Origin of the sequence: uncultured Desulfovibrio sp., assembly GCF_944327235.1 — a bacterium.
Taxonomy (GTDB): domain Bacteria; phylum Desulfobacterota; class Desulfovibrionia; order Desulfovibrionales; family Desulfovibrionaceae; genus Desulfovibrio.
Genome location: NZ_CALVHE010000003.1, coordinates 1 through 55034, shown reverse-complemented (window position 1 = coordinate 55034; position 55034 = coordinate 1). Strand labels below are relative to the sequence as shown.

Here is a 55034-nt window from a genome sequence, read left to right as displayed (position 1 = left end):
ATGGGCCACCAGCAGAGGGATGTCCTCCCGCCGCTCGCGCAGGGGCGGCAAGGGGATCTGCACCACATTGAGGCGGTAGTACAGGTCATCCCGGAACGTCCCGGCCTCCACCATGCTCGCCAGATCCTTGTTGGTGGCGGCCACCACGCGGATATCCACCTCCACCTCTTCGCTGCCGCCCACCCGCTCGAAGCGCCGTTCCTGCAGGACACGCAGGAGCTTGACCTGCAATTCCGGCGTGAGCTCCGCGATCTCGTCCAGAAAGAGCGTACCGCCGTCCGCCTGCTCAAAACGACCGCGCCGCATGGCCACAGCTCCGGTAAAGGATCCCTTTTCGTGCCCGAAAAGTTCGCTTTCCAGCACGCCGGGATTGAGCGCCATGCAATTGACGGAAACAAAGGGCTTTTCCTTGCGCGGGCTGGAATAATGGATGGCGCGGGCCACCAGTTCCTTGCCGGTCCCCGACTCGCCGGTGATGAGCACCGTGGCGCGGCTGGGGGCCGCCCTGTCCACCATGGCCAGCACATCCCGGATGGCCCGGCTGCGCCCCACGATCTTGTGCACGCCGTACCGGTCCTCCATGGCTTCCTGCAACAGACGGTACTGCCGATGGGTCCGGGCCAATTCCGTGGCGTTGTGCAGGGAGAGCAGCAGCTCGTCATTGGAGAAGGGCTTGGTGATGTAGTCGAACGCCCCGTACTTCATGACTTCCACGGCGCTCTCGATGGAACCGAACGCCGTCATGATCAGGACGGGGATGTAAGGCCAGCTCTTCTTGACCCGCTGCAGCACCTCCCGGCCGGAGACGCGCGGCATCTTCATGTCCGTCACCACCACGTCCACCTCGCTCTCCCCCAGAAAGGCCAGCGCGGTCTCCGGGTCGCTGATGGCGGTCACGGTATAGCCTTCATCCTCCAGCAGGGTCTGCAGCACCAGCAGATAATTCTTTTCGTCATCTATGATCAGGATATGCGATTTTTCGCTCATGCGTTCTCCTTGCTTGCCGCGCTGGCCGCTCCCTCACCGGATCCGTCCGGCGGACACGGCGCTGCCGGCAGGGCGACGGTGACCACCGCGCCCCCTTCTTCACCGTTGGCCAGATGGAGCTGCCCGCCGTGGCTGGCAATGATGGACTGCACGATGGGCAGTCCCAGCCCTGTCCCGTCATCCTTGGTGGTAAAGAAGGGATCGAGCAGATTGGGCAGGATGGCCTCGTCGATACCGGGACCGCTGTCGTGGAATTCGAGGACGATCTCCCCTTGCACATGCCGGGCGCTCACCCGCATGACCCCGGGGCCGTCCATGGCCTGCTGCCCATTGGTCAGGATGTTGTAAAAGGCGCGGTAGAGCAGATCCTTGTCGCCCAGGATGAGCAGGCCTTCAGGGGTCTGCCGTTCCAGCCGCACGCCGCAACGGTTCCACTCCCCTTCCAGAAAGGCCAGCGCCTGATCCAGCACCAGATTGACGTCCACCAGATCCTGCCGGGGCTGCCGGGGCCGGGCATAGTCCAGAAAATCGTTGACGGTCTGCGAAAGGCGCACGGATTCGTCATAAATGGCGTCAAGGATACGGCGGGTCCCCGCATCCGCCTTGTCCGTCCGGCGCTGCAAAAGCTCGGCGCTGGAGCGGATGATGCCCAACGGATTGCGGATCTCGTGGGCGATGCTGGCGATGACCCGCCCCATGCTGGCCAGCTTCTCATTGCTGTGCAATTCGTTTTCCAGCTGGCGATTGCGATTCATGCGCTCGGCCAGCACTCGCTCGGCCCGATGGATGAGCATGAGCAACAGCGCGAAGAGGATCACCGACGACAACAGACACATGACCACGATGATGCCCTGAAAGGCCAGCACCTGCTCGTAGTCGCCGGTAATGTCCTGCGTCAGTTCCAGCGCCCCCATGAGCGGCGGATCGCCGCCGGCCTCCAGCGCCTCGCCCCGCAGGGGACAAAGCAGGCGCAGGACGAACGTCCCGCGTTTCAGCGGGATGTTGAACGGTGCCTGCCAGTCGGGGATGGAGGAAATGATCTCCACCTGTGCCGGACCGCCGCGCAGGACCTCTTCCAGCCCTTCCGGAGCAAGCCCTGTGCGTCCCAGATCTTCCTTATTGGTGGAGAAGGCCACCAAACGGGAAAAATCATAGATCCGCAGCCGTTCCACCGGCAGACCGTGGATGACGGAGCCGACCACCTCGCTGAGATGCTCATACTGGGAGGACTGTCGCAGAGCGATGCGTCCGTGTGCAAGGATGGTGGGCAGGGCGAAACGCCGGAAGATCTGATGGTTGAGGTTGTCCGCCAGCAGACGGGCAAACTCCTCCTGCTTGGTCAGCAGGGTCTGACGCGCCGAGTTGGAGATAAAGAAGGACAAGCCCAGACTCGTCAGCAAAATGACCACGAGAGAGAGCCAGGAAAGTGTCCGCGCATAGCTGAGCGGCAGGTCCGCCGCCGGCGCTCCGGCGGTCTCGCGGGGTTCCGGCCGGGATCTTCCCAGCCATTCTCGAATGCTGCGCATAGCTTCTTGCCCCGCAAGACTCAAAACGGCTGACGATCGGCGCTCCGCGCCAGAAACTCCCGCATAGCCGCCGCATCCTCATCCAGTCCCGGCGCGCCGAGACGAGCGTTGGCCAGTCGCTTGCCCAGCTCCACCGCGGGCTGATCCAGCGGATCGATGCCGTTGAGCCAGCCCGTCAGCAGGGTGGCCCCTTCCAGAAGAGCCATCAACGCGCCCGCGGCCTGCGGCGTGGCTTCCGCCATGTGCAGATGCGTCAACGGCAGCCCGTTCCGGCACAAGGCCATGCGCGTGCCCAGCGCCTCGGCATCCAGCAGACAGCCGAAGGGGCGGCCCGCCAGCCAGCGCCAGCGTTCCGGCATGTCCGCCGAGAAGTGCGGCCCCTTTCCGTCCGCCTGACGCACAGCGACATCCGGACCGGTCAGGAAAAGACACGCCTTGTTGCGCGGCCCGTCAAGGAACATCTGATTGATGGAGTGCTGATCCGTCACCCCCACAGCAGGCAGCGGCTGACTGCCCGTGCCCGACTTGCCGAGACTTTCGGCCCAGAGCTGGGCGAACCACGCCCCGAAGGCCGCCCACTGCGGCAGGTAACAGAAAAAGATCAGCTGGTCATAGCCGCAGCCTTCCAGCTCATGCGCCCAGGCCGCCAGACGGAAGGCCGGGTGTCCGGTCAGCTCTCCGGCGCGAGCCGCCCGAATGAGGCTCTCTCCCTGTGCGGCAGCGCCGTCCAGCAACGCCTGCCAGTCGATGCCCAGAAAAGCGGCAGGCACGATCCCCACGGCGGACAAAGCCGAATACCGGCCCCCCAGATGATCCGGCACCTCCAGCGCGGGGAGGCCATACCGCTCTGCCTCTTCGCGCAGGAAGCCCTGCCGGTCGTCCGTCACGAGCAGCACATGCTCCCGCCACGCATCCCCCAGAGAGTCCCGCAACCAGTCCCGGACCAGCAGATACTGCGCCACGGTCTCAATGGTGCCGCCGGATTTGCTCACGCACACCACCTGCGTCTCGGCGGGGACAAGGCGGTCGAGCCAGCGGGCCAGGGTCGCTTCGCACACGTTGTCCGCTATCCAGAGACTGGGGCCGTCATGGCCCGGCTCGTCCTGCTGCGGCGCAAAAGCGCGTTGCAAGGCGCGCGCGCCCAGCGCCGAACCGCCGATGCCCAGCAGCAGCATATGCCGCCGGGCCTTCAGACGGGGCAGCAGGGGAGGCAGCTCGCGCTCCAGCCGCTGCCGGAACGGCAGGTCAAGAAAAGGCAAGTGCCCCTGCTCCACCTCGGCGGCAAGACGGGACGACAGCTCGGCAGCCCGAGCGCACGGCCGCCGCAGCATATCCTCCGTCAGCCGACCGGTCGTCGCGTGAGACCAGTCCAGATAATGTGTCATGTGCTCTTCTCCCCTGCTCTTCTCTCCGCAGCCCTTCCGACGGGACGCTCGCGCCCGCTGGCGCGGGAGATCCCGTCGTCAGTCGAAAAGACTCAGCGGTCTTGGAGCAAAAAAACGCTGCCGGACATCCCGGTATGTCTGGGGACGGACGCCGAAACGCCAGCGCCACAACGGACAGGCTTCGCGCGCGGCGCACTGGCGCACTTCCCGTCTGCCGCCCGCGCAGGCAAGGCATTGCCGCCGGATCTCACGCATGGCGCGCCGGGGCGCTTCCGGGCCGCACCACAGCTCCTGCGTGCCGGGCTGGGCCGCGGCCATGCGCCACGCCCACAACGGACAGGCCGTATCGGCGCACTCCCGCACGCCCTTGGGCGAATCCCCCTGACAATCAAGACAGAATCGTCTGATGGACGCGATGCTGCCGCCGCCTGCCATGCTTTTCCCTCATTCTTGCCGTCCCTCTGCGCCGGGATCAGCCGTCCCGGCGTCTCCCGGCCCGGACCGGCCTCAGAGCGCGGTATCCTGTCTGCCTCCTGGCAGCCTTCTCCGCAGGACGCCGCTGCCGGGAAACCATCGGCCCGCTTTCGACACGGCTGCGTCCGCTGTTTGCCCGGCTCCTGCCCTGCGAAAACGATCCCACGTCTCGCGGACGGCGTCCATATGCGTCCTGCCGCCGGGCAGTCTAGCCTGCGGCTCCGCAGCACTTCTTGTATTTCTTGCCGCTGCCGCAGGGACAGGGGTCATTGCGGCCGACCTTGGGCTCGACCCGACGGTAAGCCTGCGGGCGGCGCGCCTCGCCGTCCACATAGTACAGCCTGCCGTCCTTGCGGGCGAAGAAACTGCGTTCCCCGATCTGACGAGTCACGCCTTCCAACTCATAGTATGCGTAAAATTCGGCCACGTCGTAGAGCTCGCCCTGCGGGTCCGCGGGCACCTGTTCCTGACAGGGGCCCATATCCAGCCGCAGCCAGTGCACGCCGCGCGTCTGCTCCTCAAGCGTTTCGACGGAGAGATCCTCCCGGTGATCCGGATGGGTCGTTTCCACCACATAGGCAAAGTTGCCGAGCGCGTAAGCCGTATAGCGGGAGCGCACGAGACGTTCGGCCGTATCGGCCTGCTCCGTGCCGTCCAGACAAGGGCCGCAGCAGGCAGCCAGTTCGCGGCCGCTGCCGCAGGGACAAAGTTGGGACATGCCAGTATCCTTTGCTGAAGTAACCACAGAATCTTCCAGTTAGGCCATGTTAGCCCAGAGCGCCTCATCCCGCAAGCTGTCCGCTGCTACGGGCCGCGGACTGCCCATTTTGCCGACTTTACCTTGTTCAGGGCTGGTGCTAGGCTGTTATGTTCTTTTCCCACCCCAATACGTGACGCAGTCACGCCTAGCGCCGTATACCGCCGCCCCCAGCGTGGGGCCCGACGGTTGACAGAGGTAACCATGCCCTTTCGCCCGAATCGCCCACGTGACTTTTCCGGTCAGCAGCCTCAGGAAAAACTGCTCAGCCGAGACTTCATCCTGCTGTTCTGCATGTCCATGTGCTGCAACAGCTATCTGGCCGTATTCTATTGCTTCGAACAATGGCTGGAAGGCCTTGCCGTAAGCCCCAACTGGCGCGGCATCCTGCTTGCCAGTCTGGCCGCCATGGTGCTGCTGTTCCGTCCCGTGGCCAGCGTGGTCTTCCTCAAGCGCAACAAACTGCCGCCGCTGCTCTGTACCATCATCCTATCAAGCTGCGTCATGCTGGCCTACCCGCTGGTGCCTCACGATCATGTGGTCGGGATGGTCTGGACGCTGCGTATCGTGCAGGGCATCTCGCTGGCCGTCTATTCCTGCTGTGTGGTGGCCGTCATGGTGAGCTGCATCCCCAAGGGACAGAGCGCGCGCGGTTTCGCTCTCTTCTCCCTGACCACACTGCTGCCGTACTCCATCATCCCCGCCGTGGGCGAGCGCATCCTTCCTCTGCTGGGCGGCGAGCCCTATCTTTTTGCCGCCACGGCCATGCTGGGCATCCCCGCGCTGTGCATGTTGCTGCCGCTGGCCCCCAAACTGCGCGCCTCGGAGATCCCCCCCGCGGAAGCCGATCAGCTCACGGCCCGCAAGCTCATCCATGCGGCCAGTCATTCAGGGCTGGCTTTCATCTATCTCGGCTGTCTGACCTTCAGCATCATGGTGAGCCTTGCCATCTACTTCATCAAGGGGCTGTGCGTGGAGACCGGCGCGCGGCCGGAATGGTTCTTCCTTACCTATACCATCACCATGATCCTGATCCGCCTGTTCGGCGGACATCTGCTGGATACGCTGCCCCGCTACCGGGTGGTACCCATCTGCGCATTGACCCTCGTCTGCTGTCTGCTGGGCCTGGCCTGGGCGCCGCGCAGCCTGTTCTTCCTCTGCGCCTGCTTCTACGGCATCAGCCTTGGCCTGCTCTACCCGCTGCTGGCCGCCACCGTCTACGACCGCTCCACCCCGGAGACCCGCTCCATCAATTCCAACGTGATGATGCTGACCTTCGACGCCAGCGGCATGATCGGCCCCCTTCTGGGCGGCGCTGTGGTCAACGCGGGCTGGGGGTATCGCGGCGTGTTCAGCACGGCCGCGCTGCTCATCGCCGCCTGCGGCGCCAGCATGGTGCTGGACAGACTGCGTCTTGCCTGGTGGGAACACAAGGACAAGCGGCAGCGTCTCCGCTCCTGGGAACGCTGACGGAGTGCGGATGCCGCCAGCGTCCCGCAGGTCTGACGGGCCATCTCCCGATGGCAACAACAGACGATGGCGAGACGTCGGCGTGCACGATGTTTTCCGACGGCGCAACGCCCGTGAAACGCCAGCGCCGCGCAGGCAGATACCTCCCCGTTCAGGCATCAGGGGATTGCCTAAAGCCCAAAATGAGCGAAAAAGCCGCGTGCTCCCGCCAGACGACAAGCCATCTGGTTTGAAACGCAAAACCTTTCACCCTGAAAATACTTTCCATCGACTACAAATGACGGGCGGCGGGCTTTTGACAGCCCCCGCCTGTCCTGCTGTCGGCCCTTTCCCTGTACTGACCACGCGGACGGCACAGTCCCCGTCAGCCTTTTGGCATCCCACCAGTAAAACAATCCAATACACTTATTTTATTTGCTTTATAGAGTTTGGCCCTCATCTTGCATTTAAAGTGGCAACAAGATGGCACGCTACATGTGCTCGAGGGAGGTGTCCATGTTTTTTCTGCTTGGTGGCAACAGTGAGAAAAAGGCCCGCAAGGCTGAACGGAAGCAGCATCGCAAGATGGGCGAGATGACGGATCGTGCGCGTGAGATCTTCATGGCCGGACGCTTCCCTGTGGTGACGACGGATGAAGTGGAAGGCCGCCGCATCGCCAAGGTGCTTGGTCTGGTCTGCTGCCGCGGCTTCGATTCGGAAGAAGCTTTCTTCGGCATGGCCTGCCGGGCCATGAACAAGGGAGCGCAGGCCATCGTGGGCTACAATGAAAACGTTGCCTTCCATCCCGACGGCAGCAAATATTTCTCCTGCTACGGCACGGCGGTCATGTTCGAATACGATCCCAACGATCGCGACGCCCTGCCGCTCATGTTGCAGCAGCGCTTCCGCACCCTGCAGGACGAAGGCCGCATGGACGAGGATATCCTCTAGGCCAGACTGGTACGAACATGCTGTCCGAAACATGCCTTTCGGACAGCATGATGTCAGAAAGCCCCCCAAAATCGTTTGCTGACGGATGTTTTTTGCGTCTGGTCTTTTTTGCTTGCCAAAAAATTTCTTTTGCGCTAGTTTATTTCCAAGGAGTGATAACGCCGCTCCCGGATCTTGATGTGGGCTCCGATTGGCGGAGCTGGGTTTCCCTCCCATTAAACGGCCCAACACATCGGAAAACCCCGCTTTGGCGGGGTTTTTTCCTGTTGTTTCCCCACCGATTTGCCCCCCCTACGCCCAGCGCCGCCCCTGTTCGGGGCAAGATGTATGGCCAGATCCGCCTTTTGCGCGGCGGCATCATGGTCTGGACCGCGTAGGACGGTAAACGCCCGCCGCACATCTTATACACCGTATTTCGCTAAATAAAAAAGAACCCAAGCCATATGCCTGCTTGCTCTTGGGAGCATTTTGTCTTTTCCAAAGACAAAATGCGAGGCGACAGTCCCGACCGGCCAAAATCAGGCGGCGGGATCAGGATAGGTGACGTGAGCCAGCGCCAATCCTTGCGGTGGCGCGGTAGGCGACGGCAGGGCCTGCCGATCGCAGGCGGTCAGGATGGCGGGGATAGCGTCAGGCATCAGCTTGCCAGTGCCGCAGGCGACCAGCAACCCGGCAATGTTCCTGACCATCTGCTTGAGGAAGCCGTTGGCTGTGATGCGCAAACGGATGCGCGGCAAGTGCGGCGGCAGGAATTCCTCGGCAGGGCATTCCGTCAGATCCCCTTCCAGTATCCGCCGCACTGTCCCTTCCAGAGGGGTGCCGGCATTTTGCAGACTGGCAAAGTCATGCTCGCCCAGCAGCATACGCAGCGCCTCGCGCATGGGCGGCAGGGACACAGGACCGCAGGCCCAGACATAGGGCGCAAGGCGTGGCGGCACAAAGGCGCGATCCTGCCAGAGGTCATACACATACGTCTTGTGCAGAGCATCCAACCGTGCATGGAAGCGCGGATGCGCCTCCTCTGCCGACAGCACGCGGATATCCGGGGGGAGCAGGCAGTTGAGCGCGTGCCGCCACGGCAGCCCGGCCCGACTGTCCGGCACGTCCACATGCGCCACCTGCCCGTGCGCATGTACGCCCGCATCCGTGCGACCCGAACCAAACAATCTCACCGGACAGGCGCAAAGGCGGCCAAGCGCCTTCTCACCTTCTCCCTGAATGGTGAGCGGGGCCTTGGCCGCCTCCTGGATCTGCCATCCGCTGTAACGACTGCCGTCATAAGCCAGCAGAAGCCGCAGGCGCATCGCTAGGGCGTCCTCATGCGGGTGATGATCTCCGTAAACTTGGCGGTCTTTTCCGGGTTGGTATAGGTCAGGATCTCGCCGGACTGCTTGGGAGCCATGCCGGAGAGGATGCGCACAGCCACGCGCTCATCCATATTTTCCAGCGCCTTGGCGGCCACGCGCGGCTTCATGTTGGCGTACATCTGGATAAGCGAGCGCACCTTCTGGTCCTCAAGGGAACGGGCATCGCGGATGAGCTCCTGCATACGCTTCTCGGCCCCTTCCAGCTCCTTGAGACGCTGGTCCATCTGCTGGCGCAGCACAAGCATATCCTGCTCCTGACGAGCCAAGTCCTGCGCCTTTTCGTTAGGATCGTCCGGCAGGGTCATGGGACGGATGGTCGGAGCCGGAGCGCGCGCCACGTCCGAAGAAGCCTGCGGCAGAGGCGGCAGATCCGCCGCATTGGCCCGCCGGGGTTCCGCCCGTCCCGACGCGATGTCCTCGCCACGGGGGATATTGGGAGGAATGGCCGGCGCTCCCGGCATGACGGTGGCGTTCTGCTGCGCTGCGGGCGCAAAGCTGGTATTGCCCACCCGGTCAGCCACGGAAGGCACCGGCATGTCCTGCGCCGCCGCATGGGCCGTCTTGACGCTGCCCAGCCGGGGGATGGGCAGATTGCTCAGGCCCAGCATGTCCATGATGCCTTCTTCCTTCGGACGCGCATTTCTGGCCAGCCCGGCTTCCAGCAAGGGCGGCTCGGCCAGCTGGGGAGCCCGAACGAAGGGGCTGTCCGCACTGGGGATGATGCCTCCCGCATCCTCCTGTGCCGCCGCGACGGATGTGGCCGTGGCGGCACTGTCGTCCAGACCGGAGGAGATGGTGGACGGACGCGCGGCGGGCCGGGCCTCGGCGGCCAGCCTGGCGGCTTCGGCCCCTTGCGGCTCCTTGCCCTTTTCCGGCGAACCTTCGGCGGTTTCGGCAGCCTTCTGCTTCGCCGCCGCGAGCGCCTCAGGTACGGCCTCTTCCGGGGCCGCGCCCGTATCCGCCTCCTCGGCGGAAGCGGTCAGCTCCTCTGCCTCGTCATCCGGCCGTATGTCCGCCTGAGCGACATCTCTGACGTCCTCGTGCACCTTGCCCCAGTCCACATCCAGCAGCAGCGCGCCGAAAAGGCAGAGCTTGAAGACGCACAACAGCGCCAGCAGGCGGTACAGCTTAAAAAGTCGGAGCCTTGTAACGGAGTGTGGCGATTTCGTCATTGAAGCGCTGCTCCTTCATGCGCTCATCGTGCATATAATGTTGCTTCTGGCGTTCCTTGAGCTTGTCGAGGATCTTGCGGTCCATCGCCCGCTGCGCCAGTATCCTGCGGGATTCTTCCACCATGTTTTCCGCAGCGCGAAGCTGCACCGCCGTGGCGGCCATGTCGGCCTTGAGCCCCTTGACGAAGTGCTCCAGCAGCCAGCGTTCTCCCGCGTTGCTCGGCGGATGGGTATACAGGCGTTCTTCCTGTTCCATCAGCTCCTTGCGGATGAGCTCCAACCGGGTGCGGAGCTCATTGCGCTGCTGTTCGGCCTTGGCCAGTCTGACCTTGGCCTCTTCTTCCAGCTGCTCGCGGTAATCGAGCACCTTCTGCATACTGAAATGAAAGGGCATGGGCGCCTTCTTTTTGACGGTATCAAAGCACGCCCATACCATATGCAAAATGCGTGCAAACTAGAACATTTTCCGTTTGAAACGTTTCACGCCCCAAACCACCCGGCCTGTCGCTGCGCGGAAAAACGCGGTTTTCCCCTTGTGCTGGGCCGGACGGAGCCATGCCACCGCCTCGCGTTTTTGCCTTTTTCCATGGCAAAACGCTCGGAACGCTATCCGCGACATACGCTTGCGGCGACTGCGATCGGACATCCCCTCTGTGACGGTCCTTCAACGCCCGGCGGACGTGAACGGCGCGGCATGATTGACCGGCCCGCATCCCTTGCCCGGCGCGTAACTCTTGCGCAACGCCAGATTGAGGTACTCCTGCGCATGTTTCACGGCCACCGGGAGCGGTTCGCCCTTGCCCAGCCCCGTGGCGATGGCGGCGGAAAGGGTGCAGCCGGTACCATGATTGTTCTCCGTCTCCACCTTGGGCTGCGGGAGCGTTTTGGGGGCCTCGCCCTTCACGAGCAGGCAGTCCGTCACCACGACGGAGCTTTCCATGTGCCCTCCCTTGATGAGGACGGCGCGGGCCCCCATGTCCAGCAGCTTCTCCCCCGCGGCAAAAGCGTCCTCGATGGACTGGATGGTCATGCCGGTCAGCGCTTCGGCTTCGGGGCGGTTGGGCGTCAGGAGCGTGCTCAGGGGGATCATCTCCTCCTTGAGCGCGGCAATGGCGTCCTCCTGCAGGAGGGGGCTGCCGCTCTGGCTGATGGAAACAGGGTCCACCACCAGCGGGAAAGCGACGTTACGCAGTTCGGCAGCCAGCGCACGGATGATCCCCGCCGAAAAGAGCATACCCGTCTTGGCGGCCGCCACGGGAAAACCTTCCAGCACGGTACGCAGCTGCAATACGGCGAATTCCGGCTCCGGGGCATGGATGCCCCGCACACCCAGCCCGTTCTGGGCCGTCAGCGCGGTGATGACGCTCATGCCGTAGCCGCCGAGGGCCATGATGGTCTTGAGATCGGCCTGTATGCCGGCCCCGCCGCCGGAGTCCGACCCGGCAATGGTAAGGATGTTCGGTGGCTGCAACATGGGCAAGACTCCTTTGTCTTCGGCGGCGCCGCCTGCTTTCGACGGCTCCCGCAGTATACTAAACGGAAAAAGGCGGGCTAACTATAGCCCGCCCGTTGTCGATGCGCAATCCCGCCGCAGGCGGAAACTAAACGCTGTCTATGTCCGGCGCGCCGGCAATGGGCTTGCGCGCCAGCGCAAGGAAAGCCGCCAGCGTCACCACCGCGCAGATGATGCCGATGGTGTCGGAGATGCCGATGGTCATGCCGAAGCCCATGTTCGGCTCGAAGCAGATGTAGGAGATGCAGACCGAGGTCATAAAGACCGCGGGCACGGTGCAGATCCAGTGCAGAAGGTGCTTGCGGTAGAGGTAGCCCGCCGCCGCCCAGAGCACGATGGCCGCCAGCGCCTGGTTGGCGAAACCGAAGTAGCGCCAGATGATGTTGAAGTCCACGTTGGCCAGGATGATGCCGATGACGAAGATGGGCACGGCGATGATCAGACGCGAAGCGACGGAACGCTGCGAGAAGTTGAACACTTCCGCAATGGTCAGGCGCGCGGCGCGGAAAGCCGTGTCGCCGGAGGTCACGGGCAGGGCCACCACGCCGAGGATGGCCAGCACGCCGCCAAAGGAACCCATGAGGGCAAGGGATGTCTCGGTCACCACGTTGCCGGGGCCACCGGCCTTGAGGGCCGCATTGAGCAGTTCGGGGCTCTGGTAGAAGGTCATACCCACCGTGGCCCAGACAAGGCCGATGAGCCCTTCGGCCACCATGCCGCCGTAGAAGACAGCCCGTCCCTGCCGCTCGTTGGCAAGACAACGGGACATGAGCGGCGACTGCGTGGCATGGAAACCGGAAAGCGCCCCGCAGGCGATGGTGATGAAGACCATCGGATAAACGGGCAGACCCTCAGGATGGGGATTGCGCCATTCCAGCCAGCTGTAGAACTCCTTGCCGGAAACGAACATGCCCACGGTCATGCCCACGGCCATGATGATGAGCACCGCCCCGAAAATGGGGTAGAGACGCCCGATGATCTTGTCGATGGGCAGGATGGTGGCCAGGAAGTAGTACACGAAGATCACCGCGATCCAGAAAGTGAGATTGAGGGATTCCGGCGTCAGCTTGGCCAGCAGGCCGGCCGGGGCCGCCACGAAGACCACCCCCACCAGCAGGAGCAGCACCACGGAAAAGACGCGCATGACGTACTTGGCGATATTGCCGAGATTGTAGCCCACGATGGTGGGCACGTTGGCCCCGCCGTAGCGCAGCGACAGCATCCCGGAAAAATAGTCATGCACGGCCCCGGCGAAGATGGTGCCGATGACGATCCAGAGCAGGGCGGACGGCCCGTAGAGCGCGCCCAGGATGGGCCCGAACACCGGCCCCACGCCCGCGATGTTCAAAAGCTGGATGAGCCAGACTTTCCACATCGGCATCTCAACATAGTCGACACCGTCGGCCATGGTCTGGGCCGGCGTGGGACGCTTGGGATCGGCGCCGAAGATCTTGGCCACCAACGTTCCGTAAATGGCGTACCCGACGACGAGCGCCACCACGGCAAGAACAAAATACAGGAATGTAGGCATACAAAGCCTCCCGGAACAGAAGTTTGCCGCAAGAAGCCGGAAAAGCGACGTTTGCGGCCTATCGAGAACGTTTCTCCCCTAGCACGCCCCCCCGCGCCCGTCAAGACGGGACGAGCCGTAGCATCTCCAGCTTGCCGGCGCCGCCTGTGGAAAATCACTTCACAGCGTTCAGGAGCAATGCTAGGGTGCAGGACGCATGACCGTGCCGCCCTGTCCGGAAGAACAGTCCACGGCCATTTCCGTCTGCCCGATCCGCTCCGGCGGCCTCCTCCCACGGGAAGCGGATCCACCGCCTGACGGCCGCAGCGTCTGTCCGGACATCAGCACGCCCGCCTTTCCTACAGCAAGGATCTTTCCCATGAAAACGGAACGTCGTACGCTCCCCACGACTGACATCAGCGAACTGCCCAAACCGCGCCCCGGCCGCAGCGGCTTCCGGCTGGCCCTGCTGGCCGTGCTGGCCCTCCTTGTGGTCTCCGCTGCCGCCTATTGGCTGACGCGCGATGAGGCCACGCGGGAGACTTTACGAAAACAGGCCGTTACCGCCATCGACAACGTCACGGAAGGAACGCCTCTTGCCGGTGTCAGCACCCTGCTGACGCCGCCGCCACCTCCGCCTCCGCCGTCCGTGCTCAATCCGCCCACAGCGCCGGGCACGCTGGCCGGTCCCACCGTCCAGGGCAGCGTCGGCACGCCGGTGGATACGTCCATGATGCCGGGAGCGCCGCAGGACGGCGGGCCGCAGGTCGTTGCGCCCAAGGTGGTGGAAGATACCCGGGTCCGTTTCGGCTTCGTGGACGACCTGGCCGCCTATCTGGTGGAAAGCTATACCCCCGGAGCGCGCGGCGGCAGTCTGGCCATCAGCCCGCAAAGCCTCAACAGCCGTTACGGCGTCAATCTGACCGGTCTGGACGGCGGCGCGCAGGGCGGACGGGAAGGCGTGCTGCATTACGCCTTCCATCCCACCATGCTGCACGGCCTCTATAATCTGTATGTTGAACGCTTCCTGGAAGCGGTCGCGCTGGAGAGCCAGCTGCCGCACAAGGGCCGGACGCTGACGCAGGCCCAGGCCCGGCAGATGTACATGGTCTTTGCCGGACGCCTGGTGACGACGGCCGCGGCCCTCGATGCCGTGCTGAAAGTGCCCGATCTGCGTGGGCAGCTCGACCAGCTGCAGGCAAAGGGGGATGCGGTGCGCGAGATCGGCGGACAGATGACCAATGCCGTCTACGCGCTCGACGAACAGCGACAACAGGGAGCCACCGAGACCGAACTGGCTGCCGCCCAGCTGGCGGTGGACAGCCTCGGCACCCGCTACCGCAAGGCCGTGGACGAACAGGATGCCGTGCGGCGCGATCTCGTCAACAGCATCCGGACGCACGGCGCGCAGGGTATGGACGAGGATACCGTCCTGTTCATGGCCCGCTGGGTAGACCGGCGTCTGCGGCAAGATCCTGACGCCCGGTCCGCCGTACAGGCGGGCATCGGCATCCTGCGCGATCTGGGACGGCGCTTTGCTCAGGGCGGCGCCAGCGGCGTTCTGGTACAGCCCCGTCCGGCGGCCGCTCCACAGTCTGCCGCGGAGACTCCCGCCACGGCCCCGACGACAGCCGCCCCCGCACAGGCCGGGCAACAGCCTTCCACCGCCCTTCCCTCCGGCGCGCAACCGCCCGCCCGCCCGGCACGGCGCGCGCCGCTCGGCTCGCCTGACTACCGCCCGCCGCAGGCCCCTCCCGCCGCGCCCGCTCAAACGCCGCCCCTGCCGCCTTCGGAGGAATCCTCCACGCCGCCGCTGCGCATCCCGCCCGCAGTGTCTTCTCCGACGGGACAACAGAGGTAACGGCATGGAACGTCGCGTTACTCCTCTTGCGGCACTGATCCAGCGCCTCCTGCCGCTCCTGCTGTGCACCCTCGTCTGTCTGCCCCCGCAGGCGGCGTCAGCGGCGGACAGTCCGCAGGCCTGCCTTGAAAGCATCGCGCAGGCCATCACGGAAGGCGATATGACGGCATTCGAGCGACGTGTGGATGTGGACGGCATCCTGGAGGCCGTCGTGGAAAAGCTGTTCGTGGAAGCCCGCCGCCCGGAAAATGCCGGCAAGCTGCCGCCTATGCTGAACCTCATGTTTTCCGGTGCGGCACTGGCCGACGGCGGAGGGCGCGTGCGCAAGATGCTGCGCGGCGAGGCCAGAGCCTTTGTGCGCAACGGCATCGTGTCAGGCGCTTTTGCGGGACGGAAGCCGTCGCAGGATTACCGATCGGAAGGCCTCATCGCGCCGCTCTTTGCCGACGCCTCCATGGGCCGCAAGGAGATCCACGACATCGGACAGGCCCGCGCACGGGAAGGCGGCGGCTGGACCCTCCCCTTCCGCGTCTTCGATGCGGGCAACGGTAATGACTATCCCGTGGTCGGACACTTTGCCCGACGGGACGACCGCGTGATGCTGGTCGGCATCGACAATCTCGATGCGCTTTTCTCCCGCATCGCAGCCGAGGCCGCCGCCCTGAAAGAATAACGAGGCTTCACGTTTTTTGCGGGGGAAAGGAGGGGGCTTTTTGCAATAAGCTTCAGCAAAAAATAGCACGACTGACTAAAGTCTAGTTTTATGTGGGGGTTATGCCAAAAAACTTTGGTGTAATCCCTACTTTTTTGTGGGGTTGCTTGCGAAGCTATTGCTGCAAGAAAAATGGTTTTTTCTAACATACGAAAATCAAAGGATTAAAACTGAAAATTCGGGTAGAAAACAGGGTAGCAAACAGCAAAAAACACTTGGGAGGCAGTCATGAAGAAGAGGCACAACAGGCCGCAGAGGCAGGTGGAAGAGCATCTGATCCTTGACCCCATTTTCAAGGATCCGAAGGCGGAAAAGTTTCTGGCCCGCGCTATGGCCGAAGAGCTGGAACAGGCGCATGAGCGCGCGCTGATCCGGGCGGCTATCCGGTTCCGGGAACTCCTCAGTCCGGTCATGCAGGAGCGGTTGAGTCTTGAGGCCCAGCGGCTGGCTATCCCCGCCTGAGAGGATCGCGGCATGATCAACAACGTGACGCTGGTCGGTCGTCTTGGCCATGATGTCGAGCTGCGCTTCCTGCCGACGGGAAAGCCCGTAACACGGCTGCGCATCGCCACTGACGCCTCGTATACCAACAGCGACGGCCAGCGTGTGGAACAAACGGACTGGCACTCCGTGGTGGTTTTCGGGCGCAATGCGGAAAACTGCCGGCAGTACCTGGGCAAGGGATCCCTTGTGTATATCGAGGGCAGCCTGAAAAATCGCCGCTGGGTGGATCAGGAAGGACAGACCCACTATGCCACGGAAGTGAACTGCCGCCGTATCCGCTTTCTGGGGAGTCCCAGACGGGATGAGGAAGCGCCGGTGGACGAACCACCGCAGGAACTGCAAGCCATGCCGGAGCCGCCCGAAGAGGACGTGCCGGAGTGGTTTTGAGGGTTCGAGGACAAGAAACATATTTTCAGGGAAACGCATGAAACAGGAATAAAGGCAAAAGAAAACCGCGCTGGATGCTGAGAACATCCAACGCGGCCTGAGTCCCTTGCGGGTACTTCTCGTTCCAAACGAACAAGAAGAACTTACCCGCAAATACACCAGCCTGTCAAGGCTTGGGGGGCTACTTCTTTACCTTTTTTCCGGGGGAGAGAAGAAGCATGAAGACGCTGGTTCCGGCAGCTTTTCTGCGGGTACGGGAAAAGTTCGTTCCCACCTTTCTTTTTGAGGATACCGAACTTTCACGCGGGGCAGGGTATCTCTATGTCTACCTCTTTTCCCGCGCATACCATCACGGCGTCTGCCGCGTCTCCCAGGAGCGGCTTGCCCATGTGGGCAAGTGCTGCGTCCGATCCGTTCAGAATTATCTCAAGGAACTTGTCGAGCTTCAGTATCTGGAGATCCTTCGCGACCCCGACAGCGGCAGGAGCGTGTACCGCCTGCTCCGCAGTCCCCGCGTCCTGGGCCTCATCCGGGCGGCTGAACAGGCCGCGCTGGAAGAGGCTTTTTTTGCGCCTGCCGGCACGCAGATTTTGCCGGAGGGGGGCGCAAATTTTGCGCCCGCTATAAAGAAGAAAGAAGAAATATATATATCCCCCCTTTCCCCCCTTCCCGAACATCCGGTACGGGCCTCCTCCAACGCAGCTCACCGTATGCCACCTTCTCCCCCGGCATACGGAACTCACGGGAGGGGGGGATCTCTTTCCTCACGGTCAGGCGAAGAACGGCGACGGCTTTCCCTACTCCGGACAAGTGATGACGCCAGAGAAAGGCAGACGGAGCGAACAGCGGCGGAAGCCGACTTTGAGCGCCTGTTTGCCGCCTGGCCGGTGAAAAAGGACAGGCGGACGGCGGAAAGAATCTTCCTCTCGCTGCGCCGGGCCGGACGGCTCCCCGTCATCGGCGCGCTGCTGGCCACGGTGGAACGCTTCCAGCGGGAAGACAAGCACTGGCGCAACGGCTGCCCGCCGTTGCTGACGAGCTGGCTGCGCGGGGAACGCTGGCATGACGAGCCGTTCCAGCCGCAGCAGCCGGAAAACCGCGTGGAACCGCCGGTCATGGCGCTGCCGCCCCGGCCCCTGCCGGAAACGCGGCCCGTCCCCCTCACCGAAGCGGAACGACGCGGCATGGGAGAGTTTGCCACTGTGACACGCGGCCTGCGCGCTCTCTGGCCCTCGGAAGGCGGGGCCATACCCGCCGCCCTGACCAGAGCGAAGCTGCGCGGCATGTCGCTTCCGGCCCTGCTGGCGCGGGCGCAAGCCTTTGTGCGGGATGCGGCCCGGCCCGTCTCCTTTGGCGACTGGATGCGCGAGGTCTGGGTATCGTGAAACGCTGGGGCGACGCCCATATGGAGTTCCTGACGGTGCTGCCGGACATCCGTGAGCTGGTCAAGACCTCGCCGTCCAAGCAGCGTCTGTATGCCGCGCTGCGCAAGGCGAAGAAGATCAGCATGAGCTACTCGTATTTTTGCCGTCTGCTCATGCGCCACTCCTTCTCCGCCTTTCCGCTGGAGCAGGTACGAAATAAAGAACGAGCGGCGACCCAGGAACGCATGACCGGGCAGGTCGGCAAGGCGAGTGCGCGTCCGACGGGGACGGCGGTGAAGCCGGCCACGGCTCCGGCCCCCGGCGAAAAGAAGGGGCTGCTGGTGGTGGGCAGGCGGGACGAGAGGACCGCGCCCGCTGAGGAAGTCAAGGAAGAGGAATGGCTTTAACGGCCCGCAAAGGAGGTATTCATGGCGGAGATCCATTTCATTTTGCAAGGCAAGGGCGGGGTCGGCAAGACCATGCTGGCGTCCATGCTCCTTCAGGCGTTTTTGTCTCGTGGCAAGCGGTGTCTCGGCATCGACACCGACCCGGTGAACTCTTCCCTTGCGGCGTTCAAGGGCTTGCCCGTGAAAGAGATCGGCATTGTTGAGGGCGACGGGACGGGAAATATCGACATCCGCGCGTTCGACATGCTGCTGGAGGAGCTGATCAATGCGCCCTCGGATGAGGTCGTCATCGTGGACAACGGAGCGTCCTCGTTCATGGCCTTTTCGACATACATCCGGGAAAACGACCTGTTGGGCACGCTGCGGGAAGCCGGGCACAGCGTCATTTTTCATTCCATCATCGTCGGCGGTCAGGGGCTCAATGACACTTGCAAGTGTTTGTACAATCTTTTCAAGGACTTCAAGGATCGAGACCTGGCCTTCGTGTGGGAAAACCCGTTTTTTGGGGCGGTGAGCAGGGACGCCAAGGGCGAGCACAAGAACCTTGAGGAATTCGGCGTCATCCAAGAAAACATGGAGCAGATCCGTGCGTTGGTCAAGTTGCCCGCCGTGAATCAGAATCTGGCGGGCCGTGACCTACAGGAGCTTTTCGCCCGCTGCCTGACATTTGACGAAGGTATGGCGCAGGCGTGCATCGCCGTGAGATCCCGGCTGCAACGCTACTGGCGCGAAGTGCTCAGGAATATGGACGAGTGCGGCCTGCTGCCGCCCCAGCAAGAGGAAAAGGTGACTGACGCCTCCGATGCGCATGAAGCCGTCGCCACGTCCACGGAATCGGATCCAGGGGAATATCATGAGTGAGACGGCCATGCGTGACGCGGAAAGACGGGGCGCTCCGGACGCGCCTCCGATCATGCCGGTCCTGCCGGAGGGCGTCGGCCTGTCTCTGGATGAGGTGCGAGCACTCATCGAGCAGAGGAACCATGTGCGTATCGAAGCGGATGACCCCATCCTTGTGGCCCTGACCATCGCGAACGCGCACCTTACGGCTGTGGAGAGGCTGCACCAGCTCCACCGCAAGGCGTTGACGGAGCTCATGTCCAGGGAGACGGCCACGCATACGGAGTCCGTGGCGAAGAATGTCGCGGCGTTGAGCGAGAAGCTTTCCGGCGTCACGGTGGAGAACATCGGACATGTCGTCACCCAATTTCAGTCCGCGCTGGCCTCGTTCCGCACGACCCTGCTCATCTGCACGGGGCTTGCCCTGTTTTCCGCCCTGCTCATGCTGGGCGCTGCCTGGTGGAGGGCGTGATGGACGCTGATGCCCGCCTGCTTTCCAGTCTGGAGCACAACTGCGGCCCGCATATCATGGAGGCGCTGCGCGACCCCTCGGTCATCGAGATCATGCTCAACCCCGACGGCGCGGTGTGGATCGAACGCTATGGCCAGGAACAGGAATGCGTCGCCCATCTGCCGCAGGCGCAGGGGCGGCTCATCCTGTCGCTGGTGGCCAGCGCCCTCGGCATGGCGGTCAGCGAAAAGCAGTCCATCGTGGAGGGTTCGTTCCCGCTGGACGGCTCCCGTTTCGAGGGCGTCTTCCCGCCTCTGGTGGGGCCGGGCGCATCCTTTTCCCTGCGCAAGAAAGCCAACCGGATCATCACGTTCGATGAATACCTTGAAAACGGCGTGATCACCGAGGAAGTCCCGTCCATCATCCATAAGGCTATCCTGGACCGCAGCAATATCGTCGTGGTCGGCGGAACGTCCAGCGGCAAGACGACATTTGTCAATGCCGTCATCCACGAGCTGGACAAACTTTGCCCGCATGACCGCCTGCTCATCCTTGAGGACACGGCGGAACTGCGCTCCTCGGCGGCCAATTCGGTTTTTTTCCTCACCTCGGACACGGTTGGCATGAGACAGCTCACCAAGGTCTGTATGCGCTACGCGCCCCGACGGATCCTCGTCGGGGAAGTGCGCGACAGCGCCGCCCTGGAACTGCTCAAACTCTGGAACACGGGGCACCCCGGCGGCATCGGGACGTTCCATGCCGACAGCGCGGAAGAGGCGCTGGAACGGCTTGAAGAGCTTGTGGAAGAGGCGGGCGTCGGCCCGAAGCAGAAGCTCATAGGCCGGGCTGTGGATATCATCATCTTTATGGAAAAGACGCGGGACAACACGCGCCGCCTGTCCAGCATCATCCGAGTAAACAAATTCGATGTCGGTAAGGGGGCGTATGATGTGACGCCCCTCTACACGCGCAATTGAGGTGTCGTCATGGATACGTTGGCAGCAAGGATGGCGGACGCCATGACCAGCCCAGCGGGCAAGTATATCTCCATAACGCTCATGGTCGCCTTCGGTCTGATTTTTCTCTTCCGCCCGAAGTGGGCGGTGAAGCTCTGGAGCGGCTGGAAGAGTTGGTGGAAAAAGTGTGTGGCTTCTCTTTTTACACGCTCTCATTGAGGTATCATCATGCGAAAACTGTCTGTTCTTCTTGCGTTTGCCTGCCTGCTCCTGCTGCCGGAACTGGCGCTGGCCAGCGGCGGCATCACGGAGTTTTCCAGTCCTCTGGAAAAGGTGGTGAACACCATTACCGGCCCAGCGGGCAAGTATATCTCCATCACGGCAATGGCGATCTGCGGCGTCATCTTTCTTTTCAACCGGGAAGATATTTCCGGCGGCTTCAAGCTGTTGCTGAGTGCCGTATTCGGCATCTCCTTCATCGCTTTTGCGGGCAGCATGGTGAACACGGTCTTTTCCTTTTCCGGGGCGCTGGTGGCGTGATGGAACAGACGACGCATATCATCCATCAGTCCCTGCACCGGCACAATCTCGTGCTGGGCGGCGAGCGTGATCTGGTCATGGGCTCGGCGCTGGTTTCGCTGCTTGTCGGTGTGGGCGGCATGACGCTCATTTCCGGAGGGATGGCCCTGACTTTCTGGCTATTCACGCTCTTTGTCCTGCGGCGCATGGCCAAAGTTGATCCCATGCTGAGCCGCGTGTGGCTGCGCCACGTCAAGCAGCAGGATTTCTACAGCTCGCGGTCTTCCCGCTGGCGCATAGTGAGGTGAGGCATGAAGCGACTGCTTGTCCTGGCTTTTCTGACGAGCATGAGTCTGACCGGCTGCCTTGCCGGGCAAAAGACCGGATCGCTGGATACCCTGAGCGCCGATCACGCCGGGGACGCACGGGCGCTGGCGGAATTGGCGGCCACGGAACTGGCGGAACGTCATGCGCCGGCGCATACGGCCCTGCGGCTGGAACGTGCGCCGGGGGCGTTTGGCGAAACGCTGGAAGCGGAACTGCGCCGGGCCGGATTCGCGCTCGTACCTGATGGCGGTCTCGGCATATCGTACACACTGGACGTGTTGCGCGACCAAGGGCAGCCGCTGGGCTATGCCCGGATCAGCAGCACGGATGGCCAGCTTTTCAGCATCTCGCGCAAGCTGTCGGATACGCCCGTCACCTATACCGAACCACCTTCAGCGCAAGCTCCGTCTTCCACCCTGGAAGCTCGGCCCCTGCCGGATCCCGTTTCTTCTCCTGGCGTGGATCCCGCCGGACAGACGGCCTTACCAGTGGCCGAAAGCCCGGCAAAAGCGGCCACGACTCCCCCGGCTGGAGCGGGTAACGTCAAGACGGTGCCGGTGAGCCGTACCGCCACGGCTGCCGCCGTTGCGCGGCGTTCCGGCGTCCCGGTCGATGACTTTTGCCGCTGGAACAACGTCGGCCCGAACGCCATGCTCATCGAAGGCTATCAGGTGTACTTGTCGGAACCGCCCGCCGGGACGATCCCCGTGGCCGCCGAAAATCCCGTGCCCGCCGGAGTGGCCGCCGGGACACCGGGTGCCACGCTTCCCGCGCCCGTGCCCGCATCCACGACGCTGCCTGCGCACACATCGGCCAAGCTGAGCCTGTCCTCCGCGACTCCGCAAAAAGCGGAGACCAAGACTATTTCCTATACGCCGGTCGCCGCACCTGTGACGCCTCCGGCTCCGCCCGCGCCTGTGGCCGAAGGCCCGCGCGTGTCTCCCGTGCCGTCTCCCGTGCCCACGAGCACACCTTCAGGAGACACAGCCGCCGTTCCGGCGTCCCTGCCCGCCGATGCGGAGATCATCCCGGTCAGCAATCCTGCTGGCATGGGCGGCGTGCGCTCCTGGGAAATCGTCAAGGGCGAAATGCTTAAAGCACAACTTGAAAGATGGGCGACGGATGCCGGGTACACCCTTATCTGGTCGGCGCACAACGACTACGAAATGCAGAGCAATTCCACGTTCAACGGCTCCTTCCAGGCTGCCGTGAAGGCGTTCTTCGGGGCGCTCCAGAGCAACGGCCATGCCCTGCGTGTGACCATTTTTGAAGGCAACAGCGTCGTGGAAGTGTCGGAGCATTAAGTCATGCGGGAATGGGGCAAGCGCAAGACAGAGACGCGGGGCGAAAAGGCGCTTCGTTTCCTGAAGTCAATTAGGAAGAGGCTGCTTGTTTTCCTTGATGAAACAGTACTTGGAACCATGCTGTCAATCCTTGGAAACCTGCTGTCCTGCTTATTCTATCTTTTGGCTGCCGTACTTTTGATCATACTCTTATTCGTAGGAGCTAGATTTCTTATAGGAGCCCTTGTGGGGTCTTTTGAACTTTCCCTTGAGGAAAAGAAAGAGCTCTATGAAGCGATCTCTTCCCATCGTTCAGACACGGAACTGCGCGTATGTGAAGAAAAGCTTGCGGAGACACGCGGCAAAATTACCTTCGGTGATTTTCTGGAATACAATGACTGCATCTCTGAAATCGAGAAAAGAAGAAAGGATGAGGAAGCGCAGCGGGAACTCGACTCGCTGGGCATCTGGAAACGGGGGGCAGGACAATGAATGATACGCGCAACAGGCGGCCACTGACGCAACGGGAGTTTGAGCTGCGGCTGGAACTGCTCCAGCGCATCGACAGGATGTTCATGTCGATGTTGATCCCAGCGGCCAGTTCCCTGGCTTCGCTCTTCTTTCTCCTTGGCTTTCTGTTCGGCAGAACGATGGGGTGAGGCGGACATGAAAGATTGGACGGATCTTGTGCGGCAGATGTTGGCGTTATTTGCTGGACTATTCTTTTTAGCTATTGTTCTGTTTTGTCTGTATACTCCAGATAAAGTTCCCCTTTCCGAGACGGAAGAATTGCTTTCCGACATCAGGAACAACAGCAATGACAGGGAAATCATGGATTGCGCACGACTGCACCTCAAGGGGAAAGAAGAGATTTTCAAAGATGATGCACGGAATTTTTACGACTGCAAGAAGCGTGTTTTGCAGGATCGACTGAAGCGGGCCATTCCGGAAATCCCGGATGCGAAGAACTGATGACAGGACAACACCATGAACACAACTAGCCGGATCATGCGCCTTCTTTCCATCCTGCTGCTTGGCGTCAGCCTTGTGGGCTGCTCCTACAAGGGCGCGCCCACGCACGAGGATGTGGAAGCCAGAGGCAAGGAGTTTACGACCCTTTCCCGCTCTAAATCAGTGGAGGTGGTTGCGGAGCCGTATGTGGGGGCCAAAGCGGTGCCTATTCGCGCGGGCGCGCAAAGCGCCCCGGAGCTGGCAACGCACGTCACCCTGCGTATGCGGGGGACGCTGCCGCGCATCGCGGCGGGCATCTCCGACCTGACGCCGCTGACGGTGCAGGTCGGCGCGGATCCGGCTCCGCTGACGCCCGCCAAGGCTCCCACACCCGCGCCCGGCGCTCCCGCCGATCTGCCCGACTTGCTGGACGTGCCGTCCGGCGGTCTGGGGACTGTCCTCAACATTTCTTATGAGGGGACGCTGCGCGGCCTGCTCGATCATGTGTCCATGGCCAGCGGCTACGGCTGGGAGTATGACGCCAAGGCAAAGACGGTCGTCTTTACCCGCCTGACGGTGAAGACCTTCACGTTGCTCTCCGCGCCTGGAAAACAAGAGTACCAAGGGCAGATCACCAACAAGAGCAAGGAGACCTCCAACACTTCCATCGGCGGGGGCGGAGTCAATCAAACCGTATCCACGGCGGACACGTCGTCGCAGACGATGCAGTCCAACAAGACGCAATACTCATACGATGTATGGGTGGACACGGAAAAGGCCGTCAAAGCGCTGCTTTCGCCGGAAGGCTCGGTGGTCGGCAACCAGGCCACGGGCACCATCACGGTCCGGGATCGCTTCGAGAATGTTCGCCAGATATCGAGCTACATTGCGGACATCAATCAACGCTTATCGAGACAGGTCGCGCTGACGGTCAACGTCTGGGCGCTGGAAGTCTCTGACGATGCGGAAGCGGGCATAGATCTCCAAGCCATCTTCGCCAACGGCGACGTGTCCGTCGTCGCGGGCAGCCTGTCTTCTCTGGGCGGGCCGTCCACGGCCTCGGCCACCATCGTGTCCGGGGATCTCAAAAACTCCACGGGCGTGCTCAAGGCGCTCAAGGAGTGGGGGAATGCCACGCAGGTCACGTCCGGGGGGGGTCTCGTGCTGTCCAACCAGCCTGTACCCATCCAGTCGATCAAGCGCATCGCATACCTAGCGGGCTCGTCGTCCACGCAATCGGAGTACGGACAGACATCGGAGATCACGCCCGGCGAAGTGACGACGGGCTTTGCCATGACCATCATCCCGCACATTCTGGATCGCAGGCGTGTGCTGCTCCAGTACAGCATCAACTTGTCCAGCTTGGATGAGCTGACGGAGTTCAGCACCGCCGATCTGACGGTGCAGCTTCCCAGAACAAGCACCCGCGCCTTCTCGCAGCGGTCACAGATGCAGATGGGCCAGACCTTGGTGCTGGCGGGCTTCCAGGATCAGACGCAACAGCTCGCCAATTCCCTCGGCCTGCTGAACTTCGGGCGCGGGCGGCAGTACGCCAAGACCCTGCTGGTCATCACCATAGAGCTTGAGGCCGCTGGGGGCGGCACGGAGGACTAGCCGTGGAGCTGGTATTGCTGAATGGACGCCCCTTTGCCATTGGCCTTGTCTGGGCCATGCCGGTGAAAAAGTTCGCCTCGTCGCGGAAGGTCTTGCGCGATCACGCCGATGCCGTGCGTGTGGGCTTCGGCGAAGATGCGCCGGACATGCGGGCTATGGCCAGACATCGCCTGCCCAAAGAGCGGCGCAGAGTCTGGCAGGCGTTCACGGGTCAGGAGGGGTTCAGCTTCGCGGAGGACTGGCGGCCCTGGGCGACGGCACGCAGTCTCGCGGCCTGCCTGGATGCACCGCAAAGCTTCCTCGGCCTTTTCCCTCTGGAGCTTGCCGCCTCAAAGGATGGCGAGGGCCGCCCCGCATGGTGGCTGCACTGCCGCATGAACGGCGTCATCCCTGAACAGGGGGATCAGGTCTTCTTCACGCGCGAAGAGGCCGAAGAGGCGCTGACCTTCTTCCAGCATTTGACCGGCATCTCGCCGGAAGATTGCATGCGCCCTGAAACGGTCTCGGACAGCATGGACTGGCTCGCGGAGCGTTGCCGGCTGTCTTCGGCGGATGTCTGGGCGCGGGACAAGGGACGCCTGCTCAATCTGAATCGCAGCCTTTCCCGCACCGGGGCGCTGCGCCTTGCCGTGGGGCTGGGCCTTGTTGCCATCCTCGCGGGCGGGGCCTTCGCCGCGCACTACCACGTCAAGCGAGCGGAATACGAAGCCGCCCGGCAGGCGCAGATCGCCCGTATGCAGCGCCAGAAGGACTTGAGGGAAAATCCCTGGAAATTTTTCCCGATGGACTGGCAGAAAGCGCCGCTGGCTACAGATGTTGCGCGGCAGTGCCTGCCCTCGCTCATGGAGTTGCCTATGTCCAGCCAGGGCTGGGAGCTGGGCAAAGCTGAGTGCGTGGGCAAGCAGGTGCGCCTGGAATGGCGGCACCGGGAAGGCGGGGATTTCATCAATCTGCCGGACAACGGCAAGATTTCGCCGAAAAACGGCAAGATTGCTACTTCCACGCGGGCCGTCGCGCCTCTGCCGTCACCGGCGAAGCGCCCGGACGGGCCGGGCACGGATCACGAGATGCTGGTGGCCCAGGACGCGGCATCCGGTCTGCTCTCGCAGATAGCCCAGGACACGGGCACGAAGCTTGAGTTGAAGTTCGCCACCCAGACGAAGAAGAGCATTGACGGCATCAGCGTGGTGTCGCCGTGGCATGTGGGGACGTGGAGCCTTTCCTCCGTACCCGATCTGCTCATGGGCGTGGGCGGTGAGGACGGGCTGTTTGAAATGCTCGCCGAAGTGCCGGGCCTGACCATTGAAAGCATCGGCTACGACAGCGGAAACTGGTTTGTGGAGGGAAAGATCTATGCCGCTCACTAAAAAAGGCAAGAATCTGCTTCTTGGCGGAAGCATGGTCTTCATGGCGGGCAGCCTTGCGTGGCTCTTCCTGCCGTCATTTCTTCAGGATACCGGAAAGCCCGCGTCACAGCTTCCTGCCCCCAAGGTGGAGAAGAAGCTGGGGGATCGGACGGTCGGACAGCCGAAGTCTCCTTCCACGCCCGCGCAAAAGTCGGAAAAGGGCCAAACCGGCGAACGTGTGCAGGCCGCGCTCAACGATTCCGGAACTCGGCTCGGCGATCTGGCCCGTATGCGTGGCCAGAAGCATCTGCTTGAGCAGGAAGTGAAGATCGCCGAGTTGCAGCGCCAGCTTCGGGAAGCGCAGACCATCGCTCCGGTCGTTCCCCAGCCGCAGGAGATCGTCCTGCCGCCGCTGGAACCGCCCAAAAGGGAAAAGCCCTCAGAAGAAAAGGATGACAAGCCCAAGCGGCCTTCCGGGCCGGTGGTCATCTCTGTACAGGGCGTGGGCAACCGTCTCTCGGCCACCATCCGCACGTCTTCCGGCGAGACCGTGACCGTGCGGCACGGCCAGCGCTTCGGCGGGGGCGTCCTGAGCGTGACGCGGCGCAGCGTCACGATACGCTCCGGCTCCACGAGCCGAGACATTCCCTTCATGGAGTAAGACATGGCGGCCACAAGCATGGAAACCTGCCTGAAAAGCGTCCGTTCCCTGCCGGATGATCTGCGCGGGCGCGTGGCGTTGGTGGATGAGACCCTCTACATCTCGGAGGAACAGAAGGGCAAGATCGAGATCATCAATCTGGCCACCACGGCGTCCCGGCTTGGCATAGGCGGCATCGTCTTTGTCCCGCCGGCGCGTTTTGATGCGCAGTATGTCCGCTACGCCGCCCGAAGCGGTCTTGGAGACAACGAGATCCAGCAGATGGCCATCGACTTGATCGCCCGTGCCCATGCGCAGGGTGCGTCGGACATCCATGTCGCGGATATGGGGACGTTCTGCAAGATCAGGTTCCGCGTCCTTGGCATGCTGACCGACGATTCGGAACTGGACGGCTTCACGGGCCGCCAGTTGATCCGCGTCATCTACGACCATCTGGGGGCGTCGCAGGACACGTCGGCCTTCAACAACAAATTCTCGCTGGACGCGCGGATCGCGGATCGCAACGTGCTGCCCCACGGCGTGCATTCGGTGCGTATCCACTCAGAACCCACGGAGTGCATACATGGGGAGGACGGCTTCGGCACCTTCATGGCCCTGCGGCTCATACATGACACGTCCGGCGCTTCCGGGACGCTGGAAGAGCGTCTTGCCCGGCTCGGCTTCACCGATGCTGACGTGACCATCACGGACAGGAGCGGCAAACAGCGCACGGCCTGTGCGCAGACAGGTATTTTCCGCCGTCTTGCGGACAGGAACGGCATGACGCTCATCTCCGGATGCACGGGTTCCGGTAAAAGCACAGCGCTGGCGCACACGATGGAGGCGCTCATTCATGAGCGCCCCGGCGACAACTTCATATCCGTGGAAGACCCGCCGGAAAAGCCCATCGTGGGGATGCACCAAATCCGCGTCAACAGCAAGGACGACCAGCAGCGCTCCGGCGGCTTGTCGGCCTACACGCTGGCCATAGCGGGAACCAACAGAGACGACCCGGACACGGTGATGATCGGCGAGATTCGGTATGCGGATGCCGCTATGGCGGCCATCGAGGTGGCACAGTCCGGCCATGCGGTCTGGGCCACGATCCACGCCAGTGACGCCTTCGGCATCCTGACTCGTCTGGAGGTCATGCTGCGCGGGCACATGGCGGAACCGCTGCGCACGGTCTGCGATCCCACGGTACTCTCCGGCGTCGAATACCAGCGCCTCGTCGCCCGGCTCTGCCCGCATTGCCGCAAGCCGCTGCGGGAAGACCGGCAGGCCCTGCGTCCGGATCGGCGTGCGCGGCTGGAACGCTGCCTGCCGCCGGAACTGATCTATGGCGACAGCCGTCATGACGGCATCTTTTTGCGAAACCACGAGGGCTGCGACCACTGCCGGTCGGGCGGACAGCCCGGCCTCTGGCGGCAGACCGTGGTGGCCGAAGTCGTGCCCATCGACTCCTCCATGCTGGCTATGCTGCGCGAAGGCGACATGGACGAGGCGCGCGCCTACTGGCGGGATGAGCTGCACGGTATGAGCTACTTCGAGCATGCCCGGCATCTGATGACGGAAGGTGTGCTTGATCCCGCCACCACAGAAGATGGGCTCTCCATGCCCATCGACTACGACATTGACCGTGACCGGCGACGCCCGACCCCGAAAAACGGAGCGGAACGATGGCTGTGACGCATGATGTCCCTCTGACCGTCCGCATCCTGGCCCTCATGTTTTTTGGCGTGCAGGAGCGTATCCGCGTTTGGAAGAAACTTCATACGCAGATACGTAACAATATGCGGCTGGAAGAGTCCCTGCGCCAGCTCCTGCGGCATGCGAAGGAAAGTAGGTCCCCTCTGGAGGACATCTTTGCGCATATACTGACGACGCTTGGGCATGGCAGGCCGCTGGACGCCGCCCTGGAAGGCATCGCCTCCCAGGAGGAGATCATGCTCATCGCTTCGGCGCAGTCCGGCGGCAAGCTGGCCGAGGGTTTTGCCCTGGCCATCCGTGTGCTGGAAGCCAAGGGAGTGATGCGCAAGTGTCTTGTGACCAATCTCTCAGCGCCCATTCTGATGTTCCTGGCCTGCATTGCCATGATGGTCGTCATCGCCCTGCATGTCATGCCGCAGCTCGCGCTCGTCTCCGATCCGCGCACCTGGTCGGGAGCGTCCTATGTCCTGTATCTGCTCTCCTCCTTCATCGCCTCATGGTGGGGCATCGTGGCGGGAATCGCCTTTCTTGCGGCGTTGGTCGTCGTCTTTGTTTCCTTCCGTTTCTGGACGGGAGCGGGCAGGCGGCTTGCCGACAGACTCATCCCCTGGAGCATCTACCGGCTGACTGTAGGCACGGTCTGGCTCTACACCATCGCCACACGCATGAAGGCCGGGCAGCATTTTTCCCAGATACTTTCCCGCATGGAGGGCACGTCTTCCCCCTATCTGCGGGAGATCGTTTCCGCGATCCTTCGCCACAGCCGTCACGGGGAAGACTTCGGGACGGCGCTCCGGGATTCCGGCATGGCCTTCCCCAGCCGGGAGATCGTGGACGACATGCGCGTCTACGCACGCATGCCGGAGTTTCAGGAGCGCATGGCGGAGATCGCGGACACCTGGCTTGAGGACGGCGTGGAGAAAGTGAAATCCTGCGCCCAAAAAATCGGAGTAACCGTCAACTTGCTGATTCTTGGCCAGCTGATCCTCATATCGCTGGTTGCGGGCAACTTTGAATCGCAACTCAAGATCGGAGGTATGTAGTGGGACACATTCTTGGGGCACTCGGTGGCCTTCTCATCGGACTTATCGTGCTGGGCGGCGCGGCTTCCGGGCTGTTTTCCGGCTTCAGCAAATCCAACGTGGCCTCGGCTGAGGAAAACCTGATCATCATGCGTATGCAGGCGCAGCAGTACTTCAACGGGACGGATTACAGCAAGTTGTCCAACGATGTCGCCATCAAAGCCGGGATCGTCCCGGAGGCGTTCATCAAGGGCGATCAGTTGCGGAATCCCTGGGGGGGCGACATCACTCTCGCCTCGGCTGGCGACAATACGTTCACTATTGAGATGACCAATATCCCGCAGGTGGACTGCGCCCAACTCGCCCGCTTTCAGGCGGATGCCTGGGCGGGCGTGGCCGTCAACGGCGGGGAGATCGATTCGAGCGACCCCGCAGCCGTGACCAATGCCTGCGGCGAGACCAACACCATAACCTACACGGCGCGGTGATCCCATGAAGGCCCTTGCTGTGCTGTTTTTTCTGCTTGGCGTTCTGGCGATCATGCAGCGCCCGACGGAAAACGACGTGGAAACCGCGTCCATACGCGGGCTTGCGGTGAACTATGCCGTTTACCGCAACGCGGCTTTCCTCTTTGCGCAGGCACACAAGGGCTTCAGCGGAGACATTCCGCTTTCGTCATTGAATCTCCCGGAAAGCTGGCGCGCGTTACGTCCCTGGAAAGCCCGCATCGAGGGCCGTTGCTGCTATGTCTATGGTGAGGCCACACCAAAAGAAGTGGAAGCCGTGCGCCGGCTTTTTCTGGGAAGCTTTGCCGTGGGGCTGGCAAGCGGGGGACGTATCGTCCCCTCGCTGGCCCCGCATCCCGTTCCCGTCCCGTCGTTCATTCCCGACGGCAACCTTGTCAGCGTGACGGAGGTCTAGCATGACCATTCTGAATGCCATCGGCGCACTGATCATCACCATCCTGATGCTTCCCGGCCTGCTTTCCCTGTGGGAACAGGGCAACACGGCCACGCAGCAGCGCCTGGCCGCCGATCACATGCGGCTGGTCGTGCAGGCCGCCCGGAGCTACGTCAACCGGCATCAAGACACGCTGTTGAGCCAGTCCGGCGTCTCTTCCGGCCCCACGGTGACGATCCCGACGCTCGTCACTGAAGGCTTCCTGCATGACGGCTTCTCTGAGCGCAACGTCTGGTACCAGGAATATCGCATCTATGTGCGTCAGCCTGAGACGGGTCAGCTTCAGGCGGTCGTGCTGACCACGGGCGGGCGCGGCGCGGTGGATGCCTCGGACAAGTTCGGTAACCTGATCGTGCCTCATGCCGCTTCTCTGGTGGGCGGCGCGGGCGGCTTCATCCCCACGGGGATCCTGGCCGGACAAAGCGCGGACTCTTTGCATGGGGCCGGGAACGGCTGGACCGTCAGCCTGACAGCGCTGGGCATCCCGTCGCCGGGCGCGGGGCATCTCGGGGCGCTCTCGACGTATGACTCCTCGGCCCTGGGGCAGGACTATCTCTACCGCGTGGCCGTGCCCGGCAATCCTGAACTCAACGCCATGCAGACCTCTCTGGACATGACGGATCACGCCATCAACAACGTGCAGTCCGTCCAGTTTACTGAGCGGGAGATCACGACGGAAACGTGTACCGCCGCCGAAGATCAGGGGCGCGTGTTCCTCGACCGGATCCAGGGGCTGTACATCTGCCGCAACAACTCGCTTGAGATCATCGGCGACTCCGGCAACTCGGCTGCTTTGAAAAGCGCCGTGGTTGCCAAGAACGGCGAACGCATCCCCAAGCCATCTTGCGCTCCGTCCACGAATACCGTCCCGGCAATCTACACATCGCCGTCCCTCGCGGAAGCCGGGCCTGATGCGCCGCCGTTGACGGCTTTTCAGACGTGGGCCGTGTCCGCTTCGGATACGGAATGGCAAGTCTATCTGCGCGTCCAGACAGGAGACTCTTCCCTCGGCGACGCGGACGGCTGGATCTATCCGGCGGAGAACTACGCGCGGATCCTCGTTTTCACTACCTGCGCCCGGCAGACGCTGTAGGAGGAGATCGATGCGCTATCTGTCCCTGTGTTCCGGCATCGAGGCCGCCAGTGTCGCGTGGGAGCCGCTCGGCTGGCAGCCGGTCGGATTCTGCGAGATCGAGGCGTTCCCGTCCGCCGTACTTGCGCATCATTATCCGTCCGTGCCGAACTTCGGCGACATGACGCGGCTTGAGGGAGAAGATTTTCATGGAATGGTTGAGATCATTGTCGCCGGAACGCCCTGTCAAGGCTTCAGCATCGCAGGAGGCCGTCAGGGACTGGACGATGAGCGCAGCGGACTGGCCATGCACTTTGTCCGACTTGTTGATGCGATCCGTCCGCGCTGGTTCCTCTGGGAAAATGTCCCCGGAGTATTTTCCACTCACGGCGGACGGGACTTCGGGGCATTCGTCGGGACGTTGGCCGAGTGCGGGTATCATCTCGCATGGCGAGTGCTTGACGCTCAGTTCTTCGGAGTCCCCCAGCGGCGCCGTCGCCTCTTCGTTGTCGGACATTCTGGAGACTGGCGCTATCCCGCCTCGGTTCTTTTTGAGCCCGAAAGCCTGCGCGGGCATCTTGCGCCGGGCGGAAAGGCGGAGACGGCGGCTGCCTCCGGCGCTGAAGGAGGCGCTGGAGCGTGTCGCGGCACGGCTTGCGTGACGCAGGCGCTTACCCGCAGCTTCGGCTGCGGGGGCGCGGACGATAACCGGGCGCAGGGTGGTTTTTATATCCCTGTCATGCCCCCGCTTACGACGACTCCATATGCGGACAATGTTTGGCAGGAAGGCCGACTCATTTCTGTTGCCCGCTGCCTCACAAGCCGCACGGAACGCTACGACTTCGAGACTGAGACCCTGATCCCGTCACATGGCGTCAGACGGATCACGCCCTTGGAAGCGGAGCGTTTGCAGGGCTTCCCCGACGGCTGGACGGACATCCCGTGGCGTGGTCGCCCCGCTCCGGATCGTCTCCGGTACAGGGCGCTGGGCAATGCCATGTGCGTCAACGTCATGCGCTGGCTTGGCGAGCGCATGGCGGAAGCCGATGGACTGCGATTCATGGAGAAGGCGTCATGAGACCTCAGCAAAGGAAAAGCCACCCTCACAGGATACTGCCTCCCGCGCTGCACAGACAGCAGTTGCGGGCCGCGCTGCGGAGAGGACTGGAAGCGGAAGCCAGGGCCGTGCGGGAATATATGCGAGAATGTGAAACTGAACAAAGGAAGACAAAATATTTAGTTCTGGCTTTCTGGACAGTATATTGCCTGCTTTTTTTGTCTATTCCTTTAATTTTATCATAATTCAGTTTCTCAAAGTGTTAGTTTTTAATTCGTATACTGGCAAAAATATCTATTGAGAAGAATATTCCCAAAATGAACAATATACACGGAAAAACAACTATTATTATCCGTGTTGCAATATAAGAATAATTTAAAATTCTATACACAATATTTTTATTTAAAATATTTCTGTCGTCCATAAGCGAAAGAGATAATGTTGAAAAAATTGTAGCTGCAACTCCGCAAGAATAAAATAACAAAGCCGCACCAGATTTATTTGGAAGATTATTTATAAGAAGTGTTGTGGTGGCAATTCCATTTGCCGCAAACATAAATTTTAATGCCAACATCATATATTCATGTGAATGTTGAATGCTTTTACCTTGTTCTTCTTTGCGCTTCTGCACCTGCCTAGGACGGCGAACAACAGCGGGGCGGACAGGACGGCAACCTTGAGAACGACGAATCATGAAAACCTCCATTGGGAAATTGACGTGAGATACTACAGGCGACTACTCCCGCTTCGCAAGCTCATCCTTCTGGTGCTTCTGGTGCTGTTCTGCTGCGTCCATACGGCCCAGGCGGCCTCTCTCACGGAACGACAGGCAGTCATCGAATCGCTGTTTGACGCGCCCTGCGCGAAGTACGACGTGCCCAAGACGCTGGCGCTGGCCATCGCCCGGCAGGAAAGCGGCTGTCACCCGTACATCCTCAATGTGGGCGGAAAGGACGTGCGTCCGCGCTCGAAAGATGAGGCCGTCCGCATCGCCTGCGCCGCCATGCGGGCGGGGCGATCCGTGGACATCGGCATCATGCAGATCAACAGCTTCTGGCTGCGCAAGTACGGCTGGAAGGTGGAGCAGGTGCTTGAGCCGCGCAACAACGTCAAGGTCGGCGTCTGGATTCTGGCTCAGGAAATCCGGCGGCACGGGCTGACTTGGCGGGCCGTGGCCTACTATCACACGCCTTTGCATCGGAACCCGGAACGGGGCCGGGCCTACGCGCAGTCCATTGTCCGTCATGTGCGGAACATCCTTGCTGAGAGGTGACACCATGAAGGAAGTGAAGATTGAAAATGATGAACTGTGGAGCATGAAGCTTCTGAAAGCTTCGCTCAATGGTGTGAAAATCCTGCTTTGGCCTCTCCGGGTGCTTGATTCTTTCCTGATGCGCCGGAGAGTCAGACCGGACGGCACAAAGGGAATAGCGCCTGCGGAAATCCTGTTTGTGATCTTCGTTGCGGGGATTGTCTTTTCTTTTGTGTACGAATTTATTTTCAAAGGGCTCTTCATTGCTTTTGGAAAGACGTTGACGCTTGTAGCCTGCATGATTCTTTCTTACCTGATGTTCTATTGGGTAGAAACCGAAGAAGAAATACAAAACGTATTAGCTGCTGAGATTATGATTAAAATTATATTCTACGGCTTCGTTTTATCATACATATTGCTGTTTTTTGTTTTATGACATTACATCGAATGAAAAGTCCAAACAATATATATAAATATAGCTGCAAAATATGTACACGCGGTAAGAATTATAATATAGGCGATTGTCAACCAGTATTCATAATTATATTGTTCATTTTCAATATTGAAAACGTTTCTTTTAATTTTCCAAATAATAAATATTCGACGAATAAATATAATAAATATGGCTACAAAAAATGCTACCAAGCATACGGTAAATAGAGATATGTATTTAAGATACGCCTCTCTAATTTTTTGACTTTCTAAGTTATTCATAAAAAGTATAAGAAGTGCAATGTCTATCGCCATAATAGATGAAGAAAAGGCCGCTAGAAAAGTCTGAAGATGAGTATTTGATGATGAAAGAAGGGAAGAAAATCTTTTATAACTTTCTTTTTTGAAAGAATTGCTTTTAGGCTTGAAAGGCTTTTTCCCTTTTCGGGGGGAACTTCCGAACTTGTTCCTGTTCCTGATGACACCCTTTCCACGACGATGAAACCGAAGGCTTCCCATGCGCATGATTTCCTCCTGTTGATACGGCTTATTGCCATGCCACGACGCACCATACAGTTCTTTTCTTCAACCTCCAACGGAAAGGCCATGAAACACCGTAAGCCGCTCCTCTTTCTGCTTTCCAGCCTCTGCCTCCTGGGCTTCAGCCTATCCGACTTCCTGCCGGGGCTGGGCATGGGGACAGAGAGAGTGCTCATCAGCGCCGTGTCGGACGGAGACACGCTCCGCGCCGCCGACGGCAGGCGCATTCGTCTCTATGGCGTGGACTGCCCTGAGAAGCGGCAGGCTCGCGGGGCGGACGCCACCGCCATCACCCGCCGTCTGACGCTCGACCGGACGGTAAAGCTGGAAAAGGTGGATCAGGACAAGTACGGGCGCGTCGTCGGTATCGTCAGCCTGGATGACGGCTCCATCCTGCAGGAGTTGCTTCTGAAAGCCGGGGCCGCCTGGCTGTATGACCAATACTGCCGCCGTCCGGCCTGTATCGGCTGGCAGACGCTGGAAAATACCGCCCGCAAGCGCAAGATTGGACTTTGGAGCGATCCCGTGCCCGTGCCGCCGTGGGTCTGGCGCAGGGAGGGCAAATAGATGTTGAAATTGAGCGACTTCCGCAGTCGGGCAAAGGGGCTGCCCGATCTGCTGACCTATGCAGCTCTCATTGATCCCGGAATCGTCCTGCAAAAGGACGGCTCCTTCCTCGCGGCATGGGAGATTCGCGGTCAGGACACGGCCAGCTCCACTCCCACGGAGTTGGCGTACATGTCGGAGCGGTTCAGCGGCGCCGTCAAGCTGCTGGGCACTGGCTGGATGCTCCATGTGGATGCCTGCCGCGATACGCAGCGCGCCTATCCCGCGCCGGAGCGCTCCCACTTCCCGGATCGTGTCTCGCGGCTCCTCGATGACGAGCGCCGGGCCTTTTTCGGGCAGGACATCTGCTACCGCACGTCCACCTTCCTGACCGTCACCTGGCTGCCCAACTTCCATGCCGCGCGCATGGCGGGAGCGGCCAGGGGCGGGCGACCTTCCTCCACGCTTGAAAAAACTCTTGAGACCTTCCGCAATACTCTGCTGGAATTCGAGGATGCCTGCTCCGCCGTACTGAGTATGCAGCGTCTTGCGGAATACGACCTGCCTGACGCCGCCGGTGTCCCCGCCCGCTGGTCGGAGCTGCTGGCCTGGCTGCAAAGCTGCCTGACCGGCACGCTGCACCCCCTGCGCGTACCGCATATCCCCATGTATCTGGATGCCGTGCTGGGGAGTGAAGATCTGACCGGCGGACTTGCCCCGCGTCTGGGCAACCGCCATCTGGCCATCGTGAGCATCGACGGCCTGCCGCAGGAGTCATGGCCCGCCATGCTGGCCATGCTGGATGAGATGCCCTTTGAACTACGCTACTCCACCCGCTTCATCTGCCTTGACCAGTATGATGCGGAACGGGAAGTCAACCGGCAGGTCAAGGGCTGGAACCAGCGCGTCCTCGGCTTCATGGATCAGTTCCTGAACAATCCCAACCCCAAGGTCAATCGGGATGCGCTGGCCATGCGCGAAGATGCGGAAGACGCCAAGACGGAAGTCCAGTCCGGGATCGTCGGTGCAGGCTATCTGACCTCCTGCATCGTCCTGCTGGACAAGGATACGGAAGTCCTGGCGGAGAATGCCCGCACGCTGCGCCGGGCCATACAGGCGGCGGGCTTCGGCTGCCGCATTGAGACCGTCAACGCGCTGGAAGCCTGGCTCGGCAGCCTGCCCGGCAACAGTTACGCCAATCTGCGCCGGCCCATCGTCAATACGCTCAACCTTGCGGATCTGCTGCCTCTGCAATCCGTCTGGACAGGGCAGGATGCCTGCCCCTGCCCCTTCTATCCGCCGGACTCCCCTCCGCTGGCCGTTTTTCTGACCGACGGTTCCACGCCGTTCTGGTTCAATCTGCATGAAGGGGATCGTGGTCACACGCTTGTCTTCGGCCCCACGGGCGCAGGCAAGTCCACGCTGATCGCGGAGATCGCCTGGAACTTCCGGCGCTATGCCAATGCCCGCATCTTCGCCTTCGACAAGGGTATGTCGCTGTTTCCCCTGGCCGCCGCCCTTGGCGGTTCCCATTACGAGATCGGCGTGGATGACAAGCTGGCCTTCGCTCCCCTGCAACACATCGACCAGCCCGGAGAGACCGCCTGGGCGGCGGAATGGCTCGCTTCTCTCCTCGAATTGCAGAACGTGGCCGTGCTGCCCGCCATGCGCAACGCCATCAACACCGGTCTGCGGGAGCTGGCCAATCAGCCGGAGCACATGCGTTCACTGACCAATCTGCTGCATCTTGTGCCGGATATGCAGATCCGGGAAGACCTTGCGCATTTCACGCTCAAGGGGGCTATGGGCAGCCTGCTCGATGCGGAATCGGATACGCTGGGCCTTTCGTCCCTTGTGGTCTTTGAGGTCGAGGAACTCATGAAGCAGGGGGATCGCAATCTCATCCCCGTGCTGACCTATCTTTTCCATCGCATCGAACAGGCCCTGGATGGCCGTCCGACGCTGCTCATCCTGGACGAGGCGTGGATCATGCTGGGGCATCCCGTCTTTCGCGCCAAGATCCGGGAATGGCTCAAGGTGCTGCGCAAGGCCAACTGCGCGGTGCTGCTGGCCACGCAGGCGCTTTCCGATGCCCGCAACAGCGGCATCATCGACGTGCTTGTGGAGTCCTGCCCCACCAAGATCTATCTGCCCAATGCCGAAGCCATGAACCGGGATAACCTCGACCTGTATCAGGCGTGCGGCCTCAACGACCGCCAGATCGGCATCATCACCCATGCTCGCCCCAAGCGGGACTACTACATGGTCAACGGCTATGGCCGCCGTCTGTTCCAGCTCGGCCTGCGCCGGAAGGAACTGGCCTTCGTGGGCGCGTCGGACAAGGAAAGCATCGCCCGTATCAAGGCGCTCATGGCCCAGCATGGGCCTGATGCCTGGCAGGAAGCGTGGATGAACGAACAGGATTAGGCCCCTGACAGGAGGACGCCATGAAGAAGACAGCCCTTGCCGCCATCGTATTTGCCGCCCTGTACACCGCTCCGGCCCATGCCGGGAACGTGTACTGCGTCAACTGCTCCACCAGCGCCATGCAGGCGCTGGAAAAGGCGCTGGCCAACTCCCAGCTCGCGGAGCTGAAACTGGCCTATGACCAATACGTCCAGCAGACGGCACAGCAGATCCAGATGGTGCAGCAGAATATCGAGCAGTACGCCAATATGGTGCAGAACACCGTCCAGCTCCCGGCGCATCTCATCCAAGAAGTCTCTGGAGAACTGAGCAAGCTTGGCCGTCTGACCGGGGCCCTGCACACCATGCGTAACGACATCACCGGCATGGCCAATGTCTTTGACGAGCTGTACCGCACCCGCGACGAGTTCCGGGAACTGGCGTCCCTGCCCCGTGACATGCTCTCCGGGGGCGCGGTGACCTATCGGACGTATTGGGACAACTGGAGCGACCGCGTGGACGAATCCACCAAGGCGACCTTCCAGCTCTCGGCCAGCCAGCTCAAGGATCTTGAGGATGCGGGCAGGATGGAAGCCTACATCAACGAGTTGCTGTCCACGCCCGACGGGCAGCAAAAGGCCATCATGGCGGGCAATCAGCTTGCCGCCCTGCAAATACAGGAGTCCCGCCAGCTCCGCGAACTTATCGCAACGAAGTTCCAGGCGGATATGGCGGGACAGTCCAAGGAGGAAAAGGTGGATCAGATGGAGGAGAACTTACATCGCAAAATGCTTGATGGGTTTGACAAGTTGGATACCACATCCAAGCCTGATCCATTTTAGATGCTACTCGCTGACTCGTGAATATGTTCCTGTATCTCCATTTACCGTTGTTATCGTAATACTGTCATCATTGTTGATTTTTATAATTGTTGGATCATCCGAATTTTGTATTGATATTTTTATAATTCCGTTTTCTTTTGATAAAATTTTATACGTGAATCCAAAAAAAGTTTCTTTGGTAATTTTTATGCTATCAGGAACTTTCTCATTTACAACCTCTTGCTTCCATTGCCCCTCCAATTCAAAGGCATGGACGGATTGAGTTATAAACATGACGGACACTGCACAAAAAGCAAAAAATATTTTCCGCATAATAATACTCCTCATAGGATTTGTGTTGCTCTTGGATACTAATCCTGTTCATGCGGAAGTTCAAGGCGGAACCATCGTCTCAGATATTGTGTCAAAGTTCCACAATGAACTTTCACGGTATGAATCCGTCATGCTCAAGTACGCAAAGGTTGTTTTTTACTGGTGTGCTGTGCTTGAGATTGTATTTCTCGGCATAAAAAAAGCTCTTGGCGCTTCGGACATTAAGGATGCCATCAAGGATTTTGTCATGATTCTGCTTGGCGCTGGATTTTTCCTTGCCGTCATCAACAACTACCATGAATGGACATGGAACGTTATCAACGGCCTCAAGACCATCGCGGGTGAAGCGACAACCCTCGTAGACGCTTCGGATAAGCCTTTTACTGTTGGTCTTGAAATATCGAAGTCTCTGTTTAGTAAAACAAAGTTAATTAAGCCTCTTGATTCTTTAGCCTACATCCTTGCAGGCATGGCGATTCTCTTCTGCTTCGCGCTGATCACGCTGCAAATCATCATGATCAAGTGCGAGTGCATCGTGGCCATGTGCGCGTCGGCCATCCTGCTGGGCCTGGGGGCCACGTCCTTTTTCCGGGAGTACGCCATCAACGCGCTGCGCTACGTCTTTGCTGTGGCCTTCAAGCTGATGACCATGCAGCTCGTCATGGGCGTGGGTATCAATTTTATCACCACGTTGCAAGTTTCAGAAGAGATGGATTGGGCGCAGATCGGTGTCACCATCTGCTTCTGCGTCATCTTCTATTCGCTGGTGAAGACGCTGCCGGACGTGGTGTCCGGGATCATCAGCGGCTCGCATGTGAGCACGGGCAACGCCCTGTCGTCCACGGTGGCGACGATGGGAGCCGCCGCCGTGGGGGCCGGGGCGCTGGGCATGGCCGCCGCGCGCAACATCGGCCTAGCGGCCAGGACGGCGCGGGCCGAAGGGGCGTCCGGCATAGGCGGCACCATCAGGGGCGCGGCCTCGCATCTCTGGGGGGCATCCCGCGAAGCGTCGCACAACAGGGGGGAGCGGCAAAGCACCGTGGCCTCCAGCCTGCGCAACCGCCTGCTTCAGGCGCAGATGCCCAAGATGCCGGACGGCGAATAGCGCAACAAGGAGAGCGTCATGCCCTATTTACCTCAATTTTTGAAAAAGAAGCTCACGACCATGCCTGAACCCGCCTTGAGAAGGCTTGCGCATATCACCAGGCGCATCGCTCTTTTTTCATTCGCCTCATTGCCGTTTCTGATGGGCTGCATTTTCTACATGGTGCGCCCTGACATCTCCGAGGCTTTGCTTCGTGTCTTTTTCGCGACCATGCTGGTTGGCGCGATGCTTTTGGTTTTCGCGGAGCTGCTGAAGATCACCAAGTCATCACGCCAAGAAGAATTGATCGACATCATACTGCTTTCCATGATGACGTTTTTTTTCTCTATCCTCTGCGTTGGAATAGTATCTACGGTGTTTTTCCTTTAGCCAGGCTGTAATCGATAGCAAAGAAAGAAGCATATGAAACAAGTGTGACGAGCAGCATTAAAGAAATTATCCACCTCTCTCTGCCTTCAATTGTATTTATAATTTTGGAAATGTCTGCTCTTTCTTGATTGATAACAAACTTCTGAACTGTGTTTTTTATTTTAAAACACACCAGAAAGTAGAGGACATAGATGATAAGAGAAAAAGATAGAGACCTATTCCGACAGAAAAGAAGTTGTAAGCCCCTCTGCCGAATGCCGCAAAGGCAAAGGCGGAATTGGCCACCACGGCGATGGAAGCAAGGATATTCAATGCGGAGTGGGCTTGCGAACTTGTGAGCGAGTACAGCGAAAGCCATTGGGAAATGTTGTTTTGTGCATCGGGACGGGTCGCCGGGGACGCGGCTCTGGCGACGGATCCTCGCCGTGCCCTCGTCCTGACCGGAGTGAGCGGACGGCGCGCATAGGGGCGTTTTCGAGATGCCTTCATGATCAACCTCCTGTTTGAGGAGAGGCAATATGAGCTTTTTCGACACGAAAGAAAAGACGCCTGCCATTGAAAGCGAACACGGCGGGGCTGAAAGCGATACGAGGGATACCTGCCTGCTCGCTGTCAGAGAATTCTGCGTTGAGAGCAATGAAGGACGCGGCATCTGGAAAGTCATTGATGAGCAGCGGGAACTTCTTGAATGCCTGCAAAAGCATTCGCCGGAGACCCTGCGGCGCTGCCCGTGGATAGAGGGCTGGCTGGCCCGGACGGACATGTTTCTGGTCAATCTTGCCCGCATTCTCGGCTTGCCGGACACGCCGCCTGGAGTGGTGAGATTCCCGCGCCCCTGGCCCGAACGCCAGCCGCACCAGCAGTCATAAGGGGAACCATATGTTCACGCTGTTTTCTTTCCTGGGCCGGAAGTTTGACGAGCTTTCCGAAACATCACTCAGAAGGCTCAATTACGCCCTGCGCATATTGGTCATGCTCATTGCCGCGTTGCTTCTTGCCGTGTTCTGGGTGCTTTTCCCTAAAGCGGGCTGGGATGTTGTTGCAGGTTTCTTTACTTTTATATTTATTCTGTTTTGCATAGACATGGGCGTTTCCCTTAAAAAAGTGAGAGAAAAAGAATCTTCTGAATTGAGTGAATCATGCAAGTTTCTTCTTGGACTCTGCTTTGTGCTGTCATTCGGCTTGTTTGTATTTATTCGGCTAGCTTTGGAAACATTTAAACATTGATGCCAAGTGCGTAACACAATAAGGAGCGCGTCATGCCCTATTTACCTCAATTTTTGAAAAAGAAACTCACGACCATGCCTGAACCCGCCTTGAGGAGGCTTGCGTATGTCGCCACGCGCATCGCTCTTTTTTCATTCGCCTCATTGCCGTTTCTGATGGGCTGCATTTTCTACATGGTGCGCCCTGACATCCCAGAGATTTTGCTTCGTGTCTTTTTCGCGGCCATGTTGGTTGGAATATTTTTGGGGGCTTTCATGGAGCTAATGAAGATCACTGAATCATCAAGTCGAGAAGAATTGATGGAATGCCTATTATTTTCCATAATACTGTTTTCCCCCTGTCTTTTGCTTGTTTGTCAAATTGTTATTTTATTTTTTCAGACAAACCACAGTCAATAAACAAGAAAGATAAAAATGATATGGATATGACAAATAATATTAATAAAAATACACGTCCCTCTCTACGTTCAATCGTATTTACCATTTTTAATAATTCAATCTTTTCTTGATTGAGGACAAAGTTTTTGATTTTTTTCTTTGCTTCAAAACAGACCAGAAAATAGCCGACATAGGCGGCAAGAGAAACAAGATAGAGACCTATTCCGACAGAAAAGAAGTTGTAAGCCCCTCTGCCGAATGCCGCAAAGGCAAAGGCGGAATTGGCCACCACGGCGATGGAAGCAAGGATATTCAATGCGGAGTGGGCTTGCGAACTTGTGAGCGAGTACAGCGAAAGCCATTGGGAAATATTGTTTTGCGCATTGGGACGAGCCGCCGGGGACGCGGCTCTGGCGACGGATCCTCGCCGTGCCCTCGTCCTGACTGGAGTGAGCGGACGGCGCGCATGGGGGCGTTTTCGAGATGCCTTCATGATCAACCTCCTGTTTGAGGAGAGGCAATATGAGCTTTTTCGGCAAGAAAGAAAAGGCGTCCGCCGGAACGACGGACGAGCACAGCCCTTACCTGAACGCCCGGCGGGAGTGGCTGGAGCGGTATGGTTCCTACATCGCCCGCGCCCGACACTGGCGGCAGGCGGCGCTGCTGTCTCTGCTGCTTTTGCTGGTGTCGCTGGGCGGCAACATCATGCAGTCCATGCAGGTCAAGGCCGTGCCCTACATCATCGAGGTGGACAGGCTGGGCAAGGCGTCGGTGACGACTCGCGCGGATCAGGCCAGCGCCGCGCCGCTGCGGCTCATTCAGGCCGACATCGCGAGCTTCATCACGGACTGGCGCACGGTCACGGCGGACGTGGAGCTCCAGCGGCAGATGATCCAGCGGCTTTCCTTTTACTGCGCGGGCAGCGCCAAGGGCGTGCTGAAGGAGTGGTTCAGCACGAACAATCCCTATGAGATCGCCAAGGGAGGACGCCTTGTGCATGTGGAAGTGAAAAGCCTGCCGCTGCCGGTCTCCAGTGACTCCTATCGTGTGGAGTGGACTGAGACCGTGCGCTCCCATGCCGGAGTGGCGCTGGAGAGCACCGCGTTCGAGGCGACCGTCACCATACGCATCGTCCCGCCTACATCCGAAGCCGTCCTGCTGCACAATCCCGGCGGGGTGTACATCACGCACCTTTCCGCCAGCAAGGTCTTCAAGTGAGGAAGGACATGATGAAAAAGACGTGGTTTTTGCCGCTCTCCCTGCTCCTGCTGCCGCATGTCGTCTGGGCGGCGGATACGGGCAAGTCCGATGAGCTCCCGCTGCCGCCGGGCTTTTATGACGGCCTGCTCAGTCCTGATGCCGTGCCCCTGACGGGACGCGAGAAAAAGGCGCTGAACCTGACACGTGATTGGGCGGGGCGCGGCCCGGCTCCCGTCCTCTCCCGGTCGGGGAAGCTGGTCTACGTCCACGGGGCAAGTCTGCCGACCATCCTGGCCAGCCCCATGCAGGTCTGCGACGTGGAGCTCCAGCCGGGGGAATCGGTCAATGAGGTCATCGTGGGCGATTCGGCCCGCTGGATGGTGGAGACCGGCACGGCGGGGGATACGACGCATCTTTTCATCAAACCGGTGGACGCCGGACTGGAGACCACGGCGGTGGTCACGACGGATCGCCGCGTCTACCATCTCCGCCTTGTCTCGCAACGGACGGGGCATACGCCGTATGTGGGCTTTGTCTATGCCGACGCCATGAAGATGCGCCTTGAGGAACAAAAGGCGGAACGACAGCGCGAACAGGAGCGCAATACGGCGGACATGGGCGGCATGGCCGTGGACATTTCCACCCTGAACTTCAACTACGAGGTGAAGGGCAAGGCGTCGTGGAAGCCGGTGCGCGTCTTTGACGACGGCGAAAAGACGCATATCCACCTGCCGCGCAAGGTCGCGGAAATGCCCGTCCTGCTCGCCCGCAAGAATGGCGAAAACGTCATGGTCAATTATCGTGTTGACGGCGGCAAGATCAGCGTTGACGGAGTGTTCGAGGAAATTTCCCTCCTGCTTGGCGTGGGGAAGAACAGGGAAGAGATCCGTATCCACAGGAAGGACTCATGAACGATTCCTCGCCCAATGGACTGGACATCTCTCCCGATCCGGGAACGACCCGGATGCGGAAGTGGCCACTGTATGCGGCCTGCGGTGCGGCATTGCTGCTGTTGGCCGCCCTGATTTACAGCGTCTCCTTTTCTCACAGGCCCGCCGAACAAAGCGCCGCCGTGCCGGAGCCCGAACATGCGGAAGACGTGAAGCCGCTGGTGGACGCGCAGGGACAGGGCGTGGCCGGGCCGCTGCCCGGAGCGACCGCGCCCGCCGTCTCCGGAGCGCAAAAGGAAACACCTGACGAAAAACGTCCGCCCGTGGTGGTCGTCCAGAAGTCCACGGCGGAGGAGCAGCGCGTGGAGCAGCTTCGGCGGACGCGCAGCCAGTCGTACATGAGCGCGCTGTCCTCGCCGCTGGTCTCGGTACGCCGCACGGCGGCCCCGGCAGAGGCCAACGCGGCGGCCCCGGCAGCCGTCCCCGGCTCATCGGGACAGGCCGGCCATATCCCGCCGTCGGAAAATTACGATCCGGCGGCGGACAGGGACAAGGAAGCGTTCTTCGCGCGCGCCCGCAAGGATACCTCATGGCAACTTGCCGAACAGCGCACGGAAGGTATGCCCTATGAGCTCAAGACGGGCTCGGTGGTTCCCGGCGTCATGCTGACGGGCGTGAATTCGGACTTGCCGGGCAACATGATCGCGCAGGTCTCGCAGAATATCTACGACACGGCCACCGGACGCCATCTGCTCATCCCGCAGGGGTCGAGGCTGTACGGGATCTACGATTCCCGCGTGGTCTACGGGCAGGAGCGCGTCCTCATCGCCTGGAATAGGCTCATCTATCCGGACGGGTCATCCATCACGCTGGGAGCCATGCCCGGCGCGGACATGGGCGGCATGGCCGGCCTGAATGATCAGGTGAACAACCATTACCTGCGCATCTTCGGCTCGGCGCTGATGATGTCTCTGGTCTCCGGTGGCATGGCCTACGCTATGGACAGCACCAACGACTCCACGGAGACGGACAACGGCACGCGCATGAGCGACGAGATGACCTCGGCGCTTGCCGCGCAGCTCGGACAGGCCACCACGACGCTTCTCCAGCGCAATCTGAGCATCAAGCCGACGCTGGAGATCCGGCCCGGCTACCAGTTCAACATCGTGGTGACGAAAGACATCATTTTCCGCCAGCCCTATACGCGCTGGCGGCAGTGAGGTTTCCATGAAGGAACGGCATTACGGTCTTCAGGATCAGAAGGAGTCCCGCCGTCCCCGGACGGCCTTCTGGGTGGCGCTGGCGGCCATTCCCGTGCTGGCGCTGCTGGGCATGACGGCGGCCACCTTCAAGGCGGCGTCGGACTACGGCTTCCATGAGGCCCTCGGCGCTCCGCTGTTCAGGCTGGGCAAGCTGCCCGTCTACGCGCCGTGGAAGATCTTCATCTGGGACATCCATCCAGACATCATGACCGGCGCGCAAACGGTCGGCCAGACGTTCTTCATCCTGCCGCTGATGTTCGTGCTGCTGTGCGTCATGGCCATGCGCCTGCTCCGGGGCAATGCCATCCTGCACGGATCCGCGCGCTGGGCCACGGAACGGGAGATACGGGACATGGGCTATCTCAACGGCCAGGGCGTCTATGTGGGCGGCTGGTGGGACGCCAAAAAGAAGCGCCTGCGCTATCTGCGGCACAACGGCCCGGAACACATCCTGTGCTTCGCGCCCACCCGTTCCGGCAAGGGCGTGGGCCTCATCCTGCCGACCCTGCTTGCCTGGCAGGGGTCGTCCATCACGCTGGACATCAAGGGGGAAAACTGGGCGCTGACCGCCGGCTGGCGGCGATCGCAAGGGCACAAGGTGCTGCGGTTCGATCCCACGGATGCCTCCGGCAACGGCTGCTCCTTCAATCCGCTGGCGGAAGTGCGGCTGCACAGCCTTGAGGCCATACAGGACGTGCAGAATATCGCCCTCATGCTCATCGATCCGGACGGCAAGGGGCTGAGCGAACACTGGACAAAGGCCGCCTTTTCCTTCTTTGGCGGGGCCATTCTCCATTGCTGCATCACCGTCATGGCGCGGGAGAAGCGCTTCGCCACCCTGCATGACCTGACGCTCACGCTGGCCGGGGAAAAGGGTTCGATGGACGAGCTGTTGAGCGCCATGACCGGCTCCCATGACGATCTGTTCGGGAAGTTCGAGCAAAAGCCGTCCGCCGAAGTCATGCACGCCTGCCATGTCTTCATCGCCTCCAGCGCGCGGGAGATGCTGGCCAAGGAGAAGAAGGAGCGCTCCGGCGTCTTCTCCACGGCGCTGGTCAACATGGGCCTGTACCGCGATCCCATCATCGCCCTGAACACCTCGCGGTCGGATTTCCGGCTGAAAGATCTGATGAACAGCGACTCGCCGGTGGATCTCTATCTGGTTGTGCCGCCAAGCGGCATCGACCGTGTGCGCCCGCTGATGCGCCTCATGGTGGACATGATCGTCCGCCATGTCTGCGCGAAGATGGAATTCGAGGGCGGCGCGAGCAAGGCGGGCTACAGGCATCGCCTGCTGTTCATGCTGGACGAGTTCACGTCTCTGGGCAAGCTGCCGGTCATCGAAAAGGGGCTTGCCTACATCGCCGGGTACGGCGGCAAGCTCTACATCATCATCCAGGACATCCGTCAGCTCTATGGCGAATACGGCAAGGAGACCTCCATCATGGGTAACTGCCATGTGCGCATCGCCTACGCGCCCAATGATCCCGAAACGGCGGAAGTACTGTCCAAGATGACAGGTCAGACGACGGTGGTTGAACGCAAGGAGTCCCTGTCCAAGGGCAAGGGGGGCACGTCCCGCTCCATCAGCATCTCGGAAACGGCCCGTCCGCTGCTGACGCCGGACGAGTGCGGCAAGCTGCCCGGCGCGGTGAAGGACGCATCGGGCAAGGTCGTCAAGCCCGGCCACATGCTTGTCTTCACGGCGGGACAGCCGCCCATTTACGGGCGGCAGATCCTCTACTTCCGCGATCCGGTGTTTTCCGAACGCTCGAAGATGCCCGCTCCCGCCGTGTCGGATTCCCTGTATCGCGCGCCCGCGCCGGCAGAGGAACAACCGTCCGCGCCTGCGCCCACGATACGCTTTGAGGATTTTCTGGAGGACGCATGATCCGTTGCGTCATTGCCGTTCTGGCCCTGCTTGCCTTGGGCTATGCAAGCGGTTTTCGCCTCAACGTCACTGGTTCGCTGCCGCGCGGCGTCTACCGGCTGGCGGACGGGCCGCTCCGGCGGGGGGATGTGGTGGGCTTCTGTCTGGAGGGATCCTTCGCCGACCTGGCCAGGGAGCGCGGCTATGTGGCCTCCGGTTCCTGCCCGTCCGGCCTGCGGCCCCTCATGAAGCGCCTTGCCGGTCTGCCCGGCGATCAGGTGCGCCTGACGGATGAAGGGATCGTCTGTGGGCCGGAGGACAAGCCCCGTCGCTGGCCGGGCGTCCCTCTGGCCAGAGACGGCAAGGGAAGGCCGCTTGCGCGGGCGTCCCTGCAAGGCGTGATACCGCCTGGCAGTGCCCTTGTGCTGGCGGATCATCCCGGCAGTTTCGACAGCCGGTATTTCGGATTCGTGCCGCTGGACAGTCTTGTCCGGATGGAGCCTGTATTCGTTCTGGAAAGGAGCAATCATGAGTGACACAAGGGAAAAGCAGCATAAACAGGGAGAACGGCGAAAGCCGTTCCACGAGCGGTTTGCGGAGAAGGTCATCTCCCTGCTGGAGCAGGGAACAGCCCCTTGGCAGAAGCCGTGGGAACCCGCACGGGGCATGTCGTTCCACAATCCCGCAAGCGGCACGGTCTACAAGGGCGTGAACCGGCTGAACCTGGCCATTTCGTCCCTGGAGAACGGCTTTGACGATCCGCGCTGGATGACCATGCGGCAGGCCAACGAACAGGGCTACCGCATCAGGAAAGGCAGCAGATCCACGACCATCGTCTACTACTCGTTCACACGGGAGCGGGACAGGCTGGACGATGCAGGCAGACCGATCCTCGGCGAGGACGGCAAGCCGGAACGGGAGACCGTCCTGCTGGAACGGCCTGTAGTGTGCTTTTCCCGCGTTTTCAACGGCTCACAAATCGACGGTCTGCCGCCCTTGGAACTGCCGGCAAAGCGTTACGAATGGGAGCCGCAGGAACGGGCGGAAGCCCTGCTGAAAGCTTCCGGTGCTGTCATCAAGCATGACCAGGCGGATAAGGCGTTCTACCGACCGTCCACGGATGAGATCCATCTGCCGCCGCGCTCCAGCTTTGATGCCGGCGATAAATACTATGCCACAGCTCTGCATGAGCTTGGTCATTGGACTGGCCATACCTCCCGTCTGGATCGGGAGTTCGGCCCGCGCGGTACCCAGGCGTATGCCAAAGAGGAACTGCGGGCGGAGATCGCCTCGTGGATGCTGGGAGAAGACATCGGCGTCGGCCATGATCCTGGGCAGCACGCCGCCTATGTCCAGAACTGGATCCAGGCGCTGAAGGATGATCCGCACGAGATCATCCATGCCTGCCGCGCCGCCGAACACATCCGGGACTATGTGCTGGAGCTGGAACGGGAACTCGGCCTCGACAATCGTGAGCCGGAGCGCGGAGAATCCCTTGCCGACTTTGAGGAGATCGAAACCGGCGGGGAGGATGCGGAGCGGAGCGTCCCGCAAAAGACTTCGCCGGAAAAGACATGGCTTAATGTCGCCTTCAGGGACAAGAACGAGGTCAAGCGGCTCGGCGCACGCTGGGATGTGGATCGCAAGCAGTGGTACGCCCCGGCGGGAACCGACCTTGAACCGCTGCGTCCGTGGCTTGCCGAAGCCGAACAGGCGCGGGATGTCCCCGAACTATCCTCCGCCCGGCGGAACGATGGCGCGTCAAAGGATGCCGTCGAGCGGTATCCGTCACGGGAGACTTCCCCGGAGAGGACATGGCTCAACATTCCCTACACGGCCAGGAACACGGCCAAGAAGCTGGGGGCACGCTGGGACAGGGACAACAAGCGGTGGTACGCCCCGGAAGGCGTTGACCTTGCTCCCCTGCGGCCCTTTTTGTCCGAACAGCAACAGGAGCGAGATATGGCTGTCAGCGGCTCGGTATCCACGGTGGAAAGGCGGGCGGAAAAGCCCACGGCGCTGCATGTGCCCTATGAAGACAAGGAACTGGCCAAGAAGCTGGGCGCGCGCTGGGACAGGGAGCGCAAGCAGTGGTACGCGCCGGTGGGGACCGACCTTGAGCCGCTGTCGCCTTGGCTCAATGCGAAAGAGGTGGAACGTCGTTCTCAGCAAACTTTGGATCCGCAACAGGAGTTTGCCCGCAAGCTGGAAGAGCTGGGCCTCGATCTGCGGGGCGAGTTGCCCGTGCTGGACGGCAGGACGCACCGCGTGCCTGTGCTGGCCAAGAACGGCAAGGGCCTGGACGGGGCCTACTGCCTGCATGGCGACGGCATCCCCGCCGGCTGGGCGCAGAACCACATCACCGGCGAGCTGATCAAGCTCAGGGCGACCGGTGTCGTCCTTGCGCCGGAGGAGCGCGAACGGCAGCAACGGGAACGGGCGGAGCGCCTGCGCGAAGCGGAAGCGGAACGCCGGGCGGCGTATGATGCCGCCGCTTCCCGCTGCAAGGAAATGTGGGATCGCTTTGCCGGCGTCACGGACGCCCCCTATCTGGAAGCCAAGGGCGTGGATGCCTTCGGGGTGAAGCAGGACGGACTGAACCTCATCATCCCGGTACGCAATGTGGACGGAGAGATGCGCGGCTTCCAGGCCATCGCTCCGGACGGGCAGAAAGCCTTTGCCAGGGGGATCGAAAAGAAGGGCAACTTCCACCTTATCGGCGGTGAGGACAGGGATTTGTCGCATGGGGAGATCCTGATTTGTGAGGGCTATGCCACGGGCGCGAGCCTGCATATGGCCACGGATATGCCGGTGGCCGTCGCCTTTGATGCGGGCAATCTGCGCTCCGTGGCCGAAGCCATCCGGGAACGGCATCCCAATGCCGCTATCATCATCTGCGCGGACAATGACCACACCAGGGAAAACAATGTCGGCGTGGAAAAGGCCAAAGAGGCCGCGCAGGCCGTGGGAGGGATAGCCGTCATCCCCGAATTCTCCAGAGAGGAGAAGGCGCGGGGCCAGACGGACTTCAACGATCTGCACCGTTCCAGAGGGCTTTCCGCCGTTCGGGAGCAGGTCGCTGAACAGGAGCTGGAGCGGTAGCATGAACGTCTCCGATATAGCCAGCATGTTTGCCGCCCTGGGTTCCTGCGCCGCCGCTCTGGCGACATGGCGCACGGTGACGGAAATGAAGCGGCAGCGGGAAGCCTCATGGCGTCCGGACATCGCCTGCATCTTTCCTGTCCTCACCACCGGAGAGGATGCCCCCTGTCTCCGGCTTCGCAATGTCGGATTCGGCGTGGCCAAAGATGTGCGCGTGGAGCTTTCCATGCCCCTGGAGCGACTCATTCCCGTCGTTAACGAGGCGCTGCGGGACGAAGGCATCTCTTTGGCGCGAGAAGACGGGCAGATAAAGATTTTCCACTCTGAAGAAAACGGCTTTTCAAGCAGGGGCCTTTCCCTTCCGTGCGCGGCTTTTATCGATCACCTGCTGCCCGGCGGGGAACATGCCGCTGAAATGAAGCTGCCCGCCTACCTCCTTCCTCTGCTTGAACTGGCGGTGGAATGGGGGCTTGAGCGGGACAATGCCCGGATGCGGGATGTGCTCGGAGAGTTCACGCTGGAAGCGGATATACGCTTTTCCGACATGGGCGGCGTGCCGCACCAGAGGAAGCGCACGTTCGCTTTTTTCGGCGCTGTCCATGACATCCCGCAGAGGAATTTCATCATTCGATTCAAATGAGAGGAGCGTATGCGCGTATTTATTGCGGAAAAACCTTCACTGGCCCAGGCTATCGCCGAAAATCTGTCGCCGTCGCCGCGCCGCTGCAACGGGTATTGGGATTGTGGCCAGGACAAGGTGACATGGTGCTTTGGTCACATCTTCACACAGTGCGATCCGGAGGACTATGACCCGACCTGGAAAAGCTGGCGCGTCCTTCCCGTCGTACCTCCCGCTTGGCGCATGAAGCCCAAGAAAGATGCCGAGGCGCAGATCGCCGTCATTGGCGACCTGCTGCGCAAGGCCGATTCGGTCGTCCATGCGGGCGACCCGGATCGGGAAGGCCAACTCCTCGTTGACGAGGTGCTGGAGCACTTCGCCTATGCAGGCCCGGTAAAGCGGATCTGGCTGGCCTCTCTTGATGCCCGCTCCGTGGCAAAGGCGCTGGCCGGCCTGACGGACAATGCCGCCTATGCCTCCTTGCGGGACGCGGCCCGCGCGCGTTCCCGCGCTGACTGGCTAGTAGGTCTCAACGCTACCCGTGCCCTGACCAATCTTGGTCGGGATTCCGGTATCTTCGAGACTCTTTCGCTGGGCCGCGTCCAGACGCCCGTCCTCAATCTGGTCGTCTCGCGGGACAGGGCCATCGCCGCCTTCAAGCCCATAGATTATATGGTGCCGGAAGCGACCTTCGAGCATACGCGCGGGACTGTCGTCGCCCGTTTCGTTCCCGGAGAACTGCAAGACGGACTGGATGACCAGGGACGGCTGGTCAAGGCGGCAGCCGTGGACGCCATCCTTGATGCGGTACGCGGCAAAACTGGCTCCGTGACCTCGGTCGCCCAGGAGAACCGTCAAAAAGCGCAACCCAAGCCCCACAGCCTGTCAACGCTGCAAAAGGCGGCCTCGGCGCGGTTCGATATGACGGCGCAGCGTGTACTGGATGTGGCTCAGTCGCTGTATGAAAAGAAGCTCACGACCTATCCGCGCTCGGATTGCAATTATTTGCCGTCGGAGCAGTTCGAGGATGCCGCGCGCATCCTCGGCGCGCTTGCCCGCGTCCCTGGACTGGAAGCCGCCGCGCAAGGGGCCGATCCCTCTCTGAAGTCCGCCGCATGGGACACCGGCAAGGTGACGGCGCACCATGCCATCATCCCCACCGGCGAGATGCCCGGAACTCTGACTGAAGATGAGCGCAAGCTGTATGAGCTCATCGCCGTAGGCTACATCGTCCAGTTCCATCCCGCCATGCGCTATACGTCGCAGAAAGTCGTGCTGGACGTGGAAGGTACGGTCTGGCAGGCCACGGGCCGTCATGTGGTGGAACCGGGCTGGACGCGCGTCACGCGGGAAGCGGACGAGGAAGCCGAACCGGAGCAGTCTCTGCCCGCATTGGCGCGGGGGGATGCCGTCACCTGCAAGGCGGTGGATGTCCTGAGGAAGAAAACCTCTCCGCCGGCGCGCTGGACGGAGGGCACGCTCATCGAGGCAATGACCAATGTCCACCGCTTTGTCGATGACGCCGATGCGAAGGGGATTTTGCGGGAAAACGAGGGCATAGGCACCGAAGCGACCCGTGCCGGGACCCTGGAGACCCTGAAAGCGCGCAAGTATCTGGTCAGTCAGGGCAAGGCGCTTGTTTCGACACGTCTGGCCGGGCAGGTCATCGACGCGGTGCCGCAGGCGCTGAAAGATCCCGTGACCACGGCGCGCTGGGAAAGCCGCCTGAAAGCCATCGCCGACGGCACGGACTCTCTGGATGCCTTCATGGCTGATCAGGCGGCCATGCTGCCCGCACTGCTTGCGCCGCTGCTCTCCGGGGAGATCGTCATCAAGGTGGATGGGCCGGTCTTTCCCTGCCCGGCCTGCGGCAAGCCGCTCCAGAAAAGCAGCAACGAGCGCGGCCCGTTCTGGCGCTGCTTGCGTGCGGATCTGCATCCCGACGGCAAGCCCGTCCATCTGCCGGATGACCGGGGCCGTCCGGGCGAACGCCGCGCGCCGACGCTGACGGAGTTTGCCTGTGAGACCTGCGGCAAGCCTTTGCGCCATGTGGCGGGCGAAAAAAACGGGCGGCGATATGACTTCTTTGCCTGCTCCGACAAGGCGTGCGGCGCGACTTTCGACAACGTGGACGGCAAGCCCGTGCCCCGCAAGGTCGCTCAGGACTCCGGCTTCGTCTGTCCGGACTGCGGCAAGCCTCTGCGCAGGCAAAGCCGTGTCAGCAGGCGCACGGGCAAGACGTTCACCGTCTACAACTGTTCCGGCTATCCCCACTGCAAGGCGTCGTTTTTCGAGAAAAACGGCAAGCCGGATTTCGGCAACTAACCATCAAAGGAGTACACCATGCCCTTTCTGCGTGCCAGTACGGATATTTCCGTCTTCACCATCGCCTCACCTGATCGCGTCACCTCGCAAAAGCTCAGACAGCACGCCTTCCGTCCCATTGACGACCTGAAAACCGAAACTCTCGCCGCCGGCTGGACGGGTATCGAGGATATGGCCGATACCGCTTTCCATTCTTCGCCTGAGTACGGCGAGTGGCTTTGCTTTACCCTGCGTGTGGATCGCCGCTCCATCCCCGGCGCGGTACTCAAGAAACACTTCGAGGATGCCCTGAAGGAGGAGCGGGAAAATATGGCACGGGCCGGCGCGGATGTCCCCATCGTCAGTCGCACCCGCAAAAAGGAGCTGAAGGAGCAGCTCATGCTGCGTCTTCTTCCGCACGTGGAACCCGTCCCTTCTCTGGTGGATGTGGCCATGAATATGCACACGGGCCTGACGTTTGTCTCCACCGCGAGCAAGGGGCTACTTCAGCTCTTTCAGGACACGGCGGCGGCTTCCTTCGGCGTCACGCCTGAACCGTTGCCCCTGCCGGAAGATCCGCAAACTCCCCTGCGAGCCGTCTTTGACGGGGAAGTGCATACTGATTTCAATGGCCATGCCTATACCTTCTCCCAGGGCGGACAGGTCACGCTGTCCGGCATCTCCAGTGAGGAAGAGGCCGTCACCATCGTGGCCAAGAACGACATGGCCAGCGCGCAGGCCGGGCTGGAAGCCGGTTTTTCCATCGACAGGCTGAAAATCAACATGGAACGGGACGGCGAAGCCTTTGCCTGGCAGTTCAGCCTGACGCCGGAGCTGACGCTTCTTGCCGTGCGGACTCCCAAGACGGAAGAATCAGCCGGCGAAGCCGCCCTGCTGGAAAAACTGTATCTTTTTGAACAGTGCGTCGGCGCTGTCCGCGCTCTCTTTGGCGTGTAATCCGCAATGCGGTAGGGCCGGTCGGTTCCGGTCGGCCCGCCTAAAAGGAGTTCCCATGAAACGATTTTTCCTTTTTCCAGTATTGATCCTGATGTCCGCCTTGCCGCTCACCACTCATGCCGCTGACGCGACCTCATTCGACCCGACTTTGGTCAAAGTCACGGCCAAGCCGATAAGCTCCATCCCCGTAGGCACGATCATCTCCTGGCCGGTAGCCCAAAACCCGGCGGATTGGCAAAATCCCGACGGAAGCTTCAACTGGTTGGAATGTAATGGACAAACCATATCGCAGACAGCCTACCCGGAACTGTTCGCGCTCATGGGGGGAAAGGTGCCCGATCTGCGGGG

62 protein-coding genes (1 of these 62 running past the window's edge) are annotated in these 55034 nt (G+C 60.9%); 47 read left to right on the top strand and 15 right to left on the bottom strand.

The window, feature by feature from the left end:
- The 5 genes from Q0K00_RS01265 to Q0K00_RS01245 form a co-directional block, all read right to left on the bottom strand.
- A protein-coding gene (locus Q0K00_RS01265) for a sigma-54 dependent transcriptional regulator (RefSeq protein ID WP_297226757.1) crosses the window boundary here: on the bottom strand, positions 1-987 show its 5' portion. 393 nt of this gene lie to the left of the window's left edge; the window shows 987 of its 1380 coding nt (coding positions 1-987); its start codon is at positions 985-987; its stop codon lies off the left edge, out of view.
- A complete protein-coding gene (locus Q0K00_RS01260) occupies positions 984-2513 on the bottom strand; it encodes an ATP-binding protein (RefSeq protein ID WP_297226756.1) in 1530 nt (509 codons plus the stop codon). Before Q0K00_RS01260 ends, Q0K00_RS01265 begins: the two co-directional genes overlap by 4 nt.
- 20 nt (positions 2514-2533) lie before the next feature.
- Positions 2534-3898, bottom strand: coding sequence for a glucose-6-phosphate isomerase (locus Q0K00_RS01255; RefSeq protein ID WP_297226755.1), 1365 nt, complete (start codon positions 3896-3898; stop codon positions 2534-2536).
- A gap of 78 nt (positions 3899-3976) precedes the next feature.
- Positions 3977-4333 (bottom strand): hypothetical protein, encoded by a 357-nt coding sequence (locus tag Q0K00_RS01250; protein WP_297226754.1) that lies wholly within the window; start codon positions 4331-4333, stop codon positions 3977-3979.
- A 247-nt stretch (positions 4334-4580) separates the two neighbouring features.
- On the bottom strand, positions 4581-5090 hold the full coding sequence (locus Q0K00_RS01245) for a YchJ family protein (RefSeq protein WP_297226753.1): 510 nt from the start codon (positions 5088-5090) through the stop codon (positions 4581-4583).
- Positions 5091-5333: 243 nt separating this feature from the next.
- On the opposite strand from Q0K00_RS01245, the gene Q0K00_RS01240 reads away from it, so the two are divergent.
- Positions 5334-6599, top strand: a complete 1266-nt coding sequence (locus tag Q0K00_RS01240; RefSeq protein WP_297226752.1) for an MFS transporter — start codon at positions 5334-5336, stop codon at positions 6597-6599.
- 495 nt (positions 6600-7094) lie between these two features.
- Positions 7095-7529, top strand: a complete 435-nt coding sequence (locus Q0K00_RS01235) for a hypothetical protein (protein ID WP_297226751.1) — start codon at positions 7095-7097, stop codon at positions 7527-7529.
- Between the two features lie 518 nt (positions 7530-8047).
- On the opposite strand, the gene truA is transcribed toward Q0K00_RS01235, so the two are convergent.
- The 5 genes from truA to Q0K00_RS01210 form a co-directional block, all read right to left on the bottom strand.
- Entirely contained in the window at positions 8048-8833 is a 786-nt protein-coding gene (truA, locus tag Q0K00_RS01230; RefSeq protein ID WP_297226750.1) for a tRNA pseudouridine(38-40) synthase TruA, read from the bottom strand.
- Positions 8834-8835: 2 nt separating this feature from the next.
- Positions 8836-10068, bottom strand: coding sequence for a hypothetical protein (locus tag Q0K00_RS01225; RefSeq protein ID WP_297226749.1), 1233 nt, complete (start codon positions 10066-10068; stop codon positions 8836-8838).
- The gene (gene fliJ / locus Q0K00_RS01220) at positions 10025-10462 is read right to left on the bottom strand and encodes a flagellar export protein FliJ (RefSeq protein ID WP_297226748.1); all 438 of its coding nucleotides are present in this window, start codon (positions 10460-10462) and stop codon (positions 10025-10027) included. The genes Q0K00_RS01225 and fliJ overlap by 44 nt, the downstream gene beginning before the upstream one ends.
- A gap of 270 nt (positions 10463-10732) precedes the next feature.
- Entirely contained in the window at positions 10733-11542 is an 810-nt protein-coding gene (gene thiD, locus Q0K00_RS01215) for a bifunctional hydroxymethylpyrimidine kinase/phosphomethylpyrimidine kinase (protein ID WP_297226747.1), read from the bottom strand.
- A gap of 127 nt (positions 11543-11669) precedes the next feature.
- Positions 11670-13112: a carbon starvation protein A gene (locus tag Q0K00_RS01210; protein ID WP_297226746.1), complete on the bottom strand. Its 1443-nt coding sequence runs from the start codon at positions 13110-13112 to the stop codon at positions 11670-11672.
- 358 nt (positions 13113-13470) lie between these two features.
- On the opposite strand from Q0K00_RS01210, the gene Q0K00_RS01205 reads away from it, so the two are divergent.
- From Q0K00_RS01205 to Q0K00_RS01085, 25 genes are all read left to right on the top strand, one after another.
- A complete protein-coding gene (locus Q0K00_RS01205) occupies positions 13471-14952 on the top strand; it encodes a hypothetical protein (protein WP_297226745.1) in 1482 nt (493 codons plus the stop codon).
- Between the two features lie 4 nt (positions 14953-14956).
- Positions 14957-15625, top strand: a complete 669-nt coding sequence (locus Q0K00_RS01200) for a hypothetical protein (protein WP_297226744.1) — start codon at positions 14957-14959, stop codon at positions 15623-15625.
- Positions 15626-15892: 267 nt separating this feature from the next.
- Positions 15893-16126: a hypothetical protein gene (locus Q0K00_RS01195; protein ID WP_297226743.1), complete on the top strand. Its 234-nt coding sequence runs from the start codon at positions 15893-15895 to the stop codon at positions 16124-16126.
- A 12-nt stretch (positions 16127-16138) separates the two neighbouring features.
- Complete coding sequence (ssb, locus tag Q0K00_RS01190) at positions 16139-16555, top strand: single-stranded DNA-binding protein (RefSeq protein WP_297226742.1); 417 nt, start codon at positions 16139-16141, stop codon at positions 16553-16555.
- Between the two features lie 218 nt (positions 16556-16773).
- Positions 16774-17940, top strand: coding sequence for a helix-turn-helix domain-containing protein (locus Q0K00_RS01185; RefSeq protein WP_297226741.1), 1167 nt, complete (start codon positions 16774-16776; stop codon positions 17938-17940).
- Positions 17937-18326: a hypothetical protein gene (locus Q0K00_RS01180; RefSeq protein ID WP_297226740.1), complete on the top strand. Its 390-nt coding sequence runs from the start codon at positions 17937-17939 to the stop codon at positions 18324-18326. The genes Q0K00_RS01185 and Q0K00_RS01180 overlap by 4 nt, the downstream gene beginning before the upstream one ends.
- Before the next feature lie 21 nt (positions 18327-18347).
- Positions 18348-19187 carry a conjugal transfer protein TraL gene (locus Q0K00_RS01175; RefSeq protein WP_297226739.1) on the top strand — a complete coding sequence of 280 codons (840 nt, stop codon included), beginning with the start codon at positions 18348-18350 and terminating at the stop codon, positions 19185-19187.
- Positions 19180-19638 (top strand): hypothetical protein, encoded by a 459-nt coding sequence (locus Q0K00_RS01170; protein ID WP_297226738.1) that lies wholly within the window; start codon positions 19180-19182, stop codon positions 19636-19638. The genes Q0K00_RS01175 and Q0K00_RS01170 overlap by 8 nt, the downstream gene beginning before the upstream one ends.
- Positions 19638-20594 carry a P-type conjugative transfer ATPase TrbB gene (gene trbB / locus Q0K00_RS01165; protein WP_297226737.1) on the top strand — a complete coding sequence of 319 codons (957 nt, stop codon included), beginning with the start codon at positions 19638-19640 and terminating at the stop codon, positions 20592-20594. Before Q0K00_RS01170 ends, trbB begins: the two co-directional genes overlap by 1 nt.
- Before the next feature lie 9 nt (positions 20595-20603).
- A complete protein-coding gene (locus Q0K00_RS01160; RefSeq protein ID WP_297226736.1) occupies positions 20604-20792 on the top strand; it encodes a hypothetical protein in 189 nt (62 codons plus the stop codon).
- A gap of 9 nt (positions 20793-20801) precedes the next feature.
- Positions 20802-21113 (top strand): TrbC/VirB2 family protein, encoded by a 312-nt coding sequence (locus Q0K00_RS01155; protein ID WP_297226735.1) that lies wholly within the window; start codon positions 20802-20804, stop codon positions 21111-21113.
- Positions 21113-21400 (top strand): conjugal transfer protein TrbD, encoded by a 288-nt coding sequence (gene trbD / locus Q0K00_RS01150; protein WP_297226734.1) that lies wholly within the window; start codon positions 21113-21115, stop codon positions 21398-21400. Before Q0K00_RS01155 ends, trbD begins: the two co-directional genes overlap by 1 nt.
- 3 nt (positions 21401-21403) lie before the next feature.
- A complete protein-coding gene (locus Q0K00_RS01145) occupies positions 21404-22723 on the top strand; it encodes a TcpQ domain-containing protein (RefSeq protein ID WP_297226733.1) in 1320 nt (439 codons plus the stop codon).
- Between the two features lie 3 nt (positions 22724-22726).
- Positions 22727-23194 (top strand): hypothetical protein, encoded by a 468-nt coding sequence (locus tag Q0K00_RS01140; protein ID WP_297226732.1) that lies wholly within the window; start codon positions 22727-22729, stop codon positions 23192-23194.
- Positions 23191-23361: a hypothetical protein gene (locus Q0K00_RS01135; RefSeq protein WP_297226731.1), complete on the top strand. Its 171-nt coding sequence runs from the start codon at positions 23191-23193 to the stop codon at positions 23359-23361. Before Q0K00_RS01140 ends, Q0K00_RS01135 begins: the two co-directional genes overlap by 4 nt.
- A 7-nt stretch (positions 23362-23368) precedes the next feature.
- Positions 23369-23674, top strand: a complete 306-nt coding sequence (locus Q0K00_RS01130; RefSeq protein ID WP_297226730.1) for a hypothetical protein — start codon at positions 23369-23371, stop codon at positions 23672-23674.
- Between the two features lie 15 nt (positions 23675-23689).
- Positions 23690-25267 (top strand): pilus assembly protein, encoded by a 1578-nt coding sequence (locus tag Q0K00_RS01125; protein WP_297226729.1) that lies wholly within the window; start codon positions 23690-23692, stop codon positions 25265-25267.
- Between the two features lie 2 nt (positions 25268-25269).
- Positions 25270-26634, top strand: coding sequence for a type 4b pilus protein PilO2 (pilO2, locus tag Q0K00_RS01120; RefSeq protein WP_297226728.1), 1365 nt, complete (start codon positions 25270-25272; stop codon positions 26632-26634).
- Positions 26621-27274, top strand: coding sequence for a type IV pilus biogenesis protein PilP (gene pilP, locus Q0K00_RS01115; protein ID WP_297226727.1), 654 nt, complete (start codon positions 26621-26623; stop codon positions 27272-27274). Before pilO2 ends, pilP begins: the two co-directional genes overlap by 14 nt.
- Positions 27275-27277: 3 nt before the next feature.
- Positions 27278-28942 (top strand): ATPase, T2SS/T4P/T4SS family, encoded by a 1665-nt coding sequence (locus tag Q0K00_RS01110; protein ID WP_297226726.1) that lies wholly within the window; start codon positions 27278-27280, stop codon positions 28940-28942.
- Positions 28933-30006, top strand: coding sequence for a type II secretion system F family protein (locus Q0K00_RS01105; RefSeq protein WP_297226725.1), 1074 nt, complete (start codon positions 28933-28935; stop codon positions 30004-30006). Before Q0K00_RS01110 ends, Q0K00_RS01105 begins: the two co-directional genes overlap by 10 nt.
- Complete coding sequence (locus Q0K00_RS01100; protein WP_297226724.1) at positions 30006-30473, top strand: type 4 pilus major pilin; 468 nt, start codon at positions 30006-30008, stop codon at positions 30471-30473. The genes Q0K00_RS01105 and Q0K00_RS01100 overlap by 1 nt, the downstream gene beginning before the upstream one ends.
- Before the next feature lie 4 nt (positions 30474-30477).
- On the top strand, positions 30478-30906 hold the full coding sequence (gene pilM / locus Q0K00_RS01095; protein ID WP_297226723.1) for a type IV pilus biogenesis protein PilM: 429 nt from the start codon (positions 30478-30480) through the stop codon (positions 30904-30906).
- A 1-nt stretch (position 30907) separates the two neighbouring features.
- The gene (pilV, locus tag Q0K00_RS01090) at positions 30908-32038 is read left to right on the top strand and encodes a shufflon system plasmid conjugative transfer pilus tip adhesin PilV (RefSeq protein ID WP_297226722.1); all 1131 of its coding nucleotides are present in this window, start codon (positions 30908-30910) and stop codon (positions 32036-32038) included.
- 10 nt (positions 32039-32048) lie between these two features.
- Entirely contained in the window at positions 32049-33095 is a 1047-nt protein-coding gene (locus Q0K00_RS01085) for a DNA cytosine methyltransferase (protein ID WP_297226721.1), read from the top strand.
- 241 nt (positions 33096-33336) lie between these two features.
- Here the strand turns inward: Q0K00_RS01085 and Q0K00_RS01080 are convergent, their stop codons facing one another.
- Positions 33337-33768, bottom strand: coding sequence for a hypothetical protein (locus tag Q0K00_RS01080; protein WP_297226720.1), 432 nt, complete (start codon positions 33766-33768; stop codon positions 33337-33339).
- Between the two features lie 24 nt (positions 33769-33792).
- Between Q0K00_RS01080 and Q0K00_RS01075 the strand changes: the two genes are divergently transcribed.
- Together Q0K00_RS01075 and Q0K00_RS01070 are read left to right on the top strand one after the other, a co-directional pair.
- Positions 33793-34347 (top strand): lytic transglycosylase domain-containing protein, encoded by a 555-nt coding sequence (locus Q0K00_RS01075; RefSeq protein ID WP_297226719.1) that lies wholly within the window; start codon positions 33793-33795, stop codon positions 34345-34347.
- 4 nt (positions 34348-34351) lie between these two features.
- Complete coding sequence (locus Q0K00_RS01070; protein ID WP_297226718.1) at positions 34352-34762, top strand: hypothetical protein; 411 nt, start codon at positions 34352-34354, stop codon at positions 34760-34762.
- Between the two features lie 331 nt (positions 34763-35093).
- Here the strand turns inward: Q0K00_RS01070 and Q0K00_RS01065 are convergent, their stop codons facing one another.
- Positions 35094-35366: a hypothetical protein gene (locus Q0K00_RS01065; protein WP_297226717.1), complete on the bottom strand. Its 273-nt coding sequence runs from the start codon at positions 35364-35366 to the stop codon at positions 35094-35096.
- Between Q0K00_RS01065 and Q0K00_RS01060 the strand changes: the two genes are divergently transcribed.
- Genes Q0K00_RS01060 through trbJ form a run of 3 tightly spaced genes read left to right on the top strand, consistent with a single transcriptional unit; the run spans position 35365 to position 39092 of the window.
- On the top strand, positions 35365-35865 hold the full coding sequence (locus Q0K00_RS01060; protein ID WP_297226716.1) for a thermonuclease family protein: 501 nt from the start codon (positions 35365-35367) through the stop codon (positions 35863-35865). The genes Q0K00_RS01065 and Q0K00_RS01060 overlap by 2 nt on opposite strands.
- Complete coding sequence (locus Q0K00_RS01055; RefSeq protein ID WP_297226715.1) at positions 35866-38271, top strand: conjugal transfer protein TrbE; 2406 nt, start codon at positions 35866-35868, stop codon at positions 38269-38271. It begins immediately after the preceding gene.
- A 20-nt stretch (positions 38272-38291) separates the two neighbouring features.
- Complete coding sequence (gene trbJ / locus Q0K00_RS01050; protein ID WP_297226714.1) at positions 38292-39092, top strand: P-type conjugative transfer protein TrbJ; 801 nt, start codon at positions 38292-38294, stop codon at positions 39090-39092.
- A 3-nt stretch (positions 39093-39095) separates the two neighbouring features.
- On the opposite strand, the gene Q0K00_RS01045 is transcribed toward trbJ, so the two are convergent.
- Entirely contained in the window at positions 39096-39404 is a 309-nt protein-coding gene (locus Q0K00_RS01045) for a hypothetical protein (protein ID WP_297226765.1), read from the bottom strand.
- On the opposite strand from Q0K00_RS01045, the gene trbL reads away from it, so the two are divergent.
- Together trbL and Q0K00_RS01035 are read left to right on the top strand one after the other, a co-directional pair.
- Positions 39364-40509: a P-type conjugative transfer protein TrbL gene (trbL, locus tag Q0K00_RS01040; protein WP_297226713.1), complete on the top strand. Its 1146-nt coding sequence runs from the start codon at positions 39364-39366 to the stop codon at positions 40507-40509. The two genes, Q0K00_RS01045 and trbL, sit on opposite strands and share 41 nt — an antisense overlap.
- Before the next feature lie 18 nt (positions 40510-40527).
- Positions 40528-40878 carry a hypothetical protein gene (locus Q0K00_RS01035; RefSeq protein WP_297226712.1) on the top strand — a complete coding sequence of 117 codons (351 nt, stop codon included), beginning with the start codon at positions 40528-40530 and terminating at the stop codon, positions 40876-40878.
- A gap of 156 nt (positions 40879-41034) precedes the next feature.
- Here Q0K00_RS01035 and Q0K00_RS01030 read toward each other — a convergent pair whose 3' ends face one another.
- A complete protein-coding gene (locus Q0K00_RS01030) occupies positions 41035-41367 on the bottom strand; it encodes a hypothetical protein (protein ID WP_297226711.1) in 333 nt (110 codons plus the stop codon).
- Between the two features lie 29 nt (positions 41368-41396).
- On the opposite strand from Q0K00_RS01030, the gene Q0K00_RS01025 reads away from it, so the two are divergent.
- The 3 genes from Q0K00_RS01025 to Q0K00_RS01015 are packed head-to-tail and all read left to right on the top strand — an operon-like array spanning position 41397 to position 42503.
- A complete protein-coding gene (locus Q0K00_RS01025; protein ID WP_297226710.1) occupies positions 41397-41747 on the top strand; it encodes a hypothetical protein in 351 nt (116 codons plus the stop codon).
- A 10-nt stretch (positions 41748-41757) separates the two neighbouring features.
- A complete protein-coding gene (locus tag Q0K00_RS01020; protein ID WP_297226709.1) occupies positions 41758-42105 on the top strand; it encodes a hypothetical protein in 348 nt (115 codons plus the stop codon).
- 32 nt (positions 42106-42137) lie between these two features.
- On the top strand, positions 42138-42503 hold the full coding sequence (locus tag Q0K00_RS01015; RefSeq protein ID WP_297226708.1) for a hypothetical protein: 366 nt from the start codon (positions 42138-42140) through the stop codon (positions 42501-42503).
- Here the strand turns inward: Q0K00_RS01015 and Q0K00_RS01010 are convergent.
- Complete coding sequence (locus tag Q0K00_RS01010) at positions 42469-42975, bottom strand: hypothetical protein (RefSeq protein ID WP_297226707.1); 507 nt, start codon at positions 42973-42975, stop codon at positions 42469-42471. The two genes, Q0K00_RS01015 and Q0K00_RS01010, sit on opposite strands and share 35 nt — an antisense overlap.
- A gap of 29 nt (positions 42976-43004) precedes the next feature.
- Here Q0K00_RS01010 and Q0K00_RS01005 point away from each other — a divergent pair, with 29 nt between their 5' ends.
- The 10 genes from Q0K00_RS01005 to Q0K00_RS00960 all read left to right on the top strand — a co-directional run.
- On the top strand, positions 43005-43700 hold the full coding sequence (locus Q0K00_RS01005; protein ID WP_297226706.1) for a VirB8/TrbF family protein: 696 nt from the start codon (positions 43005-43007) through the stop codon (positions 43698-43700).
- 8 nt (positions 43701-43708) lie between these two features.
- Entirely contained in the window at positions 43709-44593 is an 885-nt protein-coding gene (gene trbG, locus Q0K00_RS01000; RefSeq protein WP_297226705.1) for a P-type conjugative transfer protein TrbG, read from the top strand.
- A complete protein-coding gene (locus Q0K00_RS00995) occupies positions 44590-45792 on the top strand; it encodes a TrbI/VirB10 family protein (RefSeq protein ID WP_297226704.1) in 1203 nt (400 codons plus the stop codon). The genes trbG and Q0K00_RS00995 overlap by 4 nt, the downstream gene beginning before the upstream one ends.
- Before the next feature lie 7 nt (positions 45793-45799).
- On the top strand, positions 45800-47725 hold the full coding sequence (locus tag Q0K00_RS00990; protein WP_297226703.1) for a type IV secretory system conjugative DNA transfer family protein: 1926 nt from the start codon (positions 45800-45802) through the stop codon (positions 47723-47725).
- Positions 47722-48240 carry a conjugative transfer signal peptidase TraF gene (gene traF / locus Q0K00_RS00985; protein ID WP_297226702.1) on the top strand — a complete coding sequence of 173 codons (519 nt, stop codon included), beginning with the start codon at positions 47722-47724 and terminating at the stop codon, positions 48238-48240. Before Q0K00_RS00990 ends, traF begins: the two co-directional genes overlap by 4 nt.
- Positions 48233-50806, top strand: a complete 2574-nt coding sequence (locus Q0K00_RS00980; RefSeq protein ID WP_297226701.1) for a DUF5710 domain-containing protein — start codon at positions 48233-48235, stop codon at positions 50804-50806. Before traF ends, Q0K00_RS00980 begins: the two co-directional genes overlap by 8 nt.
- A gap of 1 nt (position 50807) precedes the next feature.
- Positions 50808-51446 carry a hypothetical protein gene (locus tag Q0K00_RS00975; RefSeq protein ID WP_297226700.1) on the top strand — a complete coding sequence of 213 codons (639 nt, stop codon included), beginning with the start codon at positions 50808-50810 and terminating at the stop codon, positions 51444-51446.
- Positions 51447-51455: 9 nt separating this feature from the next.
- Positions 51456-53750, top strand: a complete 2295-nt coding sequence (locus Q0K00_RS00970; protein WP_297226699.1) for a DNA topoisomerase 3 — start codon at positions 51456-51458, stop codon at positions 53748-53750.
- Between the two features lie 18 nt (positions 53751-53768).
- Complete coding sequence (gene rdgC / locus Q0K00_RS00965) at positions 53769-54686, top strand: recombination-associated protein RdgC (protein WP_297226698.1); 918 nt, start codon at positions 53769-53771, stop codon at positions 54684-54686.
- Positions 54687-54741: 55 nt separating this feature from the next.
- Positions 54742-55034: phage tail protein (locus tag Q0K00_RS00960; RefSeq protein WP_297226697.1), on the top strand; the 293-nt coding region annotated here is incomplete at its 3' end.

Coding starts and splice junctions, on each gene's coding strand:
- Q0K00_RS01260 (WP_297226756.1), bottom strand. CDS start 2,513: ATGCGCAGCATTCGAGAATGGCTGGGAAGATCCCGGCCGGAACCCCGC.
- Q0K00_RS01255 (WP_297226755.1), bottom strand. CDS start 3,898: ATGACACATTATCTGGACTGGTCTCACGCGACGACCGGTCGGCTGACG.
- Q0K00_RS01250 (WP_297226754.1), bottom strand. CDS start 4,333: ATGGCAGGCGGCGGCAGCATCGCGTCCATCAGACGATTCTGTCTTGAT.
- Q0K00_RS01245 (WP_297226753.1), bottom strand. CDS start 5,090: ATGTCCCAACTTTGTCCCTGCGGCAGCGGCCGCGAACTGGCTGCCTGC.
- Q0K00_RS01240 (WP_297226752.1), top strand. CDS start 5,334: ATGCCCTTTCGCCCGAATCGCCCACGTGACTTTTCCGGTCAGCAGCCT.
- Q0K00_RS01235 (WP_297226751.1), top strand. CDS start 7,095: ATGTTTTTTCTGCTTGGTGGCAACAGTGAGAAAAAGGCCCGCAAGGCT.
- truA (WP_297226750.1), bottom strand. CDS start 8,833: ATGCGCCTGCGGCTTCTGCTGGCTTATGACGGCAGTCGTTACAGCGGA.
- Q0K00_RS01225 (WP_297226749.1), bottom strand. CDS start 10,068: ATGACGAAATCGCCACACTCCGTTACAAGGCTCCGACTTTTTAAGCTG.
- fliJ (WP_297226748.1), bottom strand. CDS start 10,462: ATGCCCTTTCATTTCAGTATGCAGAAGGTGCTCGATTACCGCGAGCAG.
- thiD (WP_297226747.1), bottom strand. CDS start 11,542: ATGTTGCAGCCACCGAACATCCTTACCATTGCCGGGTCGGACTCCGGC.
- Q0K00_RS01210 (WP_297226746.1), bottom strand. CDS start 13,112: ATGCCTACATTCCTGTATTTTGTTCTTGCCGTGGTGGCGCTCGTCGTC.
- Q0K00_RS01205 (WP_297226745.1), top strand. CDS start 13,471: ATGAAAACGGAACGTCGTACGCTCCCCACGACTGACATCAGCGAACTG.
- Q0K00_RS01200 (WP_297226744.1), top strand. CDS start 14,957: ATGGAACGTCGCGTTACTCCTCTTGCGGCACTGATCCAGCGCCTCCTG.
- Q0K00_RS01195 (WP_297226743.1), top strand. CDS start 15,893: ATGAAGAAGAGGCACAACAGGCCGCAGAGGCAGGTGGAAGAGCATCTG.
- ssb (WP_297226742.1), top strand. CDS start 16,139: ATGATCAACAACGTGACGCTGGTCGGTCGTCTTGGCCATGATGTCGAG.
- Q0K00_RS01185 (WP_297226741.1), top strand. CDS start 16,774: ATGAAGACGCTGGTTCCGGCAGCTTTTCTGCGGGTACGGGAAAAGTTC.
- Q0K00_RS01175 (WP_297226739.1), top strand. CDS start 18,348: ATGGCGGAGATCCATTTCATTTTGCAAGGCAAGGGCGGGGTCGGCAAG.
- Q0K00_RS01170 (WP_297226738.1), top strand. CDS start 19,180: ATGAGTGAGACGGCCATGCGTGACGCGGAAAGACGGGGCGCTCCGGAC.
- trbB (WP_297226737.1), top strand. CDS start 19,638: ATGGACGCTGATGCCCGCCTGCTTTCCAGTCTGGAGCACAACTGCGGC.
- Q0K00_RS01160 (WP_297226736.1), top strand. CDS start 20,604: ATGGATACGTTGGCAGCAAGGATGGCGGACGCCATGACCAGCCCAGCG.
- Q0K00_RS01155 (WP_297226735.1), top strand. CDS start 20,802: ATGCGAAAACTGTCTGTTCTTCTTGCGTTTGCCTGCCTGCTCCTGCTG.
- trbD (WP_297226734.1), top strand. CDS start 21,113: ATGGAACAGACGACGCATATCATCCATCAGTCCCTGCACCGGCACAAT.
- Q0K00_RS01145 (WP_297226733.1), top strand. CDS start 21,404: ATGAAGCGACTGCTTGTCCTGGCTTTTCTGACGAGCATGAGTCTGACC.
- Q0K00_RS01140 (WP_297226732.1), top strand. CDS start 22,727: ATGCGGGAATGGGGCAAGCGCAAGACAGAGACGCGGGGCGAAAAGGCG.
- Q0K00_RS01135 (WP_297226731.1), top strand. CDS start 23,191: ATGAATGATACGCGCAACAGGCGGCCACTGACGCAACGGGAGTTTGAG.
- Q0K00_RS01130 (WP_297226730.1), top strand. CDS start 23,369: ATGAAAGATTGGACGGATCTTGTGCGGCAGATGTTGGCGTTATTTGCT.
- Q0K00_RS01125 (WP_297226729.1), top strand. CDS start 23,690: ATGAACACAACTAGCCGGATCATGCGCCTTCTTTCCATCCTGCTGCTT.
- pilP (WP_297226727.1), top strand. CDS start 26,621: ATGCCGCTCACTAAAAAAGGCAAGAATCTGCTTCTTGGCGGAAGCATG.
- Q0K00_RS01110 (WP_297226726.1), top strand. CDS start 27,278: ATGGCGGCCACAAGCATGGAAACCTGCCTGAAAAGCGTCCGTTCCCTG.
- Q0K00_RS01105 (WP_297226725.1), top strand. CDS start 28,933: ATGGCTGTGACGCATGATGTCCCTCTGACCGTCCGCATCCTGGCCCTC.
- pilM (WP_297226723.1), top strand. CDS start 30,478: ATGAAGGCCCTTGCTGTGCTGTTTTTTCTGCTTGGCGTTCTGGCGATC.
- pilV (WP_297226722.1), top strand. CDS start 30,908: ATGACCATTCTGAATGCCATCGGCGCACTGATCATCACCATCCTGATG.
- Q0K00_RS01085 (WP_297226721.1), top strand. CDS start 32,049: ATGCGCTATCTGTCCCTGTGTTCCGGCATCGAGGCCGCCAGTGTCGCG.
- Q0K00_RS01080 (WP_297226720.1), bottom strand. CDS start 33,768: ATGATTCGTCGTTCTCAAGGTTGCCGTCCTGTCCGCCCCGCTGTTGTT.
- Q0K00_RS01070 (WP_297226718.1), top strand. CDS start 34,352: ATGAAGGAAGTGAAGATTGAAAATGATGAACTGTGGAGCATGAAGCTT.
- Q0K00_RS01060 (WP_297226716.1), top strand. CDS start 35,365: ATGAAACACCGTAAGCCGCTCCTCTTTCTGCTTTCCAGCCTCTGCCTC.
- Q0K00_RS01065 (WP_297226717.1), bottom strand. CDS start 35,366: ATGGCCTTTCCGTTGGAGGTTGAAGAAAAGAACTGTATGGTGCGTCGT.
- Q0K00_RS01055 (WP_297226715.1), top strand. CDS start 35,866: ATGTTGAAATTGAGCGACTTCCGCAGTCGGGCAAAGGGGCTGCCCGAT.
- trbJ (WP_297226714.1), top strand. CDS start 38,292: ATGAAGAAGACAGCCCTTGCCGCCATCGTATTTGCCGCCCTGTACACC.
- trbL (WP_297226713.1), top strand. CDS start 39,364: ATGACGGACACTGCACAAAAAGCAAAAAATATTTTCCGCATAATAATA.
- Q0K00_RS01045 (WP_297226765.1), bottom strand. CDS start 39,404: ATGCGGAAAATATTTTTTGCTTTTTGTGCAGTGTCCGTCATGTTTATA.
- Q0K00_RS01035 (WP_297226712.1), top strand. CDS start 40,528: ATGCCCTATTTACCTCAATTTTTGAAAAAGAAGCTCACGACCATGCCT.
- Q0K00_RS01030 (WP_297226711.1), bottom strand. CDS start 41,367: ATGAAGGCATCTCGAAAACGCCCCTATGCGCGCCGTCCGCTCACTCCG.
- Q0K00_RS01025 (WP_297226710.1), top strand. CDS start 41,397: ATGAGCTTTTTCGACACGAAAGAAAAGACGCCTGCCATTGAAAGCGAA.
- Q0K00_RS01020 (WP_297226709.1), top strand. CDS start 41,758: ATGTTCACGCTGTTTTCTTTCCTGGGCCGGAAGTTTGACGAGCTTTCC.
- Q0K00_RS01015 (WP_297226708.1), top strand. CDS start 42,138: ATGCCCTATTTACCTCAATTTTTGAAAAAGAAACTCACGACCATGCCT.
- Q0K00_RS01010 (WP_297226707.1), bottom strand. CDS start 42,975: ATGAAGGCATCTCGAAAACGCCCCCATGCGCGCCGTCCGCTCACTCCA.
- Q0K00_RS01005 (WP_297226706.1), top strand. CDS start 43,005: ATGAGCTTTTTCGGCAAGAAAGAAAAGGCGTCCGCCGGAACGACGGAC.
- trbG (WP_297226705.1), top strand. CDS start 43,709: ATGATGAAAAAGACGTGGTTTTTGCCGCTCTCCCTGCTCCTGCTGCCG.
- Q0K00_RS00995 (WP_297226704.1), top strand. CDS start 44,590: ATGAACGATTCCTCGCCCAATGGACTGGACATCTCTCCCGATCCGGGA.
- Q0K00_RS00990 (WP_297226703.1), top strand. CDS start 45,800: ATGAAGGAACGGCATTACGGTCTTCAGGATCAGAAGGAGTCCCGCCGT.
- traF (WP_297226702.1), top strand. CDS start 47,722: ATGATCCGTTGCGTCATTGCCGTTCTGGCCCTGCTTGCCTTGGGCTAT.
- Q0K00_RS00980 (WP_297226701.1), top strand. CDS start 48,233: ATGAGTGACACAAGGGAAAAGCAGCATAAACAGGGAGAACGGCGAAAG.
- Q0K00_RS00975 (WP_297226700.1), top strand. CDS start 50,808: ATGAACGTCTCCGATATAGCCAGCATGTTTGCCGCCCTGGGTTCCTGC.
- Q0K00_RS00970 (WP_297226699.1), top strand. CDS start 51,456: ATGCGCGTATTTATTGCGGAAAAACCTTCACTGGCCCAGGCTATCGCC.
- rdgC (WP_297226698.1), top strand. CDS start 53,769: ATGCCCTTTCTGCGTGCCAGTACGGATATTTCCGTCTTCACCATCGCC.